General features: G+C 68.1%; 55 protein-coding genes (1 of these 55 only partly in view). 38 read left to right on the forward strand and 17 right to left on the reverse strand.

What is annotated here, in order from left to right; translation table 11 throughout:
* The coding region (locus AC07SQ_RS18925; RefSeq protein ID WP_495276207.1) for a hypothetical protein at positions 1-513 on the forward strand (513 nt) is incomplete at its 5' end.
* A gap of 289 nt (positions 514-802) precedes the next feature.
* On the opposite strand, the gene AC07SQ_RS18930 is transcribed toward AC07SQ_RS18925, so the two are convergent.
* Complete coding sequence (locus AC07SQ_RS18930; protein ID WP_307638443.1) at positions 803-1,345, reverse strand: hypothetical protein; 543 nt, start codon at positions 1,343-1,345, stop codon at positions 803-805.
* 123 nt (positions 1,346-1,468) lie between these two features.
* Here AC07SQ_RS18930 and AC07SQ_RS18935 point away from each other — a divergent pair, with 123 nt between their 5' ends.
* Positions 1,469-2,440 (forward strand): LysR family transcriptional regulator, encoded by a 972-nt coding sequence (locus tag AC07SQ_RS18935; RefSeq protein ID WP_062470498.1) that lies wholly within the window; start codon positions 1,469-1,471, stop codon positions 2,438-2,440.
* 50 nt (positions 2,441-2,490) lie between these two features.
* Here AC07SQ_RS18935 and AC07SQ_RS18940 read toward each other — a convergent pair whose 3' ends face one another.
* Positions 2,491-2,664 (reverse strand): hypothetical protein, encoded by a 174-nt coding sequence (locus tag AC07SQ_RS18940; RefSeq protein WP_167394953.1) that lies wholly within the window; start codon positions 2,662-2,664, stop codon positions 2,491-2,493.
* 129 nt (positions 2,665-2,793) lie between these two features.
* Between AC07SQ_RS18940 and AC07SQ_RS18945 the strand changes: the two genes are divergently transcribed.
* A complete protein-coding gene (locus AC07SQ_RS18945) occupies positions 2,794-3,600 on the forward strand; it encodes a metallophosphoesterase (protein WP_495272506.1) in 807 nt (268 codons plus the stop codon).
* Between the two features lie 16 nt (positions 3,601-3,616).
* Here the strand turns inward: AC07SQ_RS18945 and AC07SQ_RS18950 are convergent, their stop codons facing one another.
* Positions 3,617-4,351, reverse strand: a complete 735-nt coding sequence (locus tag AC07SQ_RS18950) for a GntR family transcriptional regulator (RefSeq protein WP_062470492.1) — start codon at positions 4,349-4,351, stop codon at positions 3,617-3,619.
* 297 nt (positions 4,352-4,648) lie between these two features.
* Between AC07SQ_RS18950 and AC07SQ_RS18955 the strand changes: the two genes are divergently transcribed.
* The 8 genes from AC07SQ_RS18955 to AC07SQ_RS18990 all read left to right on the forward strand — a co-directional run bounded on the left by AC07SQ_RS18955 (position 4,649) and on the right by AC07SQ_RS18990 (position 12,417).
* Positions 4,649-5,980 (forward strand): aromatic ring-hydroxylating dioxygenase subunit alpha, encoded by a 1,332-nt coding sequence (locus AC07SQ_RS18955; protein WP_495272507.1) that lies wholly within the window; start codon positions 4,649-4,651, stop codon positions 5,978-5,980.
* Between the two features lie 9 nt (positions 5,981-5,989).
* The gene (locus AC07SQ_RS18960) at positions 5,990-7,438 is read left to right on the forward strand and encodes a glutamine synthetase family protein (RefSeq protein ID WP_495272508.1); all 1,449 of its coding nucleotides are present in this window, start codon (positions 5,990-5,992) and stop codon (positions 7,436-7,438) included.
* 11 nt (positions 7,439-7,449) lie between these two features.
* Complete coding sequence (locus tag AC07SQ_RS18965; RefSeq protein WP_062470484.1) at positions 7,450-7,773, forward strand: 2Fe-2S iron-sulfur cluster-binding protein; 324 nt, start codon at positions 7,450-7,452, stop codon at positions 7,771-7,773.
* A gap of 97 nt (positions 7,774-7,870) precedes the next feature.
* Entirely contained in the window at positions 7,871-9,073 is a 1,203-nt protein-coding gene (locus AC07SQ_RS18970) for an ABC transporter substrate-binding protein (RefSeq protein ID WP_495272509.1), read from the forward strand.
* Between the two features lie 36 nt (positions 9,074-9,109).
* Positions 9,110-9,970, forward strand: a complete 861-nt coding sequence (locus AC07SQ_RS18975) for a branched-chain amino acid ABC transporter permease (RefSeq protein WP_495272510.1) — start codon at positions 9,110-9,112, stop codon at positions 9,968-9,970.
* The gene (locus AC07SQ_RS18980; RefSeq protein ID WP_307696760.1) at positions 9,967-10,929 is read left to right on the forward strand and encodes a branched-chain amino acid ABC transporter permease; all 963 of its coding nucleotides are present in this window, start codon (positions 9,967-9,969) and stop codon (positions 10,927-10,929) included. The genes AC07SQ_RS18975 and AC07SQ_RS18980 overlap by 4 nt, the downstream gene beginning before the upstream one ends.
* Positions 10,926-11,696: an ABC transporter ATP-binding protein gene (locus tag AC07SQ_RS18985; protein ID WP_070061345.1), complete on the forward strand. Its 771-nt coding sequence runs from the start codon at positions 10,926-10,928 to the stop codon at positions 11,694-11,696. Before AC07SQ_RS18980 ends, AC07SQ_RS18985 begins: the two co-directional genes overlap by 4 nt.
* A complete protein-coding gene (locus AC07SQ_RS18990; protein ID WP_495272511.1) occupies positions 11,689-12,417 on the forward strand; it encodes an ABC transporter ATP-binding protein in 729 nt (242 codons plus the stop codon). The genes AC07SQ_RS18985 and AC07SQ_RS18990 overlap by 8 nt, the downstream gene beginning before the upstream one ends.
* A gap of 4 nt (positions 12,418-12,421) precedes the next feature.
* On the opposite strand, the gene AC07SQ_RS18995 is transcribed toward AC07SQ_RS18990, so the two are convergent.
* The 3 genes from AC07SQ_RS18995 to AC07SQ_RS19005 all read right to left on the reverse strand — a co-directional run bounded on the left by AC07SQ_RS18995 (position 12,422) and on the right by AC07SQ_RS19005 (position 15,721).
* Positions 12,422-12,772: a hypothetical protein gene (locus AC07SQ_RS18995; RefSeq protein WP_495272512.1), complete on the reverse strand. Its 351-nt coding sequence runs from the start codon at positions 12,770-12,772 to the stop codon at positions 12,422-12,424.
* Between the two features lie 101 nt (positions 12,773-12,873).
* A complete protein-coding gene (locus AC07SQ_RS19000) occupies positions 12,874-14,043 on the reverse strand; it encodes an ABC transporter substrate-binding protein (protein WP_095747388.1) in 1,170 nt (389 codons plus the stop codon).
* 85 nt (positions 14,044-14,128) lie between these two features.
* Complete coding sequence (locus AC07SQ_RS19005) at positions 14,129-15,721, reverse strand: phospholipase D family protein (RefSeq protein ID WP_495272513.1); 1,593 nt, start codon at positions 15,719-15,721, stop codon at positions 14,129-14,131.
* Between the two features lie 96 nt (positions 15,722-15,817).
* Here AC07SQ_RS19005 and AC07SQ_RS19010 point away from each other — a divergent pair, with 96 nt between their 5' ends.
* Entirely contained in the window at positions 15,818-17,047 is a 1,230-nt protein-coding gene (locus AC07SQ_RS19010; protein ID WP_062470462.1) for a nucleoside recognition domain-containing protein, read from the forward strand.
* Between the two features lie 6 nt (positions 17,048-17,053).
* Here AC07SQ_RS19010 and AC07SQ_RS19015 read toward each other — a convergent pair whose 3' ends face one another.
* A complete protein-coding gene (locus AC07SQ_RS19015) occupies positions 17,054-19,054 on the reverse strand; it encodes an alkyl/aryl-sulfatase (protein WP_495272514.1) in 2,001 nt (666 codons plus the stop codon).
* Positions 19,055-19,176: 122 nt separating this feature from the next.
* Here AC07SQ_RS19015 and AC07SQ_RS19020 point away from each other — a divergent pair, with 122 nt between their 5' ends.
* From AC07SQ_RS19020 to AC07SQ_RS19060, 9 genes are all read left to right on the forward strand, one after another.
* Entirely contained in the window at positions 19,177-20,091 is a 915-nt protein-coding gene (locus AC07SQ_RS19020; RefSeq protein WP_495272515.1) for a LysR family transcriptional regulator, read from the forward strand.
* A gap of 294 nt (positions 20,092-20,385) precedes the next feature.
* Positions 20,386-22,965, forward strand: a complete 2,580-nt coding sequence (locus tag AC07SQ_RS19025) for a type VI secretion system Vgr family protein (protein ID WP_495272516.1) — start codon at positions 20,386-20,388, stop codon at positions 22,963-22,965.
* The gene (locus AC07SQ_RS19030; RefSeq protein ID WP_495272517.1) at positions 22,962-23,927 is read left to right on the forward strand and encodes a DUF4123 domain-containing protein; all 966 of its coding nucleotides are present in this window, start codon (positions 22,962-22,964) and stop codon (positions 23,925-23,927) included. Before AC07SQ_RS19025 ends, AC07SQ_RS19030 begins: the two co-directional genes overlap by 4 nt.
* Entirely contained in the window at positions 23,924-24,511 is a 588-nt protein-coding gene (locus AC07SQ_RS19035; RefSeq protein WP_495272518.1) for a DUF3304 domain-containing protein, read from the forward strand. The genes AC07SQ_RS19030 and AC07SQ_RS19035 overlap by 4 nt, the downstream gene beginning before the upstream one ends.
* Positions 24,511-26,574: a T6SS phospholipase effector Tle1-like catalytic domain-containing protein gene (locus AC07SQ_RS19040; RefSeq protein WP_495272519.1), complete on the forward strand. Its 2,064-nt coding sequence runs from the start codon at positions 24,511-24,513 to the stop codon at positions 26,572-26,574. Before AC07SQ_RS19035 ends, AC07SQ_RS19040 begins: the two co-directional genes overlap by 1 nt.
* An 81-nt stretch (positions 26,575-26,655) precedes the next feature.
* On the forward strand, positions 26,656-27,165 hold the full coding sequence (locus AC07SQ_RS19045; RefSeq protein WP_070061352.1) for a flavin reductase family protein: 510 nt from the start codon (positions 26,656-26,658) through the stop codon (positions 27,163-27,165).
* Entirely contained in the window at positions 27,162-27,665 is a 504-nt protein-coding gene (locus AC07SQ_RS19050; protein WP_495272520.1) for a BON domain-containing protein, read from the forward strand. Before AC07SQ_RS19045 ends, AC07SQ_RS19050 begins: the two co-directional genes overlap by 4 nt.
* Before the next feature lie 82 nt (positions 27,666-27,747).
* Positions 27,748-28,656 carry a DMT family transporter gene (locus AC07SQ_RS19055; RefSeq protein WP_495272521.1) on the forward strand — a complete coding sequence of 303 codons (909 nt, stop codon included), beginning with the start codon at positions 27,748-27,750 and terminating at the stop codon, positions 28,654-28,656.
* Positions 28,653-29,597 carry a glutaminase gene (locus tag AC07SQ_RS19060; RefSeq protein WP_495272522.1) on the forward strand — a complete coding sequence of 315 codons (945 nt, stop codon included), beginning with the start codon at positions 28,653-28,655 and terminating at the stop codon, positions 29,595-29,597. Before AC07SQ_RS19055 ends, AC07SQ_RS19060 begins: the two co-directional genes overlap by 4 nt.
* Before the next feature lie 7 nt (positions 29,598-29,604).
* On the opposite strand, the gene AC07SQ_RS19065 is transcribed toward AC07SQ_RS19060, so the two are convergent.
* A complete protein-coding gene (locus tag AC07SQ_RS19065) occupies positions 29,605-30,594 on the reverse strand; it encodes an NAD-dependent epimerase/dehydratase family protein (protein ID WP_495272523.1) in 990 nt (329 codons plus the stop codon).
* A 95-nt stretch (positions 30,595-30,689) separates the two neighbouring features.
* Here AC07SQ_RS19065 and AC07SQ_RS19070 point away from each other — a divergent pair, with 95 nt between their 5' ends.
* The 13 genes from AC07SQ_RS19070 (at position 30,690) to AC07SQ_RS19130 (ending at position 43,952) form a co-directional block, all read left to right on the forward strand.
* The gene (locus AC07SQ_RS19070) at positions 30,690-31,646 is read left to right on the forward strand and encodes a LysR family transcriptional regulator (RefSeq protein ID WP_495272524.1); all 957 of its coding nucleotides are present in this window, start codon (positions 30,690-30,692) and stop codon (positions 31,644-31,646) included.
* Positions 31,647-32,141 carry a hypothetical protein gene (locus AC07SQ_RS19075; RefSeq protein WP_070061358.1) on the forward strand — a complete coding sequence of 165 codons (495 nt, stop codon included), beginning with the start codon at positions 31,647-31,649 and terminating at the stop codon, positions 32,139-32,141.
* A 400-nt stretch (positions 32,142-32,541) separates the two neighbouring features.
* Positions 32,542-33,735 (forward strand): urea ABC transporter substrate-binding protein, encoded by a 1,194-nt coding sequence (gene urtA / locus AC07SQ_RS19080; protein ID WP_495272525.1) that lies wholly within the window; start codon positions 32,542-32,544, stop codon positions 33,733-33,735.
* A 5-nt stretch (positions 33,736-33,740) separates the two neighbouring features.
* Positions 33,741-34,643 (forward strand): urea ABC transporter permease subunit UrtB, encoded by a 903-nt coding sequence (gene urtB, locus AC07SQ_RS19085; protein ID WP_062470432.1) that lies wholly within the window; start codon positions 33,741-33,743, stop codon positions 34,641-34,643.
* A gap of 3 nt (positions 34,644-34,646) precedes the next feature.
* Positions 34,647-35,699: an urea ABC transporter permease subunit UrtC gene (urtC, locus tag AC07SQ_RS19090; RefSeq protein WP_495272526.1), complete on the forward strand. Its 1,053-nt coding sequence runs from the start codon at positions 34,647-34,649 to the stop codon at positions 35,697-35,699.
* Between the two features lie 14 nt (positions 35,700-35,713).
* Entirely contained in the window at positions 35,714-36,496 is a 783-nt protein-coding gene (gene urtD / locus AC07SQ_RS19095; protein WP_070061447.1) for an urea ABC transporter ATP-binding protein UrtD, read from the forward strand.
* Between the two features lie 18 nt (positions 36,497-36,514).
* Positions 36,515-37,204 carry an urea ABC transporter ATP-binding subunit UrtE gene (gene urtE / locus AC07SQ_RS19100; protein WP_062470426.1) on the forward strand — a complete coding sequence of 230 codons (690 nt, stop codon included), beginning with the start codon at positions 36,515-36,517 and terminating at the stop codon, positions 37,202-37,204.
* Between the two features lie 43 nt (positions 37,205-37,247).
* Positions 37,248-38,285 (forward strand): aliphatic amidase, encoded by a 1,038-nt coding sequence (locus AC07SQ_RS19105; RefSeq protein WP_070061362.1) that lies wholly within the window; start codon positions 37,248-37,250, stop codon positions 38,283-38,285.
* A gap of 11 nt (positions 38,286-38,296) precedes the next feature.
* Positions 38,297-39,307: an alpha/beta fold hydrolase gene (locus AC07SQ_RS19110; protein WP_495272527.1), complete on the forward strand. Its 1,011-nt coding sequence runs from the start codon at positions 38,297-38,299 to the stop codon at positions 39,305-39,307.
* Positions 39,304-40,122, forward strand: coding sequence for a CbbQ/NirQ/NorQ/GpvN family protein (locus AC07SQ_RS19115; protein ID WP_495272528.1), 819 nt, complete (start codon positions 39,304-39,306; stop codon positions 40,120-40,122). Before AC07SQ_RS19110 ends, AC07SQ_RS19115 begins: the two co-directional genes overlap by 4 nt.
* On the forward strand, positions 40,119-41,753 hold the full coding sequence (locus tag AC07SQ_RS19120; protein WP_495272529.1) for a nitric oxide reductase activation protein NorD: 1,635 nt from the start codon (positions 40,119-40,121) through the stop codon (positions 41,751-41,753). The genes AC07SQ_RS19115 and AC07SQ_RS19120 overlap by 4 nt, the downstream gene beginning before the upstream one ends.
* Positions 41,754-41,819: 66 nt before the next feature.
* Positions 41,820-42,974 (forward strand): transporter substrate-binding domain-containing protein, encoded by a 1,155-nt coding sequence (locus tag AC07SQ_RS19125; protein ID WP_062470403.1) that lies wholly within the window; start codon positions 41,820-41,822, stop codon positions 42,972-42,974.
* A 324-nt stretch (positions 42,975-43,298) separates the two neighbouring features.
* Complete coding sequence (locus tag AC07SQ_RS19130) at positions 43,299-43,952, forward strand: ANTAR domain-containing response regulator (RefSeq protein ID WP_095948498.1); 654 nt, start codon at positions 43,299-43,301, stop codon at positions 43,950-43,952.
* A 6-nt stretch (positions 43,953-43,958) separates the two neighbouring features.
* Here the strand turns inward: AC07SQ_RS19130 and AC07SQ_RS19135 are convergent, their stop codons facing one another.
* On the reverse strand, positions 43,959-44,849 hold the full coding sequence (locus AC07SQ_RS19135; RefSeq protein ID WP_070061367.1) for a LysR family transcriptional regulator: 891 nt from the start codon (positions 44,847-44,849) through the stop codon (positions 43,959-43,961).
* A gap of 90 nt (positions 44,850-44,939) precedes the next feature.
* Here AC07SQ_RS19135 and AC07SQ_RS19140 point away from each other — a divergent pair, with 90 nt between their 5' ends.
* Both AC07SQ_RS19140 and AC07SQ_RS19145 read left to right on the forward strand, forming a co-directional pair.
* Positions 44,940-45,134: a YjiS-like domain-containing protein gene (locus AC07SQ_RS19140; protein WP_495272530.1), complete on the forward strand. Its 195-nt coding sequence runs from the start codon at positions 44,940-44,942 to the stop codon at positions 45,132-45,134.
* Positions 45,135-45,198: 64 nt separating this feature from the next.
* On the forward strand, positions 45,199-46,863 hold the full coding sequence (locus AC07SQ_RS19145) for a hypothetical protein (RefSeq protein WP_495272531.1): 1,665 nt from the start codon (positions 45,199-45,201) through the stop codon (positions 46,861-46,863).
* Here AC07SQ_RS19145 and AC07SQ_RS19150 read toward each other — a convergent pair.
* The 6 genes from AC07SQ_RS19150 to AC07SQ_RS19175 all read right to left on the reverse strand — a co-directional run bounded on the left by AC07SQ_RS19150 (position 46,844) and on the right by AC07SQ_RS19175 (position 53,443).
* Positions 46,844-47,428, reverse strand: a complete 585-nt coding sequence (locus tag AC07SQ_RS19150) for a uracil-DNA glycosylase family protein (protein WP_495272532.1) — start codon at positions 47,426-47,428, stop codon at positions 46,844-46,846. The genes AC07SQ_RS19145 and AC07SQ_RS19150 overlap by 20 nt on opposite strands.
* Before the next feature lie 11 nt (positions 47,429-47,439).
* Positions 47,440-48,270 (reverse strand): isocitrate lyase/PEP mutase family protein, encoded by an 831-nt coding sequence (locus tag AC07SQ_RS19155; RefSeq protein WP_495272533.1) that lies wholly within the window; start codon positions 48,268-48,270, stop codon positions 47,440-47,442.
* 25 nt (positions 48,271-48,295) lie between these two features.
* Positions 48,296-49,393 (reverse strand): serine hydrolase domain-containing protein, encoded by a 1,098-nt coding sequence (locus AC07SQ_RS19160; RefSeq protein WP_495272534.1) that lies wholly within the window; start codon positions 49,391-49,393, stop codon positions 48,296-48,298.
* A 115-nt stretch (positions 49,394-49,508) separates the two neighbouring features.
* The gene (locus tag AC07SQ_RS19165; RefSeq protein WP_495272741.1) at positions 49,509-50,894 is read right to left on the reverse strand and encodes an L-serine ammonia-lyase; all 1,386 of its coding nucleotides are present in this window, start codon (positions 50,892-50,894) and stop codon (positions 49,509-49,511) included.
* A 4-nt stretch (positions 50,895-50,898) separates the two neighbouring features.
* The gene (locus AC07SQ_RS19170; RefSeq protein ID WP_495272535.1) at positions 50,899-52,068 is read right to left on the reverse strand and encodes a M20 aminoacylase family protein; all 1,170 of its coding nucleotides are present in this window, start codon (positions 52,066-52,068) and stop codon (positions 50,899-50,901) included.
* 25 nt (positions 52,069-52,093) lie between these two features.
* The gene (locus AC07SQ_RS19175; RefSeq protein WP_495272536.1) at positions 52,094-53,443 is read right to left on the reverse strand and encodes a DUF3100 domain-containing protein; all 1,350 of its coding nucleotides are present in this window, start codon (positions 53,441-53,443) and stop codon (positions 52,094-52,096) included.
* A gap of 112 nt (positions 53,444-53,555) precedes the next feature.
* Here AC07SQ_RS19175 and AC07SQ_RS19180 point away from each other — a divergent pair, with 112 nt between their 5' ends.
* Positions 53,556-54,533 carry a LysR family transcriptional regulator gene (locus AC07SQ_RS19180; RefSeq protein WP_495272537.1) on the forward strand — a complete coding sequence of 326 codons (978 nt, stop codon included), beginning with the start codon at positions 53,556-53,558 and terminating at the stop codon, positions 54,531-54,533.
* A gap of 56 nt (positions 54,534-54,589) precedes the next feature.
* The gene (locus AC07SQ_RS19185; RefSeq protein ID WP_369645803.1) at positions 54,590-55,048 is read left to right on the forward strand and encodes a CopD family protein; all 459 of its coding nucleotides are present in this window, start codon (positions 54,590-54,592) and stop codon (positions 55,046-55,048) included.
* Here AC07SQ_RS19185 and AC07SQ_RS19190 read toward each other — a convergent pair.
* Both AC07SQ_RS19190 and AC07SQ_RS19195 read right to left on the reverse strand, forming a co-directional pair.
* Positions 55,045-55,452, reverse strand: a complete 408-nt coding sequence (locus AC07SQ_RS19190) for a hypothetical protein (RefSeq protein ID WP_495272538.1) — start codon at positions 55,450-55,452, stop codon at positions 55,045-55,047. The two genes, AC07SQ_RS19185 and AC07SQ_RS19190, sit on opposite strands and share 4 nt — an antisense overlap.
* A gap of 13 nt (positions 55,453-55,465) precedes the next feature.
* Positions 55,466-55,623, reverse strand: the end of a protein-coding gene (locus AC07SQ_RS19195; RefSeq protein ID WP_495272539.1) for a hypothetical protein. 418 nt of this gene lie beyond the right edge of the window; the window shows 158 of its 576 coding nt (coding positions 419-576); its start codon lies off the right edge, out of view — the gene reads right to left on this strand; it ends in the stop codon at positions 55,466-55,468.

Consider the following 55,623-nt stretch of genomic DNA (forward strand, 5'->3'; position numbering starts at 1 on the left):
AACTTACGCAATTACCTTCAAACGCCCACGCTTATCGGCTGTAATTTTTTAACGATCACCGAAGCAACTTGTCGTTTGCTTCGTTTTGCTTTGCTGCGATCAGCGAAGCCTTGTAGTCTAACACGATTTTTTAAGTATCGTCAAACTTTTTTCGCTTTCTTCAACTTCTTTTTTCGCATCCCGAATCTTTCGATTCAAGCTGCTGAAGTTGTTTTCAGCGGAGCCTTCGATTATGCACTGTTTTTCAACACCGCGTCAACTTTCGAAGACTTTTTTCGCTTTCCACTTCTTCTTTCCTGCAACCCAAACCTTTCAGTTCAAGTCGCTGAAGTTGTTTCCAGCGAAGCCTTCGATTATGCACTGTTTTTTCAAACCGCGTCAACTTTCGAAGACTTTCTTCACCACCCACAACCAGCACTCCTGAGAGCTCCAGTCGCTTCAAACACCAGAGGTATTCAGCAGCGAAGCCTGCCAGTGTATGTCATTTTGGGCGCCGAAGCCAACACGAGATGAAAAGAATCTTGCAGTGAGGCCGCTCCACAGCTTGCCGCGTCTTCAGGCACCGCTTGATCTCACGGCGTTCCCCAAGAGCGACTCCATTCGCCCCCTTATATAGAGAGGCGCACGCTCCCCCAACCAGGGCGCCATCGAGCAACTCCCGCAGCGCCTCCATGACAGCAGAGACATTCACCAACCTCCCTCGGCTCAGCCCCCAATGAAAAAGGCCCGTCGGACATACGTCCGACGGGCCTTTGAACCAACTCAACTACAGCCGGCCGCTCAGCGCCCGGCCCAGCCTTGCTTAGTAATAACGCGAGCTGTTCATGCGGCGCATCGCTTCATACAGCGTGGGCATGCGCACTTCTTGCGAACGACGGTTCATGCGAGCCAGGGCGTCGACCTTGGCGACGGCTTGGACCGACACGACGTCGTCCGACTGCTGACGCCACACCGCGGCTTGCAGCTCTTGCATGATGCGCGGATCGCTCTGGGCGGTCGCCAGGAAGCGGGCGTCTGCACGCGCTTGCGCACGGCGCTCTGCAGCTTCGCGCCACAGGGTGGCCAGGCTGCTCTTGCGGACCGAGCCGACGAAGAGTGCGAACAAGGCGATGGCGGCGACACAGAACACGGTCCATGCGGCGAGCAGCGCGCCTTCGTCCCAGTTGGAGACGATCTTGTCGGCGACCACGAGCACGGCGGCCGCAAGGGCCAGCACGAACAGGGCGATCAGCGGACGGGCGCCATGGGCACCGGCACGGGCGGCCTGGATCTGGCCGAAGAGAACTTCGGCGCGACGGACGCCGGGATGTTCGGTGGGTTGGTCAACGTGGACAAAGCTGGTCATGATGCATCCCTCCTGGGGACAAGTGGTAATCAGTGGTGGCGAACAAGGCCGATGACTCGATATTAGGGATTACCCCAGTGTTCCGCCACTTTATCTTTTTGATGTTTATCATTCATATCGCTGATGGACGTCAATTTCCGCACATTCGACCTCAACCTGCTGCGCGTCTTCGACGAGGTGATGGCAGAGCGCAACCTCACGCGCGCCGCCCGCAACCTCGCAATCACCCAGCCGGCCGTGAGCAACTCGCTGCGCCGCCTGCGCGAGCTGCTGGGCGACGAGCTGGTGCGGCGTTCCGGTGCGGGCGTGGAACCCACGCCGCGCGCGCAAGCCCTCTGGCCGACGGTGCGCGACGCCTTGCGCCAGCTGCAGCACACGCTGGCGCCCGGCGAGTTCGATGCCGGCACCGCCGACACGACCTTCCTGCTGGCCATGGCCGATGCCACGGCCGCCGAACTCATGCCGGGCCTGGTGAAGATTGCGGAAGAAGAAGCCCCGGCCATCTCGCTGCGCGTGCTGCCGCTGACCACGCGCGACCCGCGCCGCATGCTGGAGCACGAAGAAGTCGACATGGCGATCGGCTACTTTCCCGCCGTGATCGCGAGCCTGGCGGCGCGCGGCCAGTCGGGGGTGGGGGTGCCGTTCGAGACCCAGCGGCTCTATCTGGGCCAGTATGTCTGTGTGATGCGACGCGGCCATCCGCTGGCCAGCGCACCGCTGACACTCGACAGCTACTGCACAGCGCGGCACCTGCTGGTGAGTTTTTCGGGGCGGCCGTACGGCTTCATCGACCAGACGCTGGGCGCCATGGGGCGCGAGCGGCGGATCGCGGTGACGGTGAACCAGTTCTTCACCGCGGGGCGCGTGGTCGCGAACTCGGACCTGCTGGCGGTGTTGCCGCGTCACTTCGTGAGCGTGACGGGCATCGAGAATCAGCTGGTGGTGCGGGACCTGCCCTTCGACCAGCCGCCGGTGCACGTGGATGCCATCTGGCACCGGCGCGCCCAGCATGGGCATTCGCACGAGTGGCTGCGCACGGCGCTGTTGCGCTCGGCGGCCGCGGCGTTCGCGGGCTCGGTCCACGGGCAGGCGTGACCTGCCCTTGGATCCCGGGTGCGCCGCACGGGGCGACGCGCGTCGGCGAATTACCTGACGACGCTGAGCCAGGCGGAAGCCGCCGCACGCAGTTCTTGCGCGTGGTGCGCGCCGCGACCGGCACGGCTGTCGGCGCTTTCCATCAGCGCAGCGGCGTGGCTGGCGGGGGTCTGGCTCGGCGACGAACGGAAGAAACGGGCCACTTGGGCAAGAAGACTGAACATGACGGTGCGCGGCTTGTGGCTGCGACGGGGTTGATTAACGATGGAAGTAGATTAAGGGTAATCCCTAGTAAAGCAAGCCCCAAGTTATGCATCTCACGCATAGTGCGATTCACCTAGACTGACCCGACGATGAAGCTGCAACTGCTGTCCGACCTGCACCTGGAATCCCACCCCAACTTTCATGCCGACCCCATTCCGGGCGCCGACCTGCTGGTGCTGGGAGGCGATATCGGCTCGTACCAGGAAGGCTCCCGCCTGACGGACACCGATTTCGGCCTGGGCCGCTTCTCGCCGCGCAAGGGCTGGCCGACGCCGGTGGTCTACGTGCCGGGCAACCACGAGTACGACAACCTCGACTTCGACGCGACGCATGCGCGCCTGCGGGCGCTGTGCGACGAGCTGGGCATCCTCTGGCTGGAGCGCGAAACGCTGGTCATCGAAGGCATCCGCTTCATCGGCACCACGCTGTGGGCCGATTTCGACGCGCTGGTCGAGCCCCGTGACGGCCTCGCCGAGGCGCTCAAGAAGCGCGGCAAGGCGATGCGTGCGGCCGACTTCTACCTCGAGAAAATGGCCGGCACGCGCAACGGCAAGCCCTTCATGTCGGCCGAAATGAGAGAGCAAGCGCTCACCTGCCAGACCTGGTTACGTGATGCGCTGGCCCAGCCTTACGACGGCACGACGGTGGCCATCACCCATTTCGCGCCCAGCCTCGCCAGCGCCGATCCCCGCTATGGGCTCACGCCCGGCACCGCGGGTTTCTGCAATTCGCTCGACGAGTTGCTGCCGCACGCGCAGCTGTGGCTGCACGGCCACCTGCATTGCCCGTTCGACTATGTGAAGGACGGCTGCCGCGTGGTCGCCAATCCGCTGGGCTACCGCAGCAACGGCGAGCAAGAGGGCTACCAGCCCCAGCTGCTGATCGAGATCCGCTGACCGGCCGTTTTGCCGCTCAGGCGGTGCGCCCCTTGGCCACGAGCCGGATGCCCGGCATGAGCTCGGCCGCGAGTTCGGGCCGCTCCAGCGCGTAGTCGAGGTTCATGCGCGCGATCTCGACGTGCTCCTCGCCGAGCGCCTGGGCGCGCGAGCCCTGGCCGCGCTCGATGGCCTGCACCATCGCGTGGTGCGTGCGGTGCGCCTGGCGCATCCACTGCTGGCCCTCCTCCATCGACGACTGCATGGGCAGCATCGCGCTGGGCGCGGCGAAGGGCTGGCCGCCGAGCATGTCCATCACGCGCTTGAGCGCAAGGTTGCCGCAGCCTTCGAGAATCAGCCGGTGGAAGCGGTCGTTCATCTCGACGTACGCCGCGTAGTCGTCGATCTCCATGCTGGGCTTGTTGACGGCGCGGTCGCCATCTTCCAGGCAGTCCTTCAGGTCGCGCAGCAACTGGCGCGACACGCCGTCTTCCGCCAGCAGGCGGGCGGCAAAGCCCTCGATCACGCCGCGCACGCGGATGGCGTCGGCCACTTCCTGCGAGGTGAAGCGGCGCATCTGGTAGCCGCCGCTGGGCGACTGCTCGATGAGGCCTTCGTGCTCGAGGCTGGCCAGCGCCAGGCGCACCGGCGTGCGCGAGGCCCCGAGCTTCTCGGCCAGCGGGATCTCGGCCAGCCGCTCTCCGGGCACGAATTCGCCCTTGAGGATCAGGTCGCGCAGTTGCACGAGCACGCGGGATTGTTGGGAGTCCATCGGGAGGCGCCAGGGCAACAAGGAGAGGGATGAATGGGCGGATTCTAGGAGACCCGCCCGCCACTGCACGCAGCATAGCCAAACGGGCGCGGTTGTTGCATGCACCGCAAACAGAAGTGTGTCAAAAACACACAACCACCTCAGAGTTAACCCTATATATGGCCGCTTCAAGCCCCAAAACGGGGCGAATCGGCCGATGGAAGTTTGACCTTTGTCAAAAATCACCAAGACAATGCATACAACTGCATGCAATGCCTGCAGGCCTTCTGACAAAGACCTCTCGATGGAGCCCGCACGATGATCAGCGCCGAGCAAAACGATTTCATCACCCGCGTCGGACCCGGCGCGCCCGCCGGCAAGCTGCTGCGCCGCTACTGGCAGCCGGTGGCCCTGGCCGACGAACTGGCGGGCCCGCGCCCGGTCAAGCCCGTGAAGCTCATGGGCCAGGACTTCGTGCTGTTCCGCGACGAGAGCGGCCAGCTCGGCATGCTCGACCGCGACTGCCCGCACCGCGGCGCCGACCTCGCCTTCGGCCGGCTGGAAAACGGCGGCATCCGCTGCGCCTTCCACGGCTGGCTGTTCGACGCCAAGGGCAACTGCCTGGAGACCCCGGCCGAGCCCGCCACCAGCAAGCTGTGCAGCCGCATCAAGCAGTCGGCCTACCCGGTGGTCGAGAAGGCCGGCGTGGTCTTCGCGTACATCGGCGAGGGCGAGCCCCCGGCCTTCCCCGACTTCGACTGCTTCGTCGCGCCCGACAGCCACACCTTCGCGTTCAAGGGCCTGTTCGAATGCAACTGGCTGCAGGCGCTCGAAGTGGGCATCGACCCCGCGCACGCCTCGTACCTGCACCGCTTCTTCGAGGACGAAGACACGTCGGAAAGCTACGGCAAGCAGTTCCGCGGCGCCTCGGCCGACTCCGACATGCCCATCACCAAGGTGCTGCGCGAGTACGACCGGCCCGACATCAGCGTGGAGCCCACCGACTACGGCTTCCGCCTGAAGGCGCTGCGCAAGCTCTCGGAAGACACCACCCACGTGCGCGTGACCAACGTGGTGTTCCCGCAGGCCTTCGTGATCCCGATGAGCGCCGAGATGACCATCTCGCAGTGGCACGTGCCCGTGGACGACACGCACTGCTACTGGTATGCCGTGTTCACGAGCTTCACCGGCCCGGTCGACAAACAGCAGATGCGCGACCAGCGCCTGAAGCTGTACGAGCTGCCCGACTACACCTCGCGCAAGAACAAGCGCAACAACTACGGCTACAGCATCGAGGAACAGCTGACCGAAACCTACACCGGCATGGGCGACGACATCAACGTGCACGACCAGTGGGCGGTGGAGTCGCAGGGCGCCATCCAGGACCGCACGCGCGAGCACCTGGGCAGCACGGACAAGGGCATCATTGCCTACCGCCGCGTGCTGGTGAAGGCCATCGAGGCCACGCTCGCCGGCGAAACCGCGCCGATGCTCATCGACGCCGCCCAGGCCAGCGCCATGACCGGCCCGCCGTCGATCGACGGCATTGGCAAGGTGGTCGACGAAGCCGCCACCGAGGCCTACTGGCAGGACGCCGACCGCGCGCGCCGCCTGAAGTCCGACTGGGCGTCCGCACGGCTCGCTGCCTGAGCACGCGCCATGAGCAGCACCAACACATTCGTCGACCGCTTCGGTCTCTGGTCGGCCGACCAGCATGCGCAGGCGCGCGAACTCGTGCGCCGCATCGACAGCGGCGAGGTGGACACCGTCCGCTTCGCCTGGCCCGACCAGCACGGCCTGCTGCGCGGCAAGACCCTGGTCGCGGGCGAAGCGCGCTCGGCCCTGTGGGAGGGCGTGAACCTCACCTCCACCCTGCTGGCCAAGGACACCTCGCACAAGACCGTGTTCCCCGTGTTCACGCAGGGCGGCGGCTTCGCCATCGAGGGACTGCAGGGCGGCGCCGACTTCACCATCGTGGCCGACCCCGCCACCTTCAAGGTGCTGCCCTGGGCGCCGCGCACCGGCTGGATCCTGTGCGACGCCTACATGGCCGACGGCCGGCCCTGCCCTTTCGCCACGCGGCAGATCCTGCAGCGCGCGGTGACGCAGCTCGACGAGCTCGGGTTGGACTTCATCGCCGGCCTCGAGGTCGAGTTCCACGTCTTCAAGCTCGAAGACGCGCGCATGGGCCTGACCGACTCGGGCCAGCCCGGCGAACCGCCGCGCGTGTCGCTGCTCTCGCACGGCCACCAGTACCTGACCGAGCTGCGCTACGACCGTGTCGACGGCCTCATGGAGCTGCTGCGCTCGCAGCTCGTGGCGCTCGGCCTGCCGCTGCGCTCGCTCGAGATCGAGTTCGGCCCGAGCCAGTTCGAGCTCACCTTCGGCCCGACGGCCGGCGTGACGCCCGCCGACACCATGGTGCTGCTGCGCAGCGCCATCAAGCAGATCTGCCAGCGCGCCGGCCTGCACGCCACCTTCATGTGCCGCCCGAAGATCCCGAACGTGATGTCCAGCGGCTGGCACCTGCACCAGTCGCTGCGCCGCAAGAGCGACGGCGTGAACGCCTTCATGCCCGAGCCCGGCGGACGCGACCTCAGCGAGATCGGCATGCACTACCTCGGCGGCCTGAAGGCGCACGCCTGCGGCGCGGCGGCACTGGCCAGCCCGACGATCAACGGCTACCGCCGCTACCGCCCCTTCTCGCTCGCGCCCGACCGCGCGATCTGGGCACGCGACAACCGCGGCGCGATGCTGCGCGTGCTCGGCGGCCCGGGGCAGAACGCCTCGCGCATCGAGAACCGCGTGGGCGAACCGACGGCCAACCCGTACCTGTACCTCGCGTCGCAGCTGTTCTCGGGGCTCGACGGCATCCGCCACCAGACCGACCCCGGCCCCTCGGCCGACGCGCCGTACGAAACGCCGGCGGAGCAACTGCCGCGATCGCTCGGCGACGCCCTCGCCTGCCTGCGCCGCGACGAGATGCTCAACACGCAGATGGGCAAGACCTTCGTCGACTACCTGTGCCACATCAAGGAAGCGGAAATCGCCCGCTTCAACCTCGAAGTCAGCGAGTGGGAACACCGCGAGTACTTCGACATGTTCTGAACCCTTCTTTCATGCCCACGATCCACTACATCCTCAAGGACGGCACCACGCGCGAGGTCGACGCCAAGGTCGGCGCCAGCGTGATGGAGACCGCCATCCGCGGCAACGTGCGCGGCATCGACGCCGAGTGCGGCGGCTGCTGCTCGTGCGCGACCTGCCACGTCTACGTCGACGACGCGTTCCTCGAACTGCTGCCGCCGCCCGACGACATGGAAAGCGCGCTGCTCGATGCCGTCGCGTCCGAGCGCCGGCCCGGTTCGCGCCTGAGTTGCCAGCTCAGCGTGAGCGCCGCCCTCGATGGCCTCACGGTGCGTGTGCCCGATACACAGGTCTGACCAACGCGTCGGGCATCATCGCCCGCTGCCAAACATCCGGTTACAAGCCAGCGGCGCCCGTGCGGCGCATTCCACTCCCACTGAAAGGCGTTTTTTCATGACGACGACGATGACCAAGCGAACCCTCCTCTCGACCCTGCTGCTCGCCGGCCTCGGCATGGCGGGTGCCGCTCAAGCCCAGACCACGGAGCCGCTGCGCATCGGCCTCATCGCGACCTACTCCGGCCCTTACGCCGACTACGGCCGCCAGTTCGACGCCGGCATCGCGCTGTACCTGAAGGAGCACGGCGGCAAGGTGGGCGGTCGCACCGTCGAGATCATCAAGAAGGACACCGCCGGCCCCGCGCCCGACGCCGCCAAGCGCATCGCACAGGAGCTCATCGTGCGCGACAAGGTGAACGTGCTCACCGGCCTGGACTTCAGCCCCAACGCCTACGCCGTGGGCGCCATCGCCACGCAGGCCAAGATCCCCACGCTGGTGATGAACGCGGCATCGTCGGCCATCACCACCAGCTCGCCCTACGTGGCGCGCCTGTCGTTCACTGTGCAGCAGGTCACCGACCCGATGGCGCGCTACATGCTCAAGCAGGGCGTGAAGGACGCCTACACCGTGGTCGCCGACTACGCCTCGGGCGCCGATGCCGAGACCGCGTTCAAGAAGGCCTTCACCGCCGGCGGCGGCAAGGTCTCGGGCGAGGTGCGCACGCCGATGAACAACCCCGACTTCTCGGCCTACGTGCAGCGCATCAAGGACGCCAAGCCCCAGGCCGTGTTCTTCTTCTTCCCCTCGGGCGTGATGCCGCCGGCCTTCCTCAAGGTGTGGAAGGAGCGCGGCATGGAGCAGGCCGGCATCAAGCTCTTCGCCACCGGCGAAGCCACCGACGACAGCTACCTGGACGCCACCGGCGACGTGGCGCTGGGCCTCGTGACCAGCCACCACTACTCGTTCGCGCACAACTCGCCGAAGAACCAGAAGTTCGTGAAGGACTTCGCCGCCGACAACGGCACCAAGCTGCGCCCCAGCTACTTCGCCGTGACCGCCTACGACACCATGGCCGCCATCGACCTGGCGCTGGCCAAGACCAAGGGCGACACCGCCGGCGACAAGTTCATGGACGCGCTCAAGGGCCTGAGCTTCGAGAGCCCGCGCGGCCCGATCGAGATCGACGCCGCCACGCGCGACATCGTGCAGACCGTCTACATCCGCAAGACCGAGCGCGCCAACGGCCAGCTGGTGAACGTGGAGTTCGACAAGTTCGAGCGCGTCAAGGACCCGGCCAAGGAAGCCGCTCCCAAGTAAGCCAACGCCAGCCAGCACGCAGCAAGCAGGAAATTCATGGGCATCGTGATCTTCGATGGAGTGGCCTACGGCATGCTCCTGTTTCTCATCGGCGTGGGCCTGTCCATCACGATGGGACTCATGAATTTCGTCAACCTCGCGCACGGCAGTTTCGCGATGGTGGGCGGCTACGCGGCCAGCGTGCTCATGAACCAGTGGGGCCTGGGCTTCGGGCTCTCGCTGGCGGCCGCCTTCGTGGCGGCGGCGGTGGTGGGCGCGGTGCTGGAGTTCGTGTTCTACCGGCGGCTGTACCGCGCGCACCCGCTGGACCAGGTGCTGCTGTCGATCGGCGTGGTGTTCGTCTCGATCGCCGCGTTCACCTACTTCTTCGGCCCGACGATGCAGCCCTTCACGCTGCCCCAAGCGCTCGAGGGCCAGGTGTCGCTGCTGGGCCTCGAAGTGGGCCGCTACCGCCTGTTCCTGATCGGCTGCGGCGTGGCCGTGCTGGTCGCACTGCTGCTGGGCCTGGGCAAGACGCGCTACGGCGCGATGGTGCGCGCCGCGGTCGACAACCAGCGCGTGGCGGGCGGCACGGGCATCCACGTGCAGCGCCTGTTCTTCCTGACCTTCTCGCTGGGCTGCGGCCTGGCGGGCCTGGGCGGCGCGCTGAGCCTGGGCATGCTGGGGCTGGAGCCGTCGTTCCCGCTCAAGTACCTCGTCTACTTTTTGATGGTGGTGTGCGTGGGCGGTGCGGGCACCGTCACCGGGCCGTTCATCGCGGCGCTGCTGGTCGGCATCGTCGACGTGGCGGGCAAGTACTACCTGCCTGAAACGGGCGCCTTTCTCATCTACGTGTTCATGATCGTCATGCTGCTGGTGCGCCCGAACGGCATCGTCGCCAAGAAGGGGCTCGCATGAAGCCGCTGAGCCTGTCCCCCGCGCAGCTGCGCGTGGCCGAAATCGCCTTCTGGCTTGCGCTCGCCTCGAGCTTCTTCCTCTTGCCCGACAAGCTCACGCTGATGAGCCAGATCATGATCTTCGGGCTCTTCGCCGTGTCGCTGGACATGGCGCTGGGCTACGCGGGCATCCTCACCGTGGGCCACGCGGCCTTCTTCGGCGCGGGCGCCTATGCGGCCGGCCTGCTCGCCAAGTACGGCTGGAGCGAGCCCTTCACCGGCCTGGCGTTCGCGCTCGCCGTGTGCGGCCTGCTGGGCTACGTGCTGAGCTACCTCGTGGTGCGCGGCGCCGACCTCACGCGGCTGATGATCACCATCGGCGTGTGCGTGCTGCTGTTCGAGCTGGCCAACCGGCTCTCGGGCATCACGGGCGGCACCGACGGGCTGCAGGGCGTGGTGATCGCGCCCGTGCTGGGCCTGTTCGACTTCGACCTCTACGGAAAGACCGCGTTCGGCTATGCCTTCGGCGTGGTGCTTGCGATGTTCCTGCTCGTGCGGCTGGTGCTGCGCTCGCCCTTCGGCCTGGCGCTGCGCGGCATCCACGACAGCCGCAAGCGCATGACGGCCATCGGCTCGCCGGTGGAAGCGCGCCTGCGCATGGCCTACGCGATGTCGGCCGCGGTGGCCGGCGTGGCGGGCGCGCTGCTGGCGCAGACCACGCAGTTCGTGGGCATCGAATCGATCAGCTTCAACCGCTCGGCCGAAGTGCTGATCATCCTCGTGCTCGGCGGCACCGGGCGACTGTACGGCGGGCTCATCGGCGCCATCGTCTACATGCTGGTGCACGACTGGTTCGCCGACATGAACCCGCAGTACTGGATGTTCTGGCTCGGCATCTTCCTGATCGCGGCCGTCATGCTCGGACGCGGCGGCATCATGGGCGCGCTCTCGCGCGTGGTGCGCACGGGGAAGGCGCGATGACTTCGAACACCACCACGCACGCCCTGCGCACGCAGAACCTGGGCATCCGCTTCGGCGCCTTCCAGGCCGTGAGCGACGTCAACCTGTCGCTCGAACCCGGTGCGCGGCAGGCGCTGATCGGCCCCAACGGCGCCGGCAAGACCACGCTCATCAACCTGCTCACGGGCGTGTTCAAGCCCACCAGCGGCCACATCCACCTGGGCCCGCGCGACATCACGCGCCTGCCCGGCGACAAGCGCGCCCGCATGGGGCTGGCGCGCACCTTCCAGATCAACACGCTGTTCCCCAGCCTCACGCCGCTGCTGTCGGTGGTGCTGGCCATCAGCGAGCGCGAAGGGCTGGGCGCCACCTGGTGGCGGCCGCTCAAGGGCTGCACCGCCGTGTTCGACGAAGCGCATGCGCTGCTGGCCACGCTGAAGCTCGACGCCCTGGCCGACGTGCCCGTGGCCGAGCTGGCCTACGGCAAGCAGCGGCTGCTCGAGATCGCGCTGGCGCTCGCCGCCAAGCCCCGCATCCTGCTGCTCGACGAGCCCGCCGCCGGCGTGCCGGAGGACGAGAGCGGCGAACTCTTCGAAGCCATCGCGGCGCTGCCGGCCGACATCAGCGTGCTCTTCATCGAGCACGACATGAAGCTCGTGTTCCGCTTCGCGCGCCGCATCTCGGTGCTGGTGGGCGGACGCATCCTCACCGAAGGCACGCCCGCCGAGATCGGCGCCGACCCGCGCGTGCGCGAGGTCTACCTGGGAAGCTCGCACCACCATGGCTGAAACCGCCGCCCTCGCCTTCGACCGCGTCACCGCCGGCTACGGCAACGCCGTGGTCCTCGACCGCCTCGACTTCTCGCTGCGGCCCGGCGAAAGCCTGGCCATCCTCGGGCGCAACGGCGTGGGCAAGACCACGCTGCTCGAAACGCTGATGGGCAACACCCGCGTGATGCAGGGCGCGATCCGCTGGCAGAGCGCCGACATCACGCGCTGGCCCGCGCACCAGCGCGTGCGCGCCGGGCTGGGCTGGGTGCCGCAGGAGCGCGAGGTGTTCCCCTCGCTCACGGTGGAAGAAAACCTCACGGTGATCGCCCGCCCCGGCAGCTGGACCTTGCAGCGCGTGTACGAGTTCTTTCCGCGCCTGCGCGAGCGGCGCGGCAACTACGGCAACCAGCTCTCGGGCGGCGAGCAGCAGATGCTGGCCATCGGCCGCGCGCTCATGACCAACCCGAAGCTGCTGCTGCTCGACGAGCCCATGGAAGGCCTCGCGCCGATCATCGTGGAAGAGCTGGCCGCGGCGATCCGGCGCCTGTGCGAATCGGAAGGCCTGGCCTCGATCGTGGTGGAGCAGCACCCGGTGCTGGCCCTGGACATGACGCACCAGGCGATCGTGCTGGAGCGCGGCACCGTCGTGCACGCCGGCCCGAGCGCGGCGCTGGCGTCCGACAAGGACTTGCTCGAAGGTTTGCTGGGCGTCGGCATCGCCGAGGCGCCGGCCGGCTGAACTGTCAGGCCAGCAGGCCGATCCGCCGGGCGCCGGCGAAGAAACGCCACGACGCCAGCCCCCCGGCGATCAGGCTCACGCCCCACGACAGCCACACGCAGGTGTAGAGGATGAAGGCCAGGCCGACGTCCACCACGGGCGCCAGGAAGGTCGTGTCCTTGCCGAACAGCACGTGGGTGCCCAGGCCCCACCACACGAAGTACGGCAGCACGGCCAGGCACAGGCCGTAGACGAGGCTGGCCGCCAGCGGGCCGAGGTGCTCGCGCAGCACGGCCCAGCGCACGAGGAAGAACAGGGCCAGGTCCAGCAGCACCAGGGCCAGCAGGCCGAGGCCCAGGATGAGTTCGAAGGTCATGGCCCCACTGTAAGCACGCCGACCCGCGACAGGGCCGTGCGTGTGCCGGCGTACCGGCAGGCGCTACCGTGCGCCGCAGCGCGCGGTACGCCTCGACCGCATCAGCTCAGCATCTGCCCGCGGCTGCCGATCACGGCCACGTCCACGAACTGGCCGCCTTCGCGGTTGGAGCGGCCGTAGTTGATCTTCACGCCGCCCAGGTCGAAGTTCTCGATGCTCGCCATGCCGCCGAGCACGGCGGCGCGCGTCGGCGCGGGGCCGGCGCGGCGCAGGCCCTCGGCCAGCACGGCGGCGTTCATGTAGCCCTCCAGGCTGGTGAGCGAGAAGTCCTTGGTGCCGTTGGCCACCATGTCGGCCTGGTAGCGGCGCACGATCTCGAACTTGGTCGAGTACGGCGACGGCACCACGATCACGAAGCCCAGGCCGCGTGCCAGGTCGCCCATGGCCGACAGCGCGCTGGCCGTGATCGACAGCCCGTAGGCCGAGCTGCTGTTGCCCGCGCCGCGCAGCGCCTTCAAAAACACCGGCGCCGTGCCGGCCAGGCCGACCACCACCACCTGCGGCTTGGCCTTGGCGATGGCCTCGGCGGCCGGGCCCACTTCCATGCTCGTGGTGTTGGGCGTGGTGGCGATCACCGCCGGCTCCAGCTTGGCCTTGGCCAGCGCGTTCTTGAACGCCGCCAGCACCGACTGGCCCAGCGGGTCGTTCGAATGCACGAGGCCGATGCGGGTCTGGCCCAGCACGGCGGCCGTGCTCACCAGCTTGTCGACCTCCTGGTCGTAGTTGGCGCGCACCCAGAAGGTGTTGGGCGAGGTCTTCTTGCGCAGCGCGATGGTGCCGGTGATCGGGCCGACCACGGCCATGCCGGGCACCGCGTCCATCACCTCGGCGGTCTGGCGCGTGCCCAGCGGGTGCACCAGCGCGAGCACCGAGCCGTCTTTTTCGAAAGCCAGTGCGTTGGCCTTGGCCACCTCGGGCTTGAAGGTGTCGTCGGCCATCACGAGCTCGACCTTGCTGCCATGGATGCCGCCAGCCTTGTTCAGCGCGTTGAAGAACGCGGTGGAGCCCTGGTACAGCCCCTGGCCGTTGGCCTTTTCGACGCTGCTGTTGTCGAAGGTCGTCCCGATGCGGATCGCACGGTTCTGCGCGAACGCCGGAAATCCCAGCCCGACGCCGGCCGCGGCGGCCGTCGTGGCGGCCAGCCCGGAAAGGGCGCGGCGGCGGCTGGTGGAAAGCGGCGCGGTCGACTCGCGCGGCACGGGGACGGTCATGATCAAAGCCTCCAATAGTCGGTGACAAAAGTTCACATTTCAAACAGAAATGTAACGCACCTCACTGGATCGGTCATGACAAACCCTAGAGCAGCTCCTCGCCCACGATGGGTAAAAGCAACCAGTTCTTGAAGCGCAGCCAGAGGAATTCCCCCGGTTCGTCCTCGTGCACGATGTCGCCGCCGGCGTCGTCGTATTCGAGCCACTGCACGCGCCGCCCGCCCGGCGCGAGCCGCAGCCGGTAGCCCAGGTTGACGCGCTCGCCGTTCATGAGCTTGTCGTAGTCCTGCACCAGCCGCGGGCTGTCGATCACCAGCCCCATCTCGGTGTTGACGGCGGCCGAGCGGTGGTCGAGGTTCATCGAGCCGACAAAAAAGCGCTGGTCGTCCACGATGGCCAGCTTGGCGTGCAGCCGGCTGATCGACTTGCCGAAGTCGCCGAAGCGCCCCGACCGCCCGGAGAGCGTGGGCGCGATCTCGTAGATCGTCACGCCGATCTTCAGCATGTCGGCGCGGTAGCGCTCGTAGCCCGCATAGGCCAGCGGCTCGTCGGTGGCGCCCAGCGAGTTGGTGATGACCGTGATGCGCCCGCCGCGCTCGATGGCCGTCTTCATCATCGCCATGCCGCGCGCGCCCGGAATGAAGTACGGCGAGCCGATCTTCACCTCGTGCTTCGCCGCCTGGATCACGCCGAGCGCGCCCTCGGTCACGCTGCCGCCGTAGGCCGCCTCGGCCTTGCGCGTGATCTTGTCGGGGTCGTCCACGAACAGCGTGGCCGGCGCCCAGTAGCGGTCGATGCGGCCCGTGGTGAGCTGCTCGCCCACCGGCGACTTGCCCAGCACGTCGCGCTGCTGCATCGGCACGTCGGGCACGGCCGCGCGCGCCAGGGTGTCGAAGCGCCGCTGGGCTTCCTCGAGCGGCAGGCGCTGCGGCACGATGCGCTCGATGGGCCAGGCGTGGTCGCTGTTCCAGTAGCGGTCGAAGCCCTCGGACATGCGGCGCACGATCGGCCCGCTGGAGAGCACGTCCATGTCGATGAAGTTCGCCGCCGTGCTGCGCATGAAGTACTCGTTGGCGATGTTGCGCCCGCCCGAGACCGCGAAGCTGTTGTCGGCCACCAGCAGCTTGTTGTGCATGCGGTGGTTGATGCGGCCGAAGTCGCCCAGCGAGAACAGCAGCCGCGCGGGCAGCGAGCTGGCACGCGAAGGCAGCGGGTTGAACAGCCGCACCTCGATGTTCGGGAAGGCCGAGAGGCTGCTGAACACCTCGTCCTCGCCCGCCGTGTACAGGTCGTCCACCAGCAGCCGCACGCGCACGCCGCGCGCGGCGGCCTCGCGCAGCTCCTTGAGGAACAGCAGGCCGACGTCGTCGTTGCTGATCAGGTAGTACTGCACGTCGAGCGACTTCTCGGCGTGCCGCGCCAACGAGATGCGCGCGTCGAACGCGAACGCCGCCTCGGGCAGCAGCCGGAAGCCCGACAACCCCGCCGCCCCGCCCTGCGGCGCGTCCTGGGCGGCCAGCCGGCCCAGGTCGGTGCCGGCCACGTCGGTGATCGCGTTCGTGAGCACCGGGTGCGGCTGCGGCGGCGGCAGGCTGGCGCAGCCCGCGAGCCAGGCGAGGGCCAGCCCGCTCGACACCAGGGCGACAAAGCGACGAAGGCGGAACAGGGCGGCGGCCATGGGTCGCACTGTAGCGCCGCAGAGCCCGGCCGGGGCGGCATGCCGCCCTATGATCAACGGCACACACGGCAGCCAACGAAAAGAAGGAAAAAACGCGTGCTCAATGGGTTGTGGCTGGGGTTCTTCGGGATGGCGGCGCTCGCAGCGCTGGGACGGTGGCTCGTCGGCGGCGACCCGACCGTGTTCGCGGCGCTGGTCGAAAGCCTGTTCGCGATGGCGCGGCTGGCCGTCGAGGTGATGGTGCTGCTGTTCGGCACGCTCACGCTGTGGCTGGGCTTCCTGCGCATCGCCGAAACCGCCGGCCTCGTCGGCTGGCTCGCGCGCCTGCTCGGGCCGCTGTTCAGGCGGCTGATGCCGGGCGTGCCGGCAGGGCATCCGGCGCTCGGGCTCATCACGATGAACTTCGCGGCCAACGCGCTGGGGCTGGACAACGCCGCCACCCCCATCGGCCTGAAGGCCATGCGCGAGCTGCAGCGCCTGAACCCCGACCCCGTGACGGCCACCAACGCGCAGATCCTGTTCCTGGTGCTCAACGCCTCGTCACTGACCTTGCTTCCCGTCACCATCTTCATGTACCGGGCGCAGCAGGGCGCCAGCGACCCGACGCTGGTGTTCCTGCCGATCCTGCTGGCCACGAGCGCCTCGACGCTGGTGGGCCTGCTGTCGGTGGCGGTGGTGCAGCGCCTGCGGCTGTGGGACCCGGTGGTGCTGGCCTACCTGGTGCCGGGCGCGCTGCTGCTGGGCGGTTTCATGGCGCTCCTGGGCACGCTGTCGGCGGCGGCCATCGCCTCGCTGTCGTCGCTGCTGGGCAACCTCACGCTGTTCGGCGTGATCATCGTGTTCCTGGCGGCCGGCGCGATCCGGCGCGTGAAGGTCTACGAGGCTTTCGTCGAAGGCGCGAAGGAAGGCTTCGACATCGCGAAGCACCTGCTGCCCTACCTCGTCGCGATGCTGTGCGCGGTGGGCGTGCTGCGCGCCTCGGGCGCGCTCGATTTCGCGCTCGACGGCCTGCGCTGGCTGGTGCAGGCGGGCGGCTGGGACGCGCGCTTTGTCGACGCGATGCCGACGGCGCTCGTCAAACCCTTCTCGGGCAGTGCGGCGCGCGCGATGCTCATCGAGACCATGAAGACCCAGGGCGTCGACAGCTTTCCCGCGCTGGTGGCCGCCACCATCCAGGGCAGCACCGAGACCACGTTCTACGTGCTGGCGGTGTACTTCGGCGCGGTGGGTATCCAGCGAGCGCGGCACACCGTGGCCTGCGCGTTGCTGGCGGAGCTGGCGGGGGTGGTGGCGGCGATTGCGGTCTGCTACTGGTTCTTCGGCTGAGCCTGCCTACTTGCGGGGCTCGACCACCGGGAACATCAGGTCGAAGTTGTCGAGCATCCCGAACAGCTCGCCCAGCTTCGCCCGGTTGCCGTCGATCTTCACGAGCCCCGACTGCACCGCTTCCGGAAAGGTCGCCTGCTTCAGCGTGATTGCATCGAGCGTCGCCCGGCTCAATGTGACGGTGGCGTCCGCGCCGGCCGCCTGCTGGTTCTTCACGTGCGTGAGCGCCGAGTTCTCCAGCGTCAGCACGAACTTCTGGTTCGAATCGGTGAAGTTCCAGTTGACCACCATCGTCTTGCCCTCGGCCTTGGCCGCGTCGAGCCGTACGCCGAGGAAGTCGAAGAAGAGTTCGTTGCTCACCGCCTTCAGCGTGTCGCCGTTCGCGCTGCTGCCGCCCGGGATCTTCGGCACGCCGTTGCGCAGCTCCATCGCGCCCACCAGGTAGGCGCTGCGCCAGGTGCCGGCCTCCGACTGGTAGCCCAGCTGTTCGAGCGCGTCGGCGCCGAGTTCGCGTGCCGCGCGGTTCGCCGGGTCGGCGTACACCACCTGGCTCATCGCGCTGGCCACCCAGCGGTACTCGCCCTTCTTGAAGTCTTCGCGGGCGCGCGCCACCACCGCGTCGGCGCCGCCCATGTACTCGACCGTCTTCTTCGCCTGCGCCACCGGCGGCAGCGGGTTCAGGTTGGCCGGGTTCGCGTCGTACCAGCCCAGGTACTTCTGGTAGACCGCCTTCGCGTTGTGGCGCAGCGTGCCGTAGTAGCCGCGCGTGGACCACTCCTGCTCCAGGCTCGCGGGCATGCGCAGCGTCTCGGCGATCTCGGACGCCGTGTAGCCGTGGTTCAGCAGGCGCAGCGACTGGTCGTTGATGAACTTGTACATGTCGCGCTGCTTCTTCAGCAGGTCGACGATGCGTTCGCGCCCCGTGGTGGGCCAGTGGTGCTGCGCGATGAGCACGTCGGTCCTGTCGCCGAAGGCCACGCGGGCCTCGTCGATGTACTTGGCCCACAGGTTGCCGTCGCGCACCTCGGCGCCGCGGATCGTGTACAGGTTGTGCATGTTGTGCGTCACGTCCTCGGCCATGTTGAGCACACGGAACTGCGGCAGGTACATGAGCATCTCGGACGGCGCCTCCGAGCCCGGCACCAGCTGGAACACGATCTGCACGCCGTCGATGGTGCGCTCCTCGGTGGTCTTCTCGATGGTCGAGGTGGGCGCGATCAGCGTCACGCTGCCGCGCGCCAGCGCCTTGCCCAGCCCCGTGTCGACCTGCCCGCGCGCGCCCGGCGGCAGCAGCGTGCCGAACTGGTACTGCGAGCGCCGGTTCATCGCGTTGCCCGCCAGGATGTTCTCGGCCACCGCCGACTCCATGAAGCCCGAGGGCGCGATCACCTGCACCTTGCCCGCGGCCACATCGGCCTCGCTGACCACGCCCTTCACGCCGCCGAAATGGTCGGCATGGCCGTGCGTGTAGATCACCGTGCCGACCGGCTTCTTCGGGCGGTGCTGGTAGTACAGCTCGAGCGCGGCGCGTGCGGTCTCGGCGGCCAGCAACGGGTCGATCACGATCAGCGAGGTGTCGCCTTCGACGATGGTGACGTTCGCCAGGTCGAAGCCGCGCACCTGGTAGACCCGGTCGGTCACCTTGAACAGGCCGTGGATGGCATTGAGCTGCGCCTGGCGCCACAGGCTCGGGTTGACTGTGTCGGCCGCCTCGTTCGCCTTCAGGAAGTCGTAGGGCTTCATGTTCCAGACCGGGCGCGGGCCGCTGCCGCTCACCAGGGCGTCGGGCACGGTGCCGATGAAGCCGCGCATCGCGTCCTCGAAGTCCTGCTTGTTCGCGAAGGGCAGCGCCTTCGCCATGTCGGCGTTGGCCTTCAGCGTGACGGGCTCGGCCGCCTTGGGCGCGACCACCGACTGCGCGGTGGCGGTGAAGGCACAGGCCCAGGCGACAAGGGCCAGGGAGAAACGGGTGGGCGCGAAAGAAGAAGCACGGGCAATGCGGGTCATCGATGTTTCGGGGTTGGGTCTGTCGGACGACGAAAGCACGGGAAGGCAGCGGCCGATTTTCGGAAGCGCCCAACCCCTTGGCAAATGCAAAATGTGCGCTTGCTTTTGAACTGAAACGCAAAATGCAGCTGCGCCATCTCCAGCACCTGATCGCCCTCGCCGAGCAAGGCAGCTTCGGGCGTGCCGCACAGGCCGTGCACCTGTCGCAACCCGCGCTCTCGCGCAGCATCGACGCGCTGGAGCAGGCGCTGAAGGCGCGCCTGGTCGACCGCGCCTATGGCACCGTGCGCTTCACGCAGGCCGGCGAGCTGGTGCTGGCGCGGGCCCGCGAGCTGGTCGCCGACGCGCGGCAGATCCAGCGCGAGGTGCAGCAGCTCGAAGGCCTCACGCTCGGCAGCCTCAACGTCGGCCTGGGCCCGTTCGCGGCCGGGCTGCTGGGGCGCGCGGCGCTCTCGCTCATGACGCAGCGCCACCCGCAGTTGCTGATGCGCATGGAGGTGGCCGACACCCCCACCCTGAGCGAGCGCCTGCACCGGCGCCAGATCGACCTGTTCATCGCCGACACCCGCGACCTGAAGAAGCAGCCCGGCCTGAAGCTGGCGCGGCTGCCCAACGTGCCGGTGTCCTTCTTCGTGCGGCCCCGGCATCCGCTGCTCAAACAGCCGGCACCGGTCACGCTCGAGCAGCTCATGGACTACCCGGTGGCCGGCCCCAACCTGCCGGCCGAGGTGGCCGCGCATTTCGACCGGCAGATCCGCCGCACCGACCGCGGCGTGTTCAACGTGACCTGCGACGACGCCGACACGCTGCGGCACCTCGCGCTCACGGCCCACGCGGTGATCCTCGCGCCCCACGCGCCCGGCCTCGCGCCCGAGACCGCCGCGCTCGCGCCGCTGCCGGTGGCGGGCCTGTCGCGCATGCGCACCCACTACAGCCTGGTGACGCTGGCGGGCCGCACGCCCTCGGCGGCCGCCACGGTCTATACCCGGCTGGTGACCGAGTTGCTCGGGCCCGCCAAGCAGCCTGGCAGAGCTTGAGAAGGCGCTTGCGATCTCTGGGGTTGGCGAAAAAGGTGACGGACCGTAGGGAGATGCTGCAAGCCCTGTCTTGTTCAGATGCTCAGCCTGTTCGCAGATAGCGGCTACGTGGCGCTGCCTTCGTGCAGTGCACGCGCAGCGTCCTGAGCGAGCACGTCACTATGTAAATCGTCAAGCGCAACGAACTGCACACATTCGGGCCGAAGCGTCTCGACGCACTTGACGCATTGAGTTACGATTTATTTCATAAAGACGCAAAGCGTCAACAACCAATAAGTCAGGGAGTGACTTTCCATGTCCGTTATCAACGGCGTATTCGCGCGCACGCTCCAAATCCAGAGTTCCGCGATTCCGCAGCATCTCGGCACCCCGGTGCTGGAACCCGTACGCATGTCAGGCCGCGAGGGTCTGAACGAGCTCTTCGAATACGAGATCCTTCTCAAGACCCCCGACGCCCTGAGCCCGGGCGCCAGCGGTACTGCCGATTTCGATCTCGACAGTTTCATCGGTCGCGAGATTTCCTGTCTCATTCAGTTGGACGGAGCAGGCGAGTCTTTCGCCGGCCAAGCAGACATCGGCGGTATCGGTGCTGGAGTGCGCGAGATCAACGCCCTCATCACCGCCGCGCAGTTCTGGGGAGAAGAAGGCCGACACCTTCAGTACAAACTCACCCTGCGCCCCTGGCTGCATCTGGCCACGCTCAACGCCGACACGCGCATCTTCCAGAACCTGACAGTTGTCGAACTGCTGGATGAACTCTTCGACCGCTACGACTTCCCTGCTGACAAACGCCTGATCGAGGCCTACCCCGCCCGGGACTTTCAGACCCAGTACAACGAAAGCGACTTCGAGTTCTTCAGCCGCTTGTGCCAGGAATGGGGCATCAACTACTTCTTCGAGCACAGCGAGGGCAAGCACCGGCTCATCCTCATCGACAACCTGGGCAGCCATCAGCCTCATCCCAGCGCCGCTTACCAGGAGGTCGCGTACCACGCGCCAGGCTGGAAGACCGACGCCGAGTACATCCATGCCTTCGCTGCACACAACCAACTCGCCAGTGGTCGGTACGCTACACGAGACTACGACTACACCCGCCCCAAGGCCGATCTGAGCGTGACGCGCGACGATCCCCGGCCCACGGGTCGGGCGGACGGGGAGATCTACCATTGGCATGCCGGCCAGGGAGGCAGCCACTATGTTCAGCCGCGGGCGGGCACCATCGGCGCCAACGATCCCCAATCCGAGGGCAAACACCTCGCTCTCCTACGCATGCAGGCTCTGCGCACTCACGCAAGCCGCGCCCACGCCAGCGGCAACCTGCGCGGCATGGTCCCTGGCTGCACCTTCAGGCTGCAGGCGCACCCCCGAGAGGGAGCCAACGCGAGCTACCTTGTCCTCTCTACCAACTTCCTCATCGAGGATGTGGCGCAGGACAGCCAGAGGACGACTGCCGATCCGCAAAGGCGCCAGCGCTGGCGCGTGAACGTGGACTTTGTCGCCCATCCGCTCACGGAGCCGTTGCGGCCCGCCCCGTCCCAGCCTAAGCCTCACACCCACGGCCCACAGGTGGCCCTGGTCGTCGGCCCCGAAGGCGAAAGCATCTGGACCGATGACCTCGGCCGCATCAAGGTGCAGTTTCCGTGGGACCGCATCGGCATCAGGAACCAGCACAGCAGTTGCTGGATTCGTGTTTCCAGTCCTTGGGCAGGTAACCAACTCGGCGGCGTTCACATCCCCAGAATTGGCCAGGAAGTCGTCGTCGACTTCATCGGGGGTGATCCGGATCTGCCCATCTGTACCGGGCGCGTCCACAACCAATCGAACCAGCCGCCCTGGACACTGCCGCATCAGTCGGCCCTCTCAGGTTTTCGGTCGCGCGAACTCACGGCCGAAGGCGGTGGCAACGCATCCTCGGGACGCTCCAACCACCTCGTGCTGGACGACACGGCCGAACGCATCCAGGCACAGCTCAAGTCCGACCATGGGCACAGCCAGCTCAGCCTCGGCCACATCACGCGCATCGAGGACAACATGGGCCGCAAGGACCCGCGCGGCCAGGGCTTCGAGTTGCGCACCGACGGCCACGGTGTGCTGCGCGCCAAAGACGGCCTGCTCATCACGACCGAGGAACGCGGCGGCGCTCGGCTGCACATGCTCGACAGCGGCGAAACCCTGGACCGTCTGACCGAGCGGCACGACCAGCACAACCAGCTTTGCGGTTCTGCCCAACAGGCCCGAGCCCACGAACCCGGCGACCAGGACGAAGTGGTCCAGGCCCTGAAGGCCCAGAACGACGCAATCCGGGGCTCCGGCGGCGACCCGGCCAAGGGTGAGTTCCCCGAGCTCGCCGAACCGCACTTGGTCATGTCCAGCCCCGCAGGCATCGAAACCACCACCTCCAGGTCTACTCATCTGGCCAGTGGTGAACACATTGCGCTCACCAGCGGAGCCCACACCAGCATCTCTGCCCGGAAAAGCCTGCTGGTCAGCGCCAGGCAGGCCATCCGCATGTTCGCCTTTAAGGCTGGCATCCGCCTGGTCGCCGGCAACGCCGATATCGACCTCACCGCATTGAAGAACGGCATCAACCTGCTCGCCAAGCTCGACATCACGCTCAGCGCAGACAAGATTCTCATCAAAGCTCAGCAGGAGGTCGAAGTCAATGGCGGCGGCAGCTACAGCCGCTGGAACAAGAGTGGCATCGAACACGGCACCAACGGCCGCTGGGTCGAATACGCCGCCATCCATAGCCTGCAAGGCCCCAAAAATCTGCCTGTCGCCGCGCCGAGCTTCCCCGAGCCCGTCGAGAGCGCCTTCTGCAAGGAGTGCATGCTGAGTGCACTCGCCATAGGTTCAGCCTTCGCCAAAGCATGAGCAGTCCCGCTTCACCCTATTTCGCCGTCGACCCTGTTGGCCCGGCTCAGACGGATTCCTTCCTCAAGCAATGGCACCGCGCCCGCAAGCTCGCCGCAGGCGCACGGCTGTACGCCATGGTCGACGCAGCCTTCGACGAACAAGGCTTGGCTGAACATCTCCAACGCCAGCAAGGTGATGCAATTTCGCTCTACGCCGGCACCGACCTGGAAGAACATGCCGAGGTCTCGCCCTGGCTCCTCGAGCTCAGCAGCGACGACCCCGATGCACTGGCCTGCGAAGTCAAGGAGCTTGCCGATCTGCGCGGCACGCGGCCCATGCTGTCCTTCATCGCCACGGCCCGAAGCCTGCGCGCGCTGCAACATCACTTCAGGCCCTTTCTACGCGCTGTGGTCGATGACGACCTTCCCCTCCTGCTGCGCTTTGCCGACACCCGCATCGTCGAGGTGCTGGGCGATGTTTTCACACCGCAGCAGAGCAACGCCTTCCTGCCCGGCGACATCGGCATCTGGTTACCGCGTCGCCGCCATGGCGACTCGGCCAGCAGCCCGATCGACCCCGCGCGCCCTCACGCGTCGCTGGTTGGCCCTGTGACCTTCGATGCAAAGCAGTTCGCATCCCTGCTCGAAGCCGGCGAGCCCGATCTTGTGATCCACAACCTCACGCGCAGCAACGCACAGCGCTTCAACGGCGTTCAACCCAGCAAGGTGTACGACTTCATCGCTGGGCAGCTCCAGCGTGCCCGCGCGCATGGTCTGCAAGACATGCCCAACCTCGAAACCTACTGCCTCACGGCCTGGACCACCAATCCGCAGTTCGACGAACAACCCGACTTCACCTATGCCATCACTCAGGCCTCGCGCACGCCTGGTCGACTGAGCGCACTGCTGAACGCCGTGCCCAACGCCGCATGGCAACAGGCCAGCCAGCTCCGATCACCTTCGCCTGAGGCGACGCCATGAGGCATCCAACGCTCGCCCTCCTGTTGCTGTGCCTTTCTCTCGCCGCCTGCCACCAGGCAGACGAGGGGCCTCCGCCCAGCCCCCCCGAAGCAGCCGCCGAGCGCGCAGCTTCGCCCTCATCCATTGGCATGCCCATTCGCGGATACAACTTCACCAATGAGGGCGTTCAGGGCTTCCGCGTCAACGGCACCTACGGTGCAAATATTTCGCCCTATGGCGGTGGTGGGGGAGACACCTGCTGCACACGCATTCCCTTCGTCTGGCACGAAGGTCAGGCCGTGACCGTGAAGTGGACCATCGGCCACTACACCTTGCCCTACGCGCAGCGCAACCACATGAGTTTCGACGAGCAGGATAAGTTCTGGACGCAGCGCACTCTGGAAAAGGTCGTCCCCGTGCAGCGCTACGACGAACCGGAAATCGTGCAGGTGTTCTTCCTGCCCAATGACGAACTGGAAGTGTGGGTCTACAAGGCCGGGCCGCAAAACCCCGGCCACCCCTCCACACGCGGCTATCCGGTCGACCCCCGCCAAGCCAGACCCGTCGAATCCAGCAATGCCAACAACACCAGGGAGCCTCGTTGATGACCACCCCCCAGAACCCACCGACCGCCAAGGCGGGCCTGCACCCGCTCACGCCGAAAGAAGAAGTGCTGCGCCATGCCGCGGCGGCCTGCAGCGACGCCCGGACCCCCGACTGCCAGAAGACCATTCACGTGGGCATCTTCTTTGACGGCACCAACAACAACATGGACCGCGACAAGGCCGAGTTTCCGCCCAGTCACAGCAACGTGGTGACGCTGTACGAGACCTATAGCGACAAATTGAAAGACGGCTACTACCGCTACTACGTGCCCGGCGTAGGCACTAAGTTCATGGACATCGGCGAGCCAACCGAAAGCGACGATGGCAAGGCGTACGGCAAGGGGGGCGACCCGCGTATCAACTGGGCATTGATCCAGCTGGTCAATTCAATCCATCGCGCAGTTTTCGACGACGCCCCCCTCCTCGGAGCCCAGGAAGCCGGCATCGAAGCGAGTCTGTGGCCCCTGTATGACGAGGGATCGTTTGACGCCGCGCGACGCGAGAAGCGGATGTACTTCTGCGAGGGCCTGAAAGGCGACGACCAGAAAGAATTTCGGCGACGCAAGAACCTCCACTGCAGTGTCGAGAAGTCGGAATGCAAGGACCGCCAAGCCAAGCTGGAGAAGCGCAAGAAGAGCACCAAGGTGCCTCCCTCGCCTGCCGAGGTGACCGCGATCGACCAGGAGTTGGCCGAGCTCGACCAACGCATTGCCGCGTTGGAGAAGTACGGGCGGAGGGACGCGAACTTCAAGCCACTGCTCACACGGCTGACCGAGGCATTGCGAAGCAAGAAGCTGCCCAAGGTGCGGCTGGTCAACGTGTCGGTGTTTGGCTTTTCTCGCGGGGCCGCCCAAGCGCGAGCTTTCTGCACCTTCCTGCAAGACATCCTCACGGCCGAAGGGCTGGGTTTCTTCGAAAAATGGATGGGAAAGGACGCCCCGGGCTACGCGCTGGCCGGCATTCCGCTGCGGGTGCAGTTTCTGGGTCTGTTCGACACAGTGGCGTCGGCGGGCATGGCCGACGCATCACCGCTCTGGCGCGGCTTCGGCGGCTGGGCCAACAACACGATGGACATCCCATCCTGCGTAGAACGTTCGGTGCACTACGTGGCCGCGCATGAGTTGCGGCACGCCTTCCCGTCGTCGAGCCTTCGGCGGGGCAAGCGGGTCTACCCGAAAAACGGGCTGGAGGTGATCTATCCCGGCGCCCACTCCAACGTGGGTGGCGGTTACAACCCGGGCTGTCAGGGAAAATCGCGCGGCGGGCGCCGGGCCCTGCTGTCGCAGATTCCGCTCACCCATATGTACAAGGAAGCGCGCCTGTGGGGCGTACCTTTGCAAAGCGAAGCAGAGCTTCTTGGTAATGCCATGGGTCGGGGTGCCGTTGCGGATATGCAGATCGCCGATGAAACGGAACGCCTGTTCAATGCTTACCTGCAGCAGACCGCCGTCACTGCCACGCCGGCCGAAGACATGTTGAAGCAGCACACCCAGGCCTATTGGCGTTGGCGCGAACAAAAGTCTCCCGAGGAAAAATTCATGCAACTCGACAGCGTGCGCAACGCCCCGCCGCAGGACAGGCAGGACTTGATCGAAAGCGAGGAGGACTACCGCAGGGACCGCAGTCAGGTTCAGCAGGCCATGCAGGCGGCCGTGAAAGCCGGCCACGAAGATGGCGACACACCTCGGTTCGAGCCTGTTGCCTCCGACTACCTGCAGGCCCTGCAAAAACCGCCTTTGACTGCGGCCGCTAGTGATTTCTTTGACAAGCTCCTACACGACTCGCATGCCACCTTCTACATGCTGGGACCCACGACGGCGCTGGACCGCAGGGACCTGTACGAAGCGCTGCTGGAGAAGGACCCGAAGACACTCAACGGTGTTGAGCGCCGGATTGTGGCCGGCAAGGGTGTGTTTCCGATCCTCGCGGACGCGGATACACAGGAACTGCTCGCTGCCATGAAGTGGTATTCGAGATGGGCACTGAAGTACGGCGCGAACCAGACCACACGCCGCGAAACGGGCGGTCATATCCACTATCGCCGCGTGTTCGACGCGAGTTAAGGGCTCCCTCAAGCAGGTCGCCGGGGCCTGAGCCAAAATGGCCCCTTCTCCGCCGTTCACCGCCTTGCCGTCCGTTCTCCCGTGACCACCTCCCGCCGGGCCCAGCCCCCCTCCTTCTCGCCCGGCGAATTCCGCAAGGCACTCGGCATGTTCGCCACCGGCGTGACCATCGTCACCGCGCGCGCGGCCGACGGCAGCCTGGTCGGCCTCACGGCCAACTCGTTCAACTCGGTGTCGCTCGCGCCGCCGCTGGTGCTGTGGAGCCTGGCGCGCGCGGCCGCGTCGATGTCGGCGCTGCGCGCCGGCTCGCACTACGCGGTCAACATCCTGGCCGCCAACCAGAAGACGCTGGCGGAGCGCTTCGCCACCAAGAACATCGACCGCTGGGCCGACGTGGCCTACACCGACGGCCTGGGCGGCGCGCCGGTGCTGCAGGGCGCGGCGGCGAGCTTCGAGTGCTTCAACCGCAGCCGCTACGACGAAGGCGACCACGTGATCTTCGTGGGCGAGGTGGAGCGCTGCACGCACGACCCCGACGCCTCGCCGCTGCTGTTCCACGGCGGGCGCTTCTACACCGAGCACCCGTTGTGAAACACCCCGCGCTGCTGGCCGTCCTGCTGCTCGCCGCGCGGATCGCCACGGCGCAGGGCACCACTGAGCCATCGCCGCTGCGGCAGAACTGGTTCGACGACCCCTTCTTCCAGGTCGCCGCGGGCCTGCCGGCCTGCCCCATGCCGCAGGGCCCCTACTACACCGCCGAGGAACGCCGCGCGCAGACCCACTCGCGGCTGGAGCGCGGCACCAGCTGCTGGCTCGCCGGCCAATGCACCGACAGCAACGCCTACCGCTACGACAAGCCGCTCGCGCCGAAGGTGCGTGCCGCGCTGCTTGCGGTGCCGGGCGTGCGCCGCAGCAGCGTGTGGGTCACGGTACAGCGCCGCTGGGTCTACCTGCAGGGCTGCGTGCCCGACGCGGCCCTGGCGCGGAAGCTCGAACGCGCGGCGCGCACCGTGGCCGACGTCGAGACCGTGGTGCCCGACCTGATGGTGGGCACGCGCGGCAAGCCGCCCTACCCGCTGGCCGGGCACTGAGCGGCGCCGCACGGGTTCTTCGCCGGCGCGATACGATCATCGGATGAATTCCGCGGCCCATGCCGCCACCGATTGACCGCGAATGATCCAGCGCAAGACCCACCTCGACTCCCTGGCCATCGGCCTGCTCATCGTCTGCTGCGCGTTCTGGGGCCTGCAGCAGATCCTCATCAAGACCACCGTGACCGAGGTGCCGCCGCTGTGGCAGGCCACGGTGCGCATGGTCGGCGCGGTCGTGCTCCTCTGGCTGTGGTGCGCGGTGCGGCGCGTGCCGCTGTTCGAGCGCGACGGCACGCTGTGGCCCGGGCTGCTGGCCGGCCTGCTGTTCGCGGGCGAGTTCGCCGGCATCTACCTGGGCCTGCAGCACACCAGCGCCTCGCGGCTCACGGTGTTCCTCTACACGGCCCCGTTCTGGGTGTCGCTGCTGCTGCCGCGCTGGGTGCCGGCCGAGCGGCTGCGCGGCTTCCAGTGGCTGGGCCTGTTCATCGCCTTCGCGGGCGTGGTGCTGGCCTTCAGCGAGGGCTTCGGCCACATGAGTTCGTCGCAGCTCATCGGCGACGGCATGGCGCTGGCGGCCGGCATGCTCTGGGGCCTGACCACGCTCACGCTGCGCACCACGCGCCTGGCCACAGCCAGCGCTGAGAAGACGCTGTTCTACCAAGTCGCAGTGACCGCCGCCGTGTGCCCCCTGCTGTCGATCGCGCTGGGCGAGACCTGGGGCTTCTCGTACTCCGCCTGGGCCTGGACTTCCATCGGCCTGCAGACGGTGGTCGGCGCCTTCGCCAGCTACCTCACCTGGATGTGGCTGCTGCGGCACTACCCGGCCACGCAGATGTCGTCCTTCACCTTTCTCACGCCGCTGTTCGCGCTGATCTTCGGCGTGGCGCTGCTGAAGGAGCCGCTGACGCTGCAGCTGGTGGTGGCGCTGATCGGCGTGGCGCTGGGCATCGTGCTGGTGAACCGGCGGCCTGCGGTACAACGCCCTGCATGAGCAAGAAACTCCACCGGTTCCAGCCCGTCCTCGACGAGATCGTCGCCACCCTGCGCCTGCAGCTCGGCCAGGGCGGCACCGTGGCCAGCTACATCCCGGCGCTGGCGCGCGTCGATGCGCGGCAGTTCGGCATCGCGCTGCGCACCTGCGATGGCGAAGAAGCGGGCGCAGGCGACTTCGAGACGCCCTTCTCCATTCAAAGCGTGTCCAAGCTCTTCACGCTCACGCTCGCCATGCAGCGCATGGGCGACGCGCTGTGGGAGCGCATCGGGCGCGAGCCCTCCGGCAACCCGTTCAACTCGCTGGTGCAGCTGGAGAACGAGCAGGGCAAGCCGCGCAACCCCTTCATCAATGCCGGCGCCATCGCGGTGGCCGACCGGCTCGTGAGCCAGGCGAAGGCCAAGGGCGGCAGCGCCAAGGCCGACATCCTCGCGCTCATGACCAGCCTGTGCGGCGAGCGCATCGACTTCGACGGCGAGGTGGCGCAGTCGGAGGCCGACACGGGCTTTCGCAACGTCGCGCTGGCCAACTTCATGAAGAGCTTCGGCAAGATCGACAACGATGTGGCCGAGGTGCTCGACACCTATTTCCACCAGTGCGCGCTGCGCATGAGCTGCCGCCAGCTCGCGCGCGCCGCCGCCTTCCTGTGCCGAGACGGCGCGCACCCGATTCCCGGCGAGCCCGAGGTCACGGGCGAACGGCAGACGCGCCGCATCAACTCGCTCATGCTCACCTGCGGCACCTACGACGCGGCCGGCGACGTGGCCTTTTCGATCGGCCTGCCCTGCAAGAGCGGCGTGGGCGGCGGCATCGTCGCGGTGGTGCCCGACCAGCTCACGCTGTGCGTGTGGTCGCCGGCGCTCGATGCCACCGGCAACTCGCTGCTGGGCATGAAGGCGCTGGAGATGTTCGTGGCGCGCACCGGGCTGTCGGTGTTCTGACCTGCATTCAGGCCGCGACGGCCACCGGCGCCGTCGGCAGGCAGCCCATGCCGTCGAGCGCCGCCTCCACGGCCTCTTCGAGCGGCGTGTGCGGCTCGCGGCCCAGGAAGGCCACCAGCTTCGCGTTGTCCATGCCCACGGGCGTGCGCCACAGGTAGCGCATCTCGCGCAGTTCGCGAAAGGTGACGACAAAGGGCGAGGCCAGCGCCAGCAGCCACCAGGGAAAGGCCGACACGCGCACCTGGGCGCCGGTGCGCCGGGCCACCACCTTGCGGATCGCGTCGCTCATGCGCGTGCCGTCGGCGTCCCAGTGGCCGGCCATGTGAAAGCGCGCGAAAGGTGCGAGCCGGTCGCGCTGCGCCAGCAGCTCGACCATGGTGCGGGCCACGTCCGGCAGGTACGACCACTGGTGGCCCACACCGGGGTCGCCGGGGCAGCTGACGGCCCGGACGGGCTGCCCCGCCTTCACCAGCCCCTGCGAGAACCAATTGTTGCCCGCCTTCGGTCCGAAGAAGTCGCCGGCGCGCACGATCAGCACGCGCGCGCCTTCGCGGCTGGCTTGTTCGAGGCGCCGTTCCATCTCGACGCGGATCGCGCCCTTGGCGGTGAGCGGGCGCTGCGGCGAGTCTTCTGCCAGCAGCGGGAAGGCATCGGGGCCGAAGTTGTAGACCGTGCCGGGCAGCACGACGGTCGCGCCCTCGGCCTTCGCGGCGGCGAGGGTGCTGTCGAGCATCGGCAGCACCAGCTCCGACCAGCCGCGGTAACCCGGCGGGTTGACCGCATGCACGATGACCGCGCAGCCCTTCGCGGCCCGCCGCACGGCCTGCGCGTCCATCGCGTCGCCGGCCAGCCAGGTGATGCCCTCGCGCCGTCCCTCGACCGCGCCGCGCTTCAGGGCGCGCACCTCCCAGCCCGCATCGCACAGCTGGCGGGCCACCTCGCCGCCGATGCCGCCCGTGGCGCCGAGCACCAGAACCGTGTTGTCGTTGCGTGCCATGAAATGCTCCTGAACAGGGATCGATGGACGAATTCTGGGCAGGATGGGGTTCGAATGGAATTGCCGAACATGCATCACCGGCCATACATTTCCGTATGATCTGGAACATCAGCTGGGAGCTGTACCGCTCCTTCCTCGGCGTGCTGCGCGAGGGTTCGCTCTCGGGTGCGGCGCGCGCGCTCGGCATCACGCAACCCACCGTCGGTCGCCACGTGGCGGCGCTCGAAGAAGCACTCGGCGTGGTGCTCTTCACCCGCTCGCAGGTGGGCCTGCTGCCCACCGAGGTGGCGCTGGCACTGCGCACGCATGCCGAGGCCATGGAAAGCACCGCCGCCTCGCTGCAGCGCGCGGCCAGCAGCCAGGGCGACGGCGTGCGCGGCGTGGTGCGGGTGTCGGTCAGCGAGGTGGTCGCAGTGGAGGTGCTGCCGCCTGTGGTGGCGCGGCTGCGCGAGGCGCACCCGGCGCTGAAGGTCGAGCTGGTGGCGACCAACCGCGTGCAAGACCTGCTGCGGCGCGAGGCCGACATCGCCGTGCGCATGGTGCGGCCCCGGCAGGCGCAGCTGGTGGCGCGCCGCATCGGGAACATCGAGCTGGGCTTTCACGCGCACACGAGCTACCTCGCGCGCCACGGCACGCCGCGCACGCCCGACGACCTGGCGGCGCACGCGCTCATCGGCTACGACCAGCCCTCGGCCTTCGTGCGCGAGGCGATCAAGTCCTTCAAGTCGGTCACGGGTTTCACGCGCGATGCCTTTGCGCTGCGCACCGACAGCGACCTCGCGCAGCTGGCCCTCATCCGTGCAGGTGCGGGCATCGGCGTGTGCCAGGTGGGCCTGGCCAAGCGCGACGCCGCGCTGGTGCGCCTGCTGCCGCGCGCGCTCTCGCTCAAGCTCGACACCTGGGTCACGATGCACGAAGACCTGCGCCACAGCCCGCGCTGCCGCGTGGCCTTCGATGCGCTGGTCGAGGGCTTGCAACAGTACGTTGGCGTGGCGGCCGCCCCCGCGCCCCGGGCGACAATGCCCCGCGCAAGACCCAAAGCTTCTCCCTGAATGACGACGACCGATTCCCCCGACCACCTCCCCCTGCAGGAACCCCGCCTCTGGCGCGACGACCTCTGGACCGCCCGCATCATCAAGAACGAGGAAGACGACGGCTGGGCCGTCGAGATGACCCGCCACGGCGACCCCGAGCCCGCGCTCGTCGGCCCCTGGACCATGGGCCGCGACAAGAAGAACCCCAAGCCGCTGGACACCCCCGCCTTCCACACGCTGGTGAAGACCGCCGCCGAGGTGATCCGCCGCCACGAACAGCAGCTGCACGCCACGCTCAACAAGAGCGTGACGGTCACCGCGCGCAACGACCAACGCGTGCGCGTGGCGCTGTCGATCGTGCCCGACGAGGACAACCCCTCGGCCACGCTCACGGCGTATGACGATGCCGACGACTCGGAGCTGGCAAGCGTGAACGTGTCGCCCGCGTTCCGGCTCACGACGTCGAGCGCCACCGCGTGGATCGAGTCGGACTACGCCCGCCCGCGCAGCTGATGTGTTCAGGCGCTGCGCGCGAATAGCACACGCGCCGCCCTTTCGCCAATTAGCGAAAAAGCGTATGTTCACGCCGGGGTGAGTTGAGAAGAATCCGCCCCAACGAGCAATCGTTCCCAGTCATACGACGCCCGCTGCCAGTGCTGCCAGCGAGGTGTCGGGCAATTAAGCCCGAATCGGTTTCACCACCGGTTCGGGCTTTTTTGTTTTTTCGGTCGCAACAACGCCTTTTTCAAACGGATGCGCGCCATCCGGTGGCGCAGCTTTGCCCGAAGAAAACGCACTGGCAGCACAGCGCTCGTTTGCAGGGGCCGCGCGGCGGGAGGAGACACCCAAAACGCGGTTCCGAAGGTCGGATGTTCCTGATGACTCGCACAAAACCAAAGCAAAGGAATTTGACATGACGAACGCTTTCAACCGCCGCCAGATCGTGAAGACGGGCGGCTCGATGATCGTGCTGGGCGCCGCCTCCAGCGTGGCCGGCCTGGCCCGCGCGCAGGACGGCGCCACCGTGAAGCTCGGCCTGCTGCATTCGCTCTCGGGCACCATCGCCATTGCCGAGGCCTCGCTGGTCGACGCCGAGAAGCTGGCCATCGAGGAGATCAACGCCGCCGGCGGCGTGATGGGCAAGAAGATCGAGGCCGTGGTCGAAGACGGCGCGAGCGAGAACTCGGTGTTCGCCGAGAAGGCCCGCAAGCTGCTGGAGCGCGACAAGGTGGCGGCCATCATCGGCTGCTACACCTCGGCCTCGCGCAAGGCGCTGCTGCCGGTGCTCAACCAGGCCAAGGGCCTGCTGTTCTACCCGACCTACTACGAGGGCCAGGAGCAGGACAAGCGCGTGTTCTACCCCTCGCAGGAAGCCACGCAGTCGGTGATCGCGGCGGTGGAGTGGATGGCGCGCGAGAAAGGCAAGAACTTCTTCCTCGTCGGCTCCGACTACATCTACCCGCGCACCTGCAACAAGATCGCCAAGCCCGCCATCGCGAAGGCCGGCGGCAAGGTGCTCGGCGAAGAGTACGCGCCGCTGGGCCACACCGAGTTCTCGTCGATCATCAACAAGATCAAGGCCGCCAAGCCCGACTGCATCTACAGCACGGTGGTGGGCGGCTCCAACGTGGCCTTCTACAAGCAGCTGCGCGCGGCGGGCCTGGACGGCGCCAAGCAGGTGCTGCTCTCGACCGTGGTGTCCGAGAACGAGATCGACGGCATCGGCAAGGACAACGCCGCGGGCTACTACGCCTGCATGGGCTACTTCCAGAGCATCAAGTCGCCGGCCAACGAGAAGTTCGTGAAGGCCTTCAAGGCCAAGTACGGGCAGGACCGCGTGATCGGCGACCCGATGGAGGTGGCCTACAACAGCGTGTACCTGTGGAAGCTGGCGGTGGAAAAGGCCAAGTCCTTCGACGTGGACAAGGTCACGGCCGCCGCCGCGGGCGTGGAGATCGAGGCGCCCGAAGGCACGGTGCGCATCCACGCCACCAACCACCACGTGTGGAAGAAGGTGCGCGTGGGCCGCGCGCGGCCCGACGGGCAGTTCGACATCGTGTGGGAATCGCCGCAGCTGGTCGAGCCCAACCCTTTCCCGAAGGTCTGAACGCGATGAACTTCGACATCGCGGTGATGCAGGTGTTCAACGGCGTGAGCCTGTTCACCATCCTGCTGCTCATGGCCATCGGGCTGGCCATCGTGTTCGGCCTGATGGGCGTCATCAACATGGCGCACGGCGAGCTGATGGCGCTGGGCGCCTACATGACCTACCTGGCGGCGCGCTTCTTCGCGCACTACGCGCCGGGCTTCATGGACCTGTACCTGTTCGCCGCGATCCCGTTCGCGTTCGCCGTGACCTTCGCGTTCGGCTATGTGCTGGAGCGGGGCTTCATCCGCTTCTTCTACGACCGCCCGCTCGACACCCTGCTGGCCACCTGGGGCCTGAGCCTCATGCTGCAGCAGGCCTACCGCTCGATCTTCGGCGCGCAGGAAGTGAGCGTGCCGCTGGCCTCGTGGCTGGCGGGGGCGTGGGAGCCCACGGCGGGCATCCAGCTGCCGCTGAACCGCATCTTCATCGTCGGGCTCACGGCCCTGGTGGCGGTCGGCGTGTACCTGCTGCTGTACCGCACGCCCTGGGGCCTGAAGGTGCGCGCGGTGACGCAGAACCGCGCCATCGCCGGCGCGGTGGGCATCGACACGCACCGCGTCGACGCGATGACCTTCGCGCTGGGCTCGGGCCTGGCGGGCATCGCGGGCGCGGTGTTCACGATGATCGGCTCGACCAACCCCGGCACGGGCCAGCTGTACATCGTCGACTCGTTCATCGTGGTGGTGTTCGGCGGTGTGCAGAGCCTCATCGGCACCGCGCTCTCGGGCTTTGCCATCGCGCAGTCGCAGACCTGGCTCGAGTACCTGATGAGCGGCTCGATGGCCAAGGCCACGATCCTGCTGCTGGTGATCGCGGTGCTGTACTTCCGGCCGAACGGCCTGTTTGCCACGCGGTCGAGGAGCTGAGGCATGCACGGTCTTTCTCCTCAACGCAAGCGCGACATCGGCGCCCTGCTCGCGGTGCTGGTGCTGCTGGCCGTGGTGCTGCCGCTCACGCTCGACCCGTTCCGCCTCAACCTCGTGAGCAAGTACCTGGCCTTCGCATTCGTCGCGGTGGGCGTGGTGCTCACCTGGGGCTACGGCGGCGTGCTGAGCCTGGGCCAGGGCATGTTCTTCGGCCTGGGCGGCTACATGATGGCCATGTTCCTCAAGCTCGAAGCCTCGGCGCCCGAGCTGCCGGACTTCATGGTGTGGAGCAGCGTCGAGCAGCTGCCCGCGTGGTGGCAGCCCTTCCACTCGCTGGGCTGGACGGTGGTGGGCATCCTCGTCGTGCCTGCCGTGCTGGCCTACGTGTTCTCGTACGCGATCTTCAAGCGGCGCGTGAGCGGCGTGTACTTCGCGATCGTCACGCTGTCGCTGGCGCTCACGCTCACGGTGGTGGTGGTCGGCCAACAGGGCGACACCGGCGGTGCCAACGGCATCACCGATTTCCGCACGCTGCTGGGCCGGGACATCGCGGGCGATGAAGCCAAGCGCACGATGTACTTCGTCGAGGTGGCGGCCATTGCGCTCGTGATGATGGTGTCGCTCGCCATCGTGCGCAGCCGCTTCGGCAAGCTGCTGATCGCCATCCGCGACAAGGAAGACCGCGTGCGCTTCAGCGGCTACAACACGGCGCACATGAAGGCCTTCGTGTTCGCGGTGGCCGCCGTCTTGTCGGCCATCGGCGGTGCGTTCTACAGCCTGCAGGTGGGGCTCATCGCGCCGGGCGTGATCGGCGTCGTGGCCTCGGTCGAGATGGTGATCTACGCGGCGGTCGGCGGGCGGCTGTCGATTCCGGGCGCGGTGATCGGCGCGCTGCTCATCGGCTTTCTCAAGTCGTACCTGTCGGAGACCTTCCCCGAAGGCTGGCTGTACGTGCTGGGCGCGGTGTTCATCCTCGTGGTGTGGGCGATGCCGAACGGGCTCGCGGGGCTGGGCGAGAAGCTCATGCGCCGACGGGGTGCGGAGGTGGCGCCATGAACGCCACGATGACGATGCCCAATGGCGGGCTGCCGCAGGCCGCCTCGGCGGTGCCGCCGTCGAGCGAGCAGATCCTGCGCATCGAGGACCTCACCGTGTCCTTCGACGGCTTCAAGGCCGTGGACGGGCTCAGCCTCTCGGTCGAACGCAACGAGCTGCGCGTGATCATCGGCCCGAACGGCGCCGGCAAGACCACGCTGCTGGACATGGTGTGCGGCAAGACCAAGCCCAGCGCGGGCCGCGTGCTGTTCAACGGCCAGGACCTCGGGCGCCTGAACGAGTACGAGATCGTGCGCGCCGGCGTGGGTCGCAAGTTCCAGACGCCCTCGGTGTACGAAGACCTCACGGTGCTGGAGAACTTCGAGATCTCGCTGCCGCGCATGCACGGCCTGCTGCAGTCGCTGACCTTCCGCCGCACGCCGGCCGTGCGCGCGCGCATCGACGCAATGGCCGAGCAGGTCTTCCTGGCCGATCGCCTGGGCCACCGCGCCGGGCAGCTCAGCCACGGGCAGAAGCAGTGGCTCGAGATCGGGATGCTGCTCATGCAGGAGCCCGAGCTGCTGCTGCTCGACGAGCCCGTGGCCGGCATGAGCCCGCGCGAGCGCGAACAGACGGGCGACCTGCTGCGCCGCATCTCGGCGGGCAAGTCGGTGGTCGTGATCGAGCACGACATGGACTTCGTCAAGCGCATCGCACACCGCGTCACGGTGCTGCACCAGGGCAAGTTGCTGAGCGAAGGCACAGCCGCCGAAGTGCAGGCCGACCCGCGCGTGATCGACGTGTACCTCGGCCACTGAGAAGAAGGAGAAACCCAGATGCTTGAAGTCTCCGATCTCAACGTGGCGTATGGCGAATCGCATGTCATCCGCGATGTGTCGCTGCGCGTCGCGCCCGACGAGGCGGTCGCCATCATGGGCCGCAACGGCATGGGCAAGACCACCTTGCTGAAATCGCTCATCGGCCTGTTGCCCGCGCGCGGTGGTCACATCCGCCTGGGCGGCACCGAGCTCACGACGCTGCCCAGCTACCAGCGCGTGGCGCAGGGCCTGGCCTTCGTGCCGCAGGGGCGCATGGTGTTTCCGTTCCTCACGGTGGAGCAGAACATCCTCGCCGGTGCCGCGAAGTCGGGTCATCGCACGGTGCCCGACTACCTCTACACCTTCTTCCCCGTGCTCAAGGACATGAAGCAGCGCAAGGCCGGCAACCTCTCGGGCGGCCAGCAGCAGATGCTGGCGATTGCGCGCGCGCTCATCTCGGAGCCGAAGGTGCTGATCCTCGACGAGCCCACCGAGGGCATCCAGCCTTCGATCATCAAGGAGATCGCGCAGACGCTGAACGTGCTGCGCGCCGAGCGCGGCTTTGCCGTCGTGGTGTCGGAGCAGGTGCTGAGCTTCGCGCTCGACCTGGCCGACCGCTTTCTCGTCATCGACCGCGGCCGCATCGTGCACGACGAAGCGCGCGCGAGCCTCGACCAGGACAAGGTCAGGTCTTTCCTGACCGTGTAGCCCTTTCTCTTTTTTCCTTCAACCACCCTTCAGGAGCAGCGTCATGAGACATGGTGATATTTCGAGCAGCAACGATTGCGTGGGCGTCGCGGTCGTCAACTACAAGATGCCCCGCCTGCACACCAAGGCCGAGGTGCTGGACAACGCACGCAAGATCGGCGAGATGCTGGTCGGCATGAAGAAAGGCCTGCCGGGCATGGACCTGGTGATCTTTCCCGAGTACTCCACGCACGGGATCATGTACGACGCCAAGGAGATGTACGACACCGCCTCGGCCATCCCCGGCGAGGAGACCGCGATCTTCGCGGACGCCTGCCGCCGCGCCAACGTGTGGGGCGTGTTCTCGCTCACCGGCGAGCGCCACGAGGAGCATCCGAACAAGGCGCCCTACAACACGCTGATCCTCATGAACAACCAGGGCGAGATCGTCCAGAAGTACCGCAAGATCATGCCGTGGGTGCCCATCGAGGGCTGGTACCCGGGCGACTGCACCTACGTGAGCGAAGGCCCCAAGGGCATGAAGATGAGCCTCATCATCTGCGACGACGGCAACTACCCCGAGATCTGGCGCGACTGCGCGATGCGCGGGGCCGAACTCATCATCCGCTGCCAGGGCTACATGTACCCGGCCAAGGAGCAGCAGATCATGGTGTCGAAGGCCATGGCCTTCATGAACAACACCTACGTGGCGGTGGCCAACGCGGCCGGCTTCGACGGCGTGTACTCGTACTTCGGCCACTCCGCGCTCATCGGCTTCGACGGCCGCACGCTCGGCGAATGCGGCGAGGAAGAGATGGGCATCAACTACGCCGAGCTGTCGATGGGCCTGATCCGCGACGCGCGCAAGAACGGCCAGTCGCAGAACCACCTGTTCAAGCTCGTGCACCGCGGCTACACCGGCACCATCAACTCCGGCGACGGCGACAAGGGCGTGGCGGCCTGCCCCTACAACTTCTACACGCAGTGGATCAACGACCCCGAGGGCACGCGCGAGATGGTGGAGTCGTTCACGCGCACCACCGTCGGCACGCCCGAGTGCCCGATCGAAGGCATTCCGAACGAACCGGCCAAGCACCGCTGAAGCGCCGCCCCATGGACCACGACATCTTCGAACTCGGCGATGTCGCGCTGCAGCGGGGGGCCACCCTGCGCGGCGCGAAGCTCGCCTACAAGACCTACGGCACGCTCAACGCACAGAAGAGCAACGCCATCGTCTACCCGACCTGGTACTCGGGCCAGCACACCGACAACGAATGGCTCATCGGCCCCGGCATGGCGCTGGACCCGGCGAAGTACTTCATCATCGTGCCCAACATGCTGGGCAACGGGCTGTCGTCCTCGCCGAGCAACACGCCCGAGCCCTACAACCTGGCGCGCTTTCCGAACGTCACGCTCTACGACAACGTGACGCTGCAGCACCGGCTGGTGACCGAGCAGTTCGGCATCGAACAGCTCGCGCTGGTGGTGGGATGGTCGATGGGCGCGCAGCAGACCAACCAGTGGGGGTGCCTCTACCCCGAGATGGTGAAGCGCATCGCGCCCTTCTGCGGCTCGGCGAAGACGGCACCGCACAACATCGTGTTCCTCGAAGGCGTGAAGGCCGCGCTCACGGCCGACGTGGCGTGGAACGGCGGCTGGTACACCACGCCGCCGAGCAAGGGCTTGCGCGCGGTGGGCCGCGTGTACGCGGGCTGGGGCCTGTCTCAGCCCTTCTACATGCAGCAGCTGTGGCGCGAGCTGGGCTTCAGCTCGCTCGAAGATTTCCTGGTCGGCTACTGGGAAGGCTTCTTCCTGAAGAAGGACGCCAACAACCTGCTGGCGATGCTGTGGTCGTGGCAGCACGGCGACATCAGCGACAACCCGGTGTTCAAGGGCGACTTCAAGAAAGCGCTGGGCGCCATCCAGGCGCGCGCGATCGTGATGCCGGCCGAGCGCGACCTGTACTTTCCCGTGGCCGACAACGCGTGGGAGGTGTCGCACATGCCGAACGCCGAGTGCCGCCCGATCCCCGGCGTGTGGGGCCACTTCGCGGGCGGCGGCAGCAGCCCGGTCGACACCCGCTTCATCGACAACGCCCTGCAGGAACTGCTCGCCACGCCATGAACGCTCCCGTGCACGATCCGCTCGCCGCCTACCGCATCGAGACCGAGCCCTTCTACCGGCCCGCCGGCCACGAGGTGGCGCTGTACCGGCACGCGTACCGCCACCGCATGCCGCTGATCCTGAAAGGCCCGACGGGCTGCGGCAAGACGCGCTTCGTGGAGCACATGGCGTGGTCGCTCGGGCGTCCGCTGGTCACGCTGGCCTGCAACGAGGACATGACGGCGTCGGACCTCGTGGGGCGCTACCTGCTCGACGCGAACGGCACGGCCTGGCACGACGGGCCGCTGACGCTCGCGGTGCGCCACGGCGGCATCTGCTACCTCGACGAGGTGGTCGAGGCGCGGCAGGACACCACCGTGGTGATCCACCCGCTGACCGACGCGCGCCGCATCCTGCCGCTGGACAAAAAGGGCGAGCTGGTGCACGCGCACCCCGACTTCCAGCTGGTCGTGTCGTACAACCCCGGCTACCAGAGCAGCGCCAAGGACATGAAGCCTTCGACGCGCCAGCGCTTCGCGGCGCTGGAATTCGACTACCCCGACGGCGCACTCGAAGCGGAGATCGTCGCGCACGAGGCCGGTGTCGACATCGAACTCGCCGCGAAGCTGGTCACCATTGCGCACTGCTCGCGCGAACTCAAGCACCGCGGGCTCGACGAGGGCGTGTCGACGCGCATGCTGATCTACGCGGGCGTGCTCATCCGCGACGGCGTGTCGCCGCGCGACAGCTGCGACATGACGATGACGCGCGCCCTCACCGACGACCCCGACATGGCGAGCGCGCTGCAGGGCTTTGTCGAGGCGCAGTTCGGATGAACGACGGGCACGGCGCCCTCTCGCTGCTGGCGCGCGGGCTGGCCGGCGTCGATGTCGACGTGCAGCCGCTGGCCGGCGCACGCGCGGTGCTCACGGGGCGCCGGCTGCTGCTGCCCGAGGGCGACGAGGCCCAGCCCCTGCACCGCGCGATGGTGGCGCATGCGGTCGCGCACCTGCGCCACTCGACGCCTGCGCGGCCGGCGCGCACGCTCAAGCCGATGGGCATCGCCGTGGTCTCGGCCCTTGAAGACGCGCGCGTCGAGCGGCTGCTGTGCCGCGACTTTCCCGGCCTGCACGGCTGGTTCGTCGCCGCGCTGCCGCCCGCGCCCGATCCGCTCGACCTGCGCTTTGCCGCGCTGGTCGCACGCATGGACCGCGTGCTGCTGCTTCCCGAAGCGCAGGATGACAACCACTGGGTGAACAAGGCGCACCGCCTGTTCGACGAGACCGTCTCGCGCGCGGGGCTGGAAGACTATGACGCCTTCCGCGCCGTCGCCTCGATCCTCGCCAACGACCTGGGCCAGATGCGCGTGCGCTTCGAGCCGCAGGACTACGCCGTGCCCGCGCCCTGGCGCGACGACAACAGCTACCTGTGGGATTTCGGCGAGGCCGAGACGCCGCCCGACGACGCCATCGCGCTGCAGCAGACGGGCGTGCGGCCACCGCCACCTTCCGATGCACCGAACGAAGGCAACGAAGCGCCACCCGAAGGCATCGCCGACATGGAAGTCGGCCGCTACACCTACCCCGAATGGGACCGCACGCAGGAGCGCCTGCGACCCGACTGGTGCACGGTGATCGAGAAGCTGCCCGCGTGGCAGGGCCTGGGCGCGGCGGGCACTTCGGGAGCGGCTGGCGGCGAGCGCATCGTGCCGCTCGCCCTGCCCCGCGCACGCCACCTCGACCGCACGCACCGCCTGCGCCGGCAGTGGGAAGGCGACGACATCGACCTCAACGCGGCCATCGAGGTGCTGGTCGATCGCCGCCTGCGCCTGCGGCCCGATGCGCGGCTGTTCATGCGCCCCGGCAAGGGGCCGCGCCCGTCGAGCGTGCTGGTGCTGCTCGACCTCTCCGAGTCGGCCAACGACGCGGGCCACGGCGATGGCGCCGTTTCGCTGCTCGACCTGGAGAAGCAGGCCGCGCTGCTGCTCGCCGCCTCGAACGCGCGCGGCATCGACCGGCTCGCCATCCACGGCTTCTCGTCGAACACGCGCGCCGAGGTGTACTACTACCGCCTGCTCGAGTTCGGCCAGCCGCTGGCCGCGCCCTCGCGCGCCATGATCGGCGCGGTGCGCGGGCGCTACTCGACGCGCATGGGCGCCGCGCTGCGCCATGCGGCCTCGCACCTGCAGGCCGAGCCGGCCGGGCCGCGCGCGATCCTGCTGGTGACCGACGGCGCGCCCTCGGACATCGACGTGCACGACCCGACGTACCTGATCGAAGACGCCCGCCAGGCCGTGGCCGAGGCGCGCGACGCCGGCGTGCGCAGCGCCTGCATCGCGGTGGACAGCACGGCCGACGCGTACGTGCGGCGCATCTTCGGCTGGCGCAACTATTGCATCGCCGACGACGCGCGCAGCCTGCCCGCGCGGCTGGCCCGCATGAGCACGCGGCTGGCCGCCGCCCATTGACCGACCGAATGAAGAAAGCCAGGGAGGAGCACACAATGAGGGCCCACACATCCAGGAGACACCCCAGTGGCTGACAGGGACCCTCTTCGCGTCGGCATTCTGTATTCCGAGACCGGCGTCACCTCGACCATCGGCCTGTCGCAGCTGCAGGGCGCGCTGCTGGCCATCGAGGAGATCAACGCGGCCGGCGGCGTCGACGGCCGCGAACTCGTGGCCGTGCGCTACGACCCGCAATCGAACCCCGTGCGCTACGCCCAGCTGGCCGAGCGGCTGATCGTGCAGGACCGCGTGAACGTGCTCTTCGGCTGCTACATGTCGAGCAGCCGCAAGGCCGTGATCCCGGTGATCGAGAAGTGGAACAAGCTGCTGTTCTACCCCACGCTGTACGAAGGCTTCGAGTACTCGGGCAACGTGATCTACACCGGCGCGGCGCCCAACCAGAACAGCGTGCAGCTGGCCGAGTTCATGACCACGAACTTCGGCGCGCGCGTGTACCTGATCGGCTCCGACTACATCTACCCCTACGAGTCGAACCGCATCATGGGCGAGCTGGTGATGCAGCGCCCCGGCAGCGAAAAGCTCGGCGAGCGCTACGTGGCGCTGGACGCCACCGAAAAGGACTACCGCGCGATCATGGACGACATCCGCGACAAGCGGCCCGACTTCATCTTCTCGACGGTGGTGGGCGACTCCACCGCCAGCCTCTACCGCGCGTATGCCGAAGCGGGCTTCGACCCGAAGACGATGCCCATCTCGAGCCTCACGACCTCGGAGGCCGAGATTTCGCAGATGGGCCCCGGCGTGGCCACGGGCCATTTCACAGCGGCGCCGTATTTCCAGTCGATCGATTCGCCCGCCAACCAGCGCTGCCTGGCGCGGCTGCGCGCGCGCTTCGGCGACGGCTGCGTGCCCAACCTGTGCTGGGAGGCCTCGTACTTCCAGATGCACATCTTCGCCAACGCCTTCCGGCAGGCGGGCACGGACGGCATCGCGGAGATCCTGCCGCACATCCTGGGCAGCGAGTTCGATGCACCGCAGGGCCGCGTGAAGATCGACCCGACCAACCACCACACCTGCCTGTACCCACGCATCGGCCGCGTCGACGCGCACGGGCAGTTCACCATCGTGCGCCAGGCGACGCGCCCGGTGTACCCGGACCCGTACCTCGTCACGCACTCGCTGGGCGACTGGACGGCGCGGCTCGATGCGCTGGAGCTCTAGGATGAGGTCGCGCTGCTTTTTCCGCGTTGCAGAAAATGCTTCAGGGCGCACTCCCGCCGACGGGGTACCTTGCTCCGCGAATGTCCCCCGGGCTTCGCCCTCCTCCTTGATTTCGCTGCGCAAGGCACCCCATCGACGTGAGCGTTGGGCCGTGCGGTCGTTGATCGGCCCGCACCGCGACCGCGCCCATCGTGCGCAGGACACCGGGTGCTTCCCGCAGCGAAATCAAGGAGGAGGCCGCAGGCCGGGGGACATTCGCGGAGGGAAGTACCCGGTGGCCTGTGCACACGCCCCGGACAACAGCGCCGAGAGAAAGCCCTGACCGTGGACAGCACAGCCCCCAAGCGACACACCCTGCGGGTGACGCCACCGCAGCTCAAGGAGCTGCGGCTGCTGAAGATCGCGGTGATCCACCCCGACGACGCAGACGGCCGGCAGCTCACCCAGCAACTGCAGCGCATCGGCTGCCAGGTGCAGGCCTTCTGGCCGCCCGTGCAGCACCTGCCCGAAGGCATCGACGTGGCCTTCATGGCCGTGCAGCCCGACTTCATCAACCTGCGCTTCGAATGGACCCAGAGCGAGGACGCCCCCGCCGTCATCGCCGTCGTGACCTACGAGAACCCGACCATCGTCGAGGCCGTGCTCGAGATCCGCGCCAAGGCCGTGCTGCCGTCGCCGGTGCGCTCGTTCGGCCTGCTGTCGGCGCTGGTGGTCGCGCGCGAGGCGCACAAGGAAAGCCGCTCGCTCGCGCGGCGCCTGCGCAAGACCGAAGCCAAGCTGCTCGGCGTGCGCCAGCTGGCCGAGGCCAAGAGCATCCTCATGAAGACGCACGACGTGTCCGAAGGCCAGGCCCACGACCTGATCCGCGAACAGGCCATGAGCAAGCGCACCACAATGGAAGACATTGCCGCGGCCATCGTCAACGCCAACGAGATCCTCTCGCTGGGCACGCGCGGCCCCAAGCCCGGGCCGGGCTGAACGCGCTCAGAGCTGGCGAAACGCCGTCAGCACCTTCAGCACGCTCTGCGTGGCGCCGTCGAGCGTGGCGTGCGGGCGGTGCGCGATGCCCAGGCGGCGCGTGAGCTTGGGCGTGACCGGCACGATCTGCATGCGCTCGTTGAGCGCCGCGTCGGTGGTCTGCTGCAGCGGCAACAGTGCCGCGCCGTAGCCCGCCGCCACCAGGCTGCGGATCGCCGCGTCGTAGTTGAGCTCGATGCGCGCGCGCGGCGCAAAGCCGGCCGCGGCAAACCACTCCATCGACAGCCGGTACATGTGCGTGGTCGCGTCGTTGAAGATCAGCGGCTGCGTCGCCAGCCAGGCCGGCGTGGCGCGCTTGGGCGCCTTCCAGCGCGGCGGCACGAAGGCCATCATGGGCTGCGTGCGCCACGGCGTGACCACCAGCTCGCGCTGCAGCGGCTGCGGCATCGCCACCAGGCCGATGTCGAGCGTGCCCGCCGCCAGCCGCGCCATCGCCTCGGCCGAGCCGAGGATGCTCACCTCGACGTCGATGCCCGCATGGCCCACGCCCAGCGCCTCGAGCACCTGCGGCAGCAGGTCGACCACCACGCCGGTGGAGGTGCCCAGCCGCACGCGGCCCGTGCGGCCCTCGGCCTGGCGCTTGACGGCCTCCACCGCCTCGTCGGTGTCGCGCAGCAGCTTGCGCCCGCGCTCGACCAGCGCCGCGCCGGCCGCGGTGGGCGTGACGCGGCGGTTGCCGCGCACCACCAGCTGCGCGCCCAGGCGCGATTCGAGCTCGCTGATGTGCAGGCTCACGGTGGGCTGCGCCAGGTGCAGCGCCTGCGCCGCCGCCGAGAAGGTGCCCAGGTCGGCAATGGCGATGAGCGTGCGCAGTTGGTCGAGGTTGAGCTGTCGCATCAGGAATACTGATTGAAGGTGTCAGAAATCTCAACTTCCACAATAGCACGCGCCGCCGGAAGATGAGCGCTCCCCTACCAGGAGCCCACCGTGACCGCGACGAAGCCACCGTCTTTTCATCAACGCCTGCTGCACGCCCTGCACGACTGGCGCCGCCGCGCCGTGACACGCCGCCGCGCCCGCGACGACGTGCAACTGCTGGCCGGCATGAGCGACCACGACCTGCGCGACCTGGGCATCGGCCGCAGCGAAGTGCCCGAGCTGGTCGACCGCAACCGCTACTGACCCGCCCGGCCCCGCCTGCGGCTTCTTCAGGAAGCCGCGGGCGATTTGAGGTTCAATCCGGGGCGTGCCCTCCACCGCCTCCCCCGCCCTTCTTTCCATCGAACTCACCTCGCCGCAGTCCGTCGACGGACGGCGCGCGGCCTTCCAGTCGCTGTGGCTGCTGGTGCGCATGCAGCACGCCCATGCCCGCGGCGGCGACAGCGGCGTCGTGCGGCTGGCCGACCTGCGCGGCGAGGTGTCCGACGCCAGCACGCTGCGCATGGTCGTGAGCCGCGCGTTCCGCGACTTCAAGGCCTGGGGCCTGGAGGTCGGCTGGGGCGAAGACCTGCAGCGCGAGCCGCGCTTTCTCAACGCCGAGCGGCGCAGCCAAGGTCCGTTCTGGCTGCCGGCCGCGCAGGCCAAGCGCCTGCGCCTGCTCGTGGACAACCGCCCGGCCACCGCCGCCGAGGTGGCGTCGTTCCTCGGCCTGCGTTCGCGCAAGGCGCAGGCCGCCGGCGCGATCACGCCGCCCGACGCCGTGCACCTGCAGGACGCCGCCTTCTGGAAACAGCTGGTCGCCTCGCAGCAGGCTGCGCGGCAGGGCCGGCTGATGTCGCCGGTGGCAGGCGGAACCGGCGGCAGCGCGCTCGAAGCCATCCGCCTGGCCGGCACGCTGGCCGCGAGCGACTTCCAGCGCGCGCTGGTCACGCTCAACGAGGCCATGCTGTGGCGCCGGCTCGGCGACAACGAGCAGGCGCGCCGGCGGCTGCAGGCGCTCAAGAAGCAGCGGCTCGCGCACCACGTGGCGGGCAACGACTACCTGGGCGCGATGGAGTGCATCGTCTCGGCCTGGTGCGCCTACACCGCGCGCGACCTGCCGCTGGCGCAGTCGCTGCTGGGCGGCATGGCCGAGGACCCGGCGCGCGCGCTGGTGCTGCGCCACCACCCCGACGTGCGCTTCGAGTGGTGCAACCTGTGGGCCCTGGCCTGCCGCTCGCGCGCCCTCGCACTGGCCGCCGACGACCGCCCGGCTGCCGCCGCGCTGGCCGAAGAGTCGCTGCAGCGCTTCGGCGAAGCGCTGGCCGCGGCTTTCGAATCGCACTCCTTCGATGCGGCGCAGCACGTGGCGGCCAACATGGGCATGGCCGCATGGCTGTTCGACCGCGTGGGCCTGGGCGACCTGCCGGCGCTCGCACACGACGGTCACCGGGCCGACACCACGCGCCGCGCAGTGCAATGGATCGCCTTCAGCGAATGGCTGTGCGGCCACACCGACGGCCAGGGCCGCTCGGCATGGAACGCGATCTACCTGATGCGCATCGCGCGCGGCCACTGCAAACCAGAGACGCAACCCACGCTCGCGCAGTTCCGCGCACAGAAGCCGCTCGACCCGGCCGCGATCTCGAAGCTCGCGGGCCCGCTCGCCGACGCCTTCGACATCGCGAACTGGCCCGCACGCTGGGTCGACGTGGCGCAGGCGCGGCTGGCCGACCACCAGGCTGGGCGACGCCGCTATCCCGGCCTGCAGCAGGGCAGCTTGCTGTTCGAGCACGCGTGGTACGCGGCGCATGCAGGCGACCTGAAGGCGGCCGAGCACTCGCTGGGCCTGCTGCGCGAGGTGCTGCCGCAGCTGGTGCCGAGCGACCGCGCCTACTTCACCGAGTCGTGGAACGATGCGCTGCCGGCCGAGCTGGTGCTCGAAGCGAAACCACCGCGGCGGCCGTCGGCCCCTAGGAAGAAGGCGCACTGAGCGCCTGCTGCACGCGCTCGCGCAGCACCGGCAGCACCTCGCGCTCGAACCACGGGTGGTGCTGGAACCACGCGGTGTTGCGCGGCGACGGATGCGGCAGCGGAACGAAGCGCGGTGCGTAGTCCGCAAAGGCCTCGACGGTTTCGGTCACGCCGCCACGCGCGGTCTTGCCAAGGAAGTGGCGCTGCGCGTACTGGCCGATGAGCAAGGTCAGCGCGATGTGTGGCATCTGCGCCAGCAGGCGGTCGTGCCAGAGCGGCGCGCACTCCTTGCGCGGCGGCAGGTCGCCGCTCTTGCCGCGCCCTGGGTAGCAATAGCCCATCGGCACGATCGCGATGCGCGTCGCGTCGTAGAACAGCTCGCGGTCGATGCCGAGCCAGCGGCGCAGCTGGTCGCCGCTCTTGTCGTTCCACGGCACGCCGGTCTGGTGCACCGTGAGGCTGGGCGCCTGGCCGACGATCAGCAGCCGCGCGCTCGCACTGGCCTGCACGATCGGGCGCGGCCCGAGCGGCAGGTGCGCCTCGCATGCGCGGCAGGCGCGGATGTCGGCGAGCAGCGCATCCACGGTGCTGAAAACTAGTCGGCGAACGGACGGAAGAAGGCGTTCAGCTCGGTGCCCGGCGTGGCATCGGCAAAGCCGTCGAAGCGGCCCTGCTCGGCCAGCGTGCGCGCGGCGCGGATGAAGCCGCCCCAGGCCGCGCGCGCCATGCCGCCGCCCACGCTCACGCGGCGTACGCCGAGCGCGGCGATGTCCGCCATCGTGAGCTCGCTGGTCGCGCCGACCAGCAGGTTGACCGGCTTGGGCGCGACGGCGGCCACCACGGCCGCGATCTGCTCGCGCGTCTTGATGCCGGGCGCGTAGAGGCAGTCGGCGCCGGCCTCGGCGTACGCACGCAGGCGCGCGATGGCGTCGTCCAGGTCAGGGCGGTTGGCAAAGAAATTCTCGGCGCGGCCCACGAGCAGCGCGTCGCCGCCCGCCGCGTCGATGGCCCGGCGCGCGGCGCGCAGGCGCTCGACCGCGACGTCGATGGGGAACAGCGGATCGTCGGGGTTGCCCGTCGAGTCCTCGATCGACAGGCCCGCCACGCCGGTCTCGACCGCGAGGCGCACGCTCTCGGCCACGCCCTGCGCGTCGGTGGCGAAGCCGTTCTCGAAGTCGGCGTTCACCGGCAGGTCGGTGGCGGCCACGAGTTCACGCAGGTGCGCGAGGATCTGGTCGCGCGATAGGGCGCCGTCGGCATGGCCCTGCGACCACGCGAAGCCCGAGCTGGTGGTGGCCAGCGCCTGGTAGCCCAGGCCTTCGAGGTAGCGCGCGCTGCCGGTGTCCCAGGGGTTGGGAATGACGAAGCAGCCTTGGGTATGAAGCGCGCGAAAGTCGGCGCGCTTCTGCGCGATGGAGCGGGTCATGAGAGCCTCATCTTTCCTTCGGGGTTCAGGGAGGGGTTGCGGCCACCGGTGCAGCCGCGAGGATGTGTGCCGCGAGCACGGCGAACTGGTCGGTGCGGACCTCGCTGCGTTGGAACCAGCCCTTGCTGTTGTCGACACGGTGCACCACGACGAGGTCGCGCTTGCGATCGACCATCATGAACTGGCCGCCGGCACCCACGGCCAGGAGCAACTGGTTAGGCCCGCGCTGCCAGAACGGAAAGCCCTTGAGCGGCACCCACCACAGATAGCCATAGCCGCTCCAGCCGGGTCCGACGGTCGTGTACGAGGTGGTGCTTTCGGTCACCCAGCCGGCCGGGACGATGCGCTTGTCGTGCCACATGCCATCGCGCGCCATCAGCAGGCCGATGCGGGCCAGGTCGCGCGCCGACAGATGCATCACTTGGGCCGGGTGCTCGGAGCTGCGTTCGAGCCGGGACTCGGTGTCCTGCGAGTAGCGGAAATCCTGGAACTGCAACGGCTCGGCCAGGTCGGTCTTCAGCGCCTCGAAGACGCTGCGTCCGGTGCGGCGTTCGAAGATGGTGCCCAGCACGTTGGCGTCCCAGTTGTTGTAGTACCAGAACTCGCCCGGCGCATGGCTGCCCCGGGCCGGTCGCTCGGCCTTGGCCTGGGCGGTCTCGTAGGCGGCCGGATGGTAGACACCCGAGCGCAGCTGCAGCAGCTGCCGCACGGTGGCCGTGCGTTCGGTGTCGCTGAGCCCGTCCTTGTCGCCGATGCCGAGCTGGCCCAGCGTCTGGTCCAGGTCGATCTCGCCGCGGCCGACGTGAATGCCGTAGAGCACGCTCTGCACGCTCTTGCGCACCGAGGCCAGGTTCATCGGCTTGTCGATGTCGCCGTAGGCATGCACGAGCACGCCCTTGTCGATCACGAGGTAGGCGTCGGACTTGATCGATGCGGCAAACGCATCGGCCACCTTGAGCTTCGCTTCGGACCAGTGGCTCGGTTCAGCCACGCTCGGGATGGCCCACTGCGCGGCGGGGAACACACCGGCCGCGGGCACGGCGTGCGCGGCGCACAGCAGCAGCACGGCAGACAGCGCGGTGCGCAACACGCCGGGCAAGAAACTGCGCGGAAGACCGGCCATGGGCATCTCGACTCCTGAAAGTCGTGCGCCTTGGAAACGACGTGGGAACCTGGGGGCTGCGGGGCCCGGCGCGACGAGCCTCGCATTCTGACGCAGCGACGCCAGCCTTGCTGCCTCAGCACTCCACCACGTTCACCGCAAGCCCCCCCAGCGAGGTCTCCTTGTACGTGGACTTCATGTCCTCGCCGGTCTGCTTCATGGTGCGGATCACGGCGTCGAGCGAGACGTAGTGGCTGCCGTCGCCGCGCAGCGCCATGCGCGAGGCGTTGATGGCCTTCACGGCGCCCATCGCGTTGCGTTCCACGCAGGGGATCTGCACCATGCCGCCGACCGGGTCGCAGGTCAGGCCCAGGTTGTGCTCCATGCCGATCTCGGCCGCGTTCTCGACCTGCGCGGGCGTGGCGCCGAGCACGGCGGCGAGCGCACCCGCCGCCATCGAGCAGGCCACGCCGACCTCGCCCTGGCAGCCGACCTCGGCGCCCGAGATGGAGGCGTTGGTCTTGTAGAGCATGCCGATGGCCGCGGCCGTGAGCAGGAAGTCGACGATGCCGTCGTCGCTGGCCTGCGGCACGAAGCGCTGGTAGTAGTGCATCACGGCGGGCACCACGCCGGCCGCGCCGTTGGTGGGCGCGGTGACGACACGGCCGCCGGCCGCGTTCTCCTCGTTCACCGCCATCGCGAAGGCGTTGACCCAGTCCATGGCCGCGAGCGGATCGGCGGCGCCGGCCTGCGCCAGCAGCTCGCGGTGCAGCTCGGGCGCGCGGCGGCGCATGCGCAGCGGGCCGGGCAGCGCCTGCGCGGCCAGCGGGTTGTCGATGCCGAAGCCGCGCTGCACGCACTGCTGCATCACGCCCCAGATGCGCAGCAGGCCCGCGCGCACCTCGGCCTCGGGCCGCCACACGCATTCGTTGCGCAGCACCAGGGTGGCCACGGAGATGCCGTGCGCATGGCACTGCGCCATGAGTTCGTCGCCGGTGGTGAAGGGATGCGGCACGGCCGCCGCCGCGGCGGCCGTTTGCGCCACCGCCTGCCCGCCCTCGACGACGAAGCCGCCGCCGACCGAGAAGTAGGTGCCTTCGGCCAGCACGGCGCCGTCGGCCGCGAAAGCCGTGAAGCGCATCGCGTTCGGGTGCTCGGGCAGCGACTCTTCGCCGCGAAAGGCGATGTCGCGCACGCGGTCGAAGGCGATGGGCGTGGTGCCCAGTAGCGCAAGCTGGCCGCTGCGGCGCAGCGCGTCGAGGCGCGGCTGCACGGTCTCGGGTCGCACGGTGTCGGGCGCGTCGCCGAAGAGGCCCAGGATCACGCCCTGGTCGGTCGCGTGGCCGTGGCCGGTGGCGCCGAGCGAGCCGAACAGGTCGACGTGCAGGCGCGCCACCTGCGCGAGCAGGCCGCGCCGTTCGAGCGATTGCGCGAACAGCAGCGCGGCGCGCATCGGCCCGACGGTGTGCGAACTGGACGGCCCGATGCCGATCTTGAAGATGTCGAAGGCGGAGAGCATCAGCGCATCATGCGACCGGAAGCTGCTGTTTGACCAGCGCCACCCAGTAGGCCGCACCGAGCGGCAGGATGTTGTCGTTGAAGTCGTAGTACGGGTTGTGCACGTTCGGGTCGTTCGGGCCCTCGCCCGCGCCGATGCCGATGTAGGCGCCGGGGCGCTTCTGCAGCATGAAGGCGAAGTCTTCCGAGCCCATGGCCGGCGGGATGTCGGTGTGCACCTGCTCGAGCTCGACCAGGCTGGCCGCCGCCGCGATGGCCGCGTCGGTCTCGGCCGGCGTGTTGACCACGCCGGGGTAGCCGCGGCGGTACTCCAGCGCCACCTTGGCGCCATGCGTGGCGGCCACGCCGTCGCAGATCTGCTGCATCGCCGCCTGGGTCTTGTCCTGGATGGCGGCGTCGAGCGTGCGCACGGTGCCGCGCAGCACCACGGTTTCGGGAATGACGTTCCAGGTGTCGCCGCCGTGGATCTGCGTGACGCTGACCACGGCCGCGTCGGTGGCGCCGGTGCGCCGGCTCACGATGGTCTGCAGCGCGTTGATGAGCTGGGCCGAGATCACCACCGAGTCGATGCCGGTCTCGGGCATGGCGCCGTGGGCGCCCTTGCCGGTGATGACGATCTCGAAGGTGTCGAGAAAGGCCGTCATGGTGCCCTTGCGGATCGCGAAGCGCCCGCGCGGCAGGCTCGGGAAGTTGTGCATGCCGTAGACGGCGTCGGCCGGGAACTGGTCGAACAGGCCCTCTTCCACCATCACGCGGCCGCCGCCTTCGTTTTCTTCGGCAGGCTGGAACACGAAGTGCACCGTGCCCTGGAAGGGCTTGTGGCGCGACAGGTGCTCGGCCGCGCCCAGCAGCATGGCCGTGTGGCCGTCGTGGCCGCAGGCGTGCATCTTGCCGGCGCACTTCGAGGCATGGGCCTGCGTGCCCAGCTCCTGCATGTTGAGCGCGTCGAGGTCGGCGCGCAGCGCGATGCTGGGGCCCTCGCCGTTCTTCAGCGTGCCGACCACGCCGGTGCCGGCCAGGCCGCGGTGCACGGGCAGGCCCATGAGCATCAGCGCATTGGCCACCACGTTGGCGGTGCGGTGCTCTTCGAAGGCGGTCTCGGGGTTGGCGTGGATGTCGCGGCGCCAGCTGAGCATGCGGGCACGGGTGTCTTCGGCAATCTCGGGGTCGCGGTACATGGCGTGAATCTCTCGTGGGATGAAATCAGTGGAAGAACTCGGCGATCAATGTCGCGCCGAGGAAGGTGCCGGCGGTGGCGGTGAGCGACACCACCACGATGCGCCAGCCGAGGCGGCGGAACACGGGCAGGTCTTTCGCGACCGAGAAGCCGGCCAGCGCCAGCACCGGCGTGGTGAAGGCCAGGAAGTTGAGCTTGGCGGTGATCGCGATCAGCGCGTCGGAGAACGGGAACAGGCCCGGGATGCCGACCACGGTGGCCACCACCGAGAGCACCAGCACCATCGGCAGGCGCGGCACGAAGCGCTTGATGGCTTCGACGGCGCCGGCAATCGCCACCACGGCGAGCACGCCTTCGAGCGACACCAGCACCGGCACTTTGTAGGTCACGGCATTGCCGATGAGCACGCCGCCGCCCACCACCAGCCAGGCCAGCAGCGTGTCGCGCAGCGAGGTCGGCGCGGCGTGGGCCACGTCGGCGCTCGAGACGTTCGCGCCCGCGTCCACGGCGGCGCCTTGTTGTGCGCCATGCTTCGAGAAGCGGCCCAGCACCGGCTCCAGCTTGCCGTAGAGCCACGAGCACAACGGCAGCGACAGGAACAGCGTGAAGTAGAAGCCGGCCACGGTGGTCAGCAGGTTCGACGCGGCGGCAATCGCCGTGAGTTGCGGCAGCATCTCGGGCGGGCTCTGCGCGGCGATGGCGCCCAGCGCCGCCGCCATCAGGCTGCCCGAGCCCACGCCGGCGCCCATGGCCAGCGAGCGCGGGTCGAAGATGTGCAGGCTGGCGATGAAGCCCGCCAGCACCGCGATGAAGAGCGCGCCCAGCACGGTGCCGGTGATGTACTCGGCCAGCACGCCGCGGCCTTCGGGCGAGGCCATGCCGTACTTCTCGCCGATGATCACGAGGTTGCCCTCGCGGCCCACCGAGAAGGTGGCGCCCACGGCCTCGCGCTTGATGCCCAGCAGCAGCGCCAGCGGCAGGCCCAGCGCCAGGGTGCCCAGCGCATGGCCGAACTCCTGGAACAGCAGCGCCCAGCCGGCCTGCTTCACCTGCGGCAGCGCGGCGCCGACCGTGAGGCCCAGCTTCACCACGAACAGCAGCAGGCCCGCGTTGAGCAGGCCGCCGGCCAGCGACTGCTGCGCCGTGGCCACGCGCACCACGCCCGGCACGCGCCGGTGTGCGATGCCCCAGGCGGCGGCCATGAGCAGTGCCCACAGCATCGGCAGCAGCACCACCTTGCCGGGGCCGACGCTGAACTGCGTCGGGCCGATGAGTTCGGCCACGGCCACGAGGACCAGGGTGACGACGAGGAGCTTGAATTTGCCGGCGGCGCTGGAAGGCGCTACGGCTGCAATCGTGGAGGCAGCGGAGGTCATGGGTGGGCGTTTTCGAGGGGTGCCGGCGAGTTTCAGGCGGCGAGCCTCTTGCATCAATGACCGCAAATAAGGATATTCGTTGCATTGAATGCAACACTCGGAGACGACCGCCATGGACGACAAGCTCGACACCCGCCGGGTGCGCTACTTCATGCAGGTGCTCGACAGCGGCTCGGTGCGCGGCGCGGCCGACGTGCTCGACATGGACCCGTCGGCCGTGAGCCGCGCCATCGGCATCCTCGAAACCGAATGCGGCCTGCCGCTGCTGGAGCGCCACGGACGCGGCGTGGTGCCCACCGACGCGGGCCAGCTGCTGGCCAGCTACGTGCGAAGGCAGCAGGGGCAGAAGCAGCACCTGCTGGCGCAGATGGACAGCATCCGCAAGATCGAGAGCGGCCACATCGACATCGTGGCCGGCGAAGGCTATGTCGACTGGCTCATGCGGCACAGCCTGCGCATCTTCATGGCCAGCCACCCGAAGATCACGGTGAACCTGGACGTGGCCAGCACCGACGAGATCGTGCGCCGCGTGATCGAGGAGCGCGCCCACATCGGCATGCTGTTCCAGCCGCCGAAGGACGAGCGGCTCACCTCGCACCAGTCGCACGCGCAGCCGATCCAGGCCATGGTGCTGGGCTCGCACCCGCTCGCGCAGCTCGATCGCCCGCTGAAGCTGGCCGACCTGCTGCCCTACCCCGGCGCCACGCTGCACCGCAACTTCGGCGTGCGCCAGCACATTGAGGCGGCCGAGATCAGTGAGGGCGTGCGGCTGCCCGCACTGCTGACCACCACCTCGTTCAGCGCGTTGGGCCACTTCGTGTCGGCAGGCCTGGGCTACACGCTGGGCACGCGCATCTCGCTCACGCCCAATGCCGACCACCCGTCGCTGGTCGAGCTGCCAATGAAGAACCCGCTGCTGTCGCAGGGGCGCTCGCACATCGTGTCGCGCCACGGCCGCCTGCTGCCGCCGGCCGCGGCGACGCTGCTGCGCCAGGTGGTGGCGGACATGAAGCGCTATGCCGATTCGATCGCGGGCACGGGCATCGGCAAGCCCCGTGCGAGCACGCGCGGGCGCGGCGCGACGGGTTGAAGGGCATGGGGGCTTGCGTTGCGTGCGCGCACGGTTCGGTGTTCTGATCGGAGCCCATGTCCTACCTCGCTCCCCTCTTCATTCACCTGCTGTGCGCCGCCTTCTGGGTCGGCGGCATGGCCGTCATGCACTTCGCCGTGCGCCCCGCCGCCGTCGCCACGCTGGAGCCGCCGCTGCGCCTGCGCATGATGGCCGCGACGCTGCGGCGTTTCTTCATCGGAGTGGACGCGTCGGTCACGCTGCTGTTCGTGAGCGGCTTCGCGATGATCCTCGCGACCGGTGGCTTTCGCGCCGTGCACTGGCGCGTCGAGGCCATGATGGGCATCGCGCTCGTGATGGCGGCGGTCTATGTCTACATCCGCGCCTCGGTGTTCCGCGCGCTGCGCCGCGCGGTGGACGACAACGCCTGGCCCGTGGCGGCCGCGCGGCTGAACACCGTGCGCCAGCTGGTGACGCTGAACCTCGCGCTGGGCGTGGTGGTGTTCGCGGTGGCGGTGATGGGGCGCGGCGGCTAGCCGTTGCCGCGGTCGAATTCGACCTGCGGCTCGCCCGTGCAAAGCACGGAAACGCAATCGGTGAATCCGGCCACCAGGTATTCGTGCACATCGCCGTAGAACAGCCCGACACAGCTGCCGGGCCGCGCCGACTCCTGCGACAGCCAGCCACCCGACTGAATGGAGAACACCCAGCCGTTCGGCAAGGAGCACGCGGGCCAGTACTCGCCGAGATCGCGCTCGTCCATGACGCGGTAGGCCACCACATCGTCGAAGCGGACCCGGAGAGACGCGTCGCTTGTTGCGTCCTGGGCGACGACCGTGAGTTGCTTCACCGCATAGTCGACACGCACGATCTCCCAGGTGCCTTCGCCATCGAATGCAGTGGGTACCGCGACGGCCTCGACCTTGACCGTTTCAGTCATCGGCCGACGGCCCTCAGCGTTCGCCCAGCACCGCGCCGTCCACCGGCTTCTGCAGCCACTGCGCGATGTCTTCGCCCAGCTTGTAGGTGACGACACCGACCATGCTGCAGGTGCTGCGCGGCATGCCGAAGTAGATGAACATCTGGCGCTGCGCCGTGAACTTGGCGGGCG

This window comes from Variovorax sp. GW821-FHT06D12 (genome assembly GCF_059419205.1).

What these genes read in the sequence shown, in the direction of transcription:
- AC07SQ_RS18945 (WP_495272506.1), top strand. Translation starts at nt 2,794, where the DNA reads ATGAAGCTGCAACTGCTGTCCGACCTGCACCTGGAATCCCACCCCAAC.
- AC07SQ_RS19000 (WP_095747388.1), bottom strand. Translation starts at nt 14,043, where the DNA reads ATGACCGTCCCCGTGCCGCGCGAGTCGACCGCGCCGCTTTCCACCAGC.
- AC07SQ_RS19055 (WP_495272521.1), top strand. Translation starts at nt 27,748, where the DNA reads ATGATCCAGCGCAAGACCCACCTCGACTCCCTGGCCATCGGCCTGCTC.
- AC07SQ_RS18960 (WP_495272508.1), top strand. Translation starts at nt 5,990, where the DNA reads ATGAGCAGCACCAACACATTCGTCGACCGCTTCGGTCTCTGGTCGGCC.
- AC07SQ_RS18995 (WP_495272512.1), bottom strand. Translation starts at nt 12,772, where the DNA reads ATGACCTTCGAACTCATCCTGGGCCTCGGCCTGCTGGCCCTGGTGCTG.
- AC07SQ_RS19155 (WP_495272533.1), bottom strand. Translation starts at nt 48,270, where the DNA reads ATGACCCGCTCCATCGCGCAGAAGCGCGCCGACTTTCGCGCGCTTCAT.
- AC07SQ_RS19185 (WP_369645803.1), top strand. Translation starts at nt 54,590, where the DNA reads ATGTCCTACCTCGCTCCCCTCTTCATTCACCTGCTGTGCGCCGCCTTC.
- AC07SQ_RS18990 (WP_495272511.1), top strand. Translation starts at nt 11,689, where the DNA reads ATGGCTGAAACCGCCGCCCTCGCCTTCGACCGCGTCACCGCCGGCTAC.
- urtC (WP_495272526.1), top strand. Translation starts at nt 34,647, where the DNA reads ATGCACGGTCTTTCTCCTCAACGCAAGCGCGACATCGGCGCCCTGCTC.
- AC07SQ_RS18955 (WP_495272507.1), top strand. Translation starts at nt 4,649, where the DNA reads ATGATCAGCGCCGAGCAAAACGATTTCATCACCCGCGTCGGACCCGGC.
- AC07SQ_RS19135 (WP_070061367.1), bottom strand. Translation starts at nt 44,849, where the DNA reads ATGCGACAGCTCAACCTCGACCAACTGCGCACGCTCATCGCCATTGCC.
- AC07SQ_RS19175 (WP_495272536.1), bottom strand. Translation starts at nt 53,443, where the DNA reads ATGACCTCCGCTGCCTCCACGATTGCAGCCGTAGCGCCTTCCAGCGCC.
- AC07SQ_RS19070 (WP_495272524.1), top strand. Translation starts at nt 30,690, where the DNA reads ATGATCTGGAACATCAGCTGGGAGCTGTACCGCTCCTTCCTCGGCGTG.
- AC07SQ_RS19170 (WP_495272535.1), bottom strand. Translation starts at nt 52,068, where the DNA reads ATGTACCGCGACCCCGAGATTGCCGAAGACACCCGTGCCCGCATGCTC.
- AC07SQ_RS19115 (WP_495272528.1), top strand. Translation starts at nt 39,304, where the DNA reads ATGAACGCTCCCGTGCACGATCCGCTCGCCGCCTACCGCATCGAGACC.
- AC07SQ_RS19120 (WP_495272529.1), top strand. Translation starts at nt 40,119, where the DNA reads ATGAACGACGGGCACGGCGCCCTCTCGCTGCTGGCGCGCGGGCTGGCC.
- urtE (WP_062470426.1), top strand. Translation starts at nt 36,515, where the DNA reads ATGCTTGAAGTCTCCGATCTCAACGTGGCGTATGGCGAATCGCATGTC.
- AC07SQ_RS18975 (WP_495272510.1), top strand. Translation starts at nt 9,110, where the DNA reads ATGGGCATCGTGATCTTCGATGGAGTGGCCTACGGCATGCTCCTGTTT.
- AC07SQ_RS18950 (WP_062470492.1), bottom strand. Translation starts at nt 4,351, where the DNA reads ATGGACTCCCAACAATCCCGCGTGCTCGTGCAACTGCGCGACCTGATC.
- AC07SQ_RS18930 (WP_307638443.1), bottom strand. Translation starts at nt 1,345, where the DNA reads ATGACCAGCTTTGTCCACGTTGACCAACCCACCGAACATCCCGGCGTC.
- AC07SQ_RS18985 (WP_070061345.1), top strand. Translation starts at nt 10,926, where the DNA reads ATGACTTCGAACACCACCACGCACGCCCTGCGCACGCAGAACCTGGGC.
- AC07SQ_RS19075 (WP_070061358.1), top strand. Translation starts at nt 31,647, where the DNA reads ATGACGACGACCGATTCCCCCGACCACCTCCCCCTGCAGGAACCCCGC.
- AC07SQ_RS18965 (WP_062470484.1), top strand. Translation starts at nt 7,450, where the DNA reads ATGCCCACGATCCACTACATCCTCAAGGACGGCACCACGCGCGAGGTC.
- AC07SQ_RS19020 (WP_495272515.1), top strand. Translation starts at nt 19,177, where the DNA reads ATGCAGCTGCGCCATCTCCAGCACCTGATCGCCCTCGCCGAGCAAGGC.
- AC07SQ_RS18935 (WP_062470498.1), top strand. Translation starts at nt 1,469, where the DNA reads ATGGACGTCAATTTCCGCACATTCGACCTCAACCTGCTGCGCGTCTTC.
- urtD (WP_070061447.1), top strand. Translation starts at nt 35,714, where the DNA reads ATGCCCAATGGCGGGCTGCCGCAGGCCGCCTCGGCGGTGCCGCCGTCG.
- AC07SQ_RS18980 (WP_307696760.1), top strand. Translation starts at nt 9,967, where the DNA reads ATGAAGCCGCTGAGCCTGTCCCCCGCGCAGCTGCGCGTGGCCGAAATC.
- AC07SQ_RS19035 (WP_495272518.1), top strand. Translation starts at nt 23,924, where the DNA reads ATGAGGCATCCAACGCTCGCCCTCCTGTTGCTGTGCCTTTCTCTCGCC.
- urtA (WP_495272525.1), top strand. Translation starts at nt 32,542, where the DNA reads ATGACGAACGCTTTCAACCGCCGCCAGATCGTGAAGACGGGCGGCTCG.
- AC07SQ_RS19005 (WP_495272513.1), bottom strand. Translation starts at nt 15,721, where the DNA reads ATGGCCGCCGCCCTGTTCCGCCTTCGTCGCTTTGTCGCCCTGGTGTCG.
- AC07SQ_RS19105 (WP_070061362.1), top strand. Translation starts at nt 37,248, where the DNA reads ATGAGACATGGTGATATTTCGAGCAGCAACGATTGCGTGGGCGTCGCG.
- AC07SQ_RS19180 (WP_495272537.1), top strand. Translation starts at nt 53,556, where the DNA reads ATGGACGACAAGCTCGACACCCGCCGGGTGCGCTACTTCATGCAGGTG.
- AC07SQ_RS19025 (WP_495272516.1), top strand. Translation starts at nt 20,386, where the DNA reads ATGTCCGTTATCAACGGCGTATTCGCGCGCACGCTCCAAATCCAGAGT.
- AC07SQ_RS19110 (WP_495272527.1), top strand. Translation starts at nt 38,297, where the DNA reads ATGGACCACGACATCTTCGAACTCGGCGATGTCGCGCTGCAGCGGGGG.
- AC07SQ_RS18970 (WP_495272509.1), top strand. Translation starts at nt 7,871, where the DNA reads ATGACGACGACGATGACCAAGCGAACCCTCCTCTCGACCCTGCTGCTC.
- AC07SQ_RS19065 (WP_495272523.1), bottom strand. Translation starts at nt 30,594, where the DNA reads ATGGCACGCAACGACAACACGGTTCTGGTGCTCGGCGCCACGGGCGGC.
- AC07SQ_RS19160 (WP_495272534.1), bottom strand. Translation starts at nt 49,393, where the DNA reads ATGGCCGGTCTTCCGCGCAGTTTCTTGCCCGGCGTGTTGCGCACCGCG.
- AC07SQ_RS19190 (WP_495272538.1), bottom strand. Translation starts at nt 55,452, where the DNA reads ATGACTGAAACGGTCAAGGTCGAGGCCGTCGCGGTACCCACTGCATTC.
- AC07SQ_RS19030 (WP_495272517.1), top strand. Translation starts at nt 22,962, where the DNA reads ATGAGCAGTCCCGCTTCACCCTATTTCGCCGTCGACCCTGTTGGCCCG.
- AC07SQ_RS19015 (WP_495272514.1), bottom strand. Translation starts at nt 19,054, where the DNA reads ATGACCCGCATTGCCCGTGCTTCTTCTTTCGCGCCCACCCGTTTCTCC.
- urtB (WP_062470432.1), top strand. Translation starts at nt 33,741, where the DNA reads ATGAACTTCGACATCGCGGTGATGCAGGTGTTCAACGGCGTGAGCCTG.
- AC07SQ_RS18940 (WP_167394953.1), bottom strand. Translation starts at nt 2,664, where the DNA reads ATGTTCAGTCTTCTTGCCCAAGTGGCCCGTTTCTTCCGTTCGTCGCCG.
- AC07SQ_RS19040 (WP_495272519.1), top strand. Translation starts at nt 24,511, where the DNA reads ATGACCACCCCCCAGAACCCACCGACCGCCAAGGCGGGCCTGCACCCG.
- AC07SQ_RS19060 (WP_495272522.1), top strand. Translation starts at nt 28,653, where the DNA reads ATGAGCAAGAAACTCCACCGGTTCCAGCCCGTCCTCGACGAGATCGTC.